The sequence below is a fragment of the Streptomyces sp. NPDC016562 genome (assembly GCF_043076955.1).
Taxonomy (GTDB): Bacteria; Actinomycetota; Actinomycetes; order Streptomycetales; family Streptomycetaceae; genus Streptomyces.
This window is the reverse complement of record NZ_JBIBRZ010000005.1, coordinates 1-57,033: the sequence shown is the minus strand read 5'-3', so window position 1 is coordinate 57,033 and position 57,033 is coordinate 1. Positions and strand designations below refer to the sequence as shown.

At 73.2% G+C, this 57,033-nt stretch carries 50 protein-coding genes, 1 rRNA gene and 1 pseudogene (1 of these 52 only partly in view); 14 read left to right on the top strand and 38 right to left on the bottom strand.

The window, feature by feature from the left end:
- On the top strand, positions 1-330 hold the 3' end of the coding sequence (locus tag ACF059_RS21960) for a DUF4231 domain-containing protein (RefSeq protein ID WP_392059672.1). It extends 567 nt beyond the left edge of the window; the window shows 330 of its 897 coding nt (coding positions 568-897); the start codon falls outside the window, past its left edge; its stop codon occupies positions 328-330.
- 43 nt (positions 331-373) lie between these two features.
- On the opposite strand, the gene ACF059_RS21955 is transcribed toward ACF059_RS21960, so the two are convergent.
- From ACF059_RS21955 to ACF059_RS21945, 3 genes are all read right to left on the bottom strand, one after another.
- On the bottom strand, positions 374-853 hold the full coding sequence (locus ACF059_RS21955) for a hypothetical protein (protein WP_392059669.1): 480 nt from the start codon (positions 851-853) through the stop codon (positions 374-376).
- Positions 854-942: 89 nt separating this feature from the next.
- Positions 943-1,824, bottom strand: a complete 882-nt coding sequence (locus tag ACF059_RS21950) for a S1 family peptidase (RefSeq protein ID WP_392059666.1) — start codon at positions 1,822-1,824, stop codon at positions 943-945.
- 703 nt (positions 1,825-2,527) lie between these two features.
- Positions 2,528-3,865, bottom strand: coding sequence for a DUF5685 family protein (locus ACF059_RS21945; protein WP_392059663.1), 1,338 nt, complete (start codon positions 3,863-3,865; stop codon positions 2,528-2,530).
- A 285-nt stretch (positions 3,866-4,150) separates the two neighbouring features.
- Here ACF059_RS21945 and ACF059_RS21940 point away from each other — a divergent pair, with 285 nt between their 5' ends.
- Positions 4,151-4,600 carry a cell division protein SepF gene (locus tag ACF059_RS21940; RefSeq protein WP_361954438.1) on the top strand — a complete coding sequence of 150 codons (450 nt, stop codon included), beginning with the start codon at positions 4,151-4,153 and terminating at the stop codon, positions 4,598-4,600.
- A 9-nt stretch (positions 4,601-4,609) separates the two neighbouring features.
- Here ACF059_RS21940 and ACF059_RS21935 read toward each other — a convergent pair whose 3' ends face one another.
- Together ACF059_RS21935 and ACF059_RS21930 are read right to left on the bottom strand one after the other, a co-directional pair.
- Complete coding sequence (locus ACF059_RS21935; protein WP_361954440.1) at positions 4,610-5,779, bottom strand: acyl-CoA dehydrogenase family protein; 1,170 nt, start codon at positions 5,777-5,779, stop codon at positions 4,610-4,612.
- Between the two features lie 219 nt (positions 5,780-5,998).
- Positions 5,999-7,657 (bottom strand): MFS transporter, encoded by a 1,659-nt coding sequence (locus tag ACF059_RS21930; RefSeq protein WP_392059661.1) that lies wholly within the window; start codon positions 7,655-7,657, stop codon positions 5,999-6,001.
- Between the two features lie 320 nt (positions 7,658-7,977).
- Here ACF059_RS21930 and ACF059_RS21925 point away from each other — a divergent pair, with 320 nt between their 5' ends.
- Together ACF059_RS21925 and ACF059_RS21920 are read left to right on the top strand one after the other, a co-directional pair.
- On the top strand, positions 7,978-9,087 hold the full coding sequence (locus tag ACF059_RS21925) for a hypothetical protein (protein WP_392059659.1): 1,110 nt from the start codon (positions 7,978-7,980) through the stop codon (positions 9,085-9,087).
- 238 nt (positions 9,088-9,325) lie between these two features.
- Entirely contained in the window at positions 9,326-10,387 is a 1,062-nt protein-coding gene (locus ACF059_RS21920; RefSeq protein WP_392059657.1) for a phosphatase PAP2 family protein, read from the top strand.
- Positions 10,388-10,670: 283 nt separating this feature from the next.
- Here ACF059_RS21920 and ACF059_RS21915 read toward each other — a convergent pair whose 3' ends face one another.
- Positions 10,671-11,651, bottom strand: a complete 981-nt coding sequence (locus ACF059_RS21915) for a helix-turn-helix transcriptional regulator (RefSeq protein ID WP_392059654.1) — start codon at positions 11,649-11,651, stop codon at positions 10,671-10,673.
- A gap of 30 nt (positions 11,652-11,681) precedes the next feature.
- Positions 11,682-12,431: a transglycosylase family protein gene (locus tag ACF059_RS21910; protein ID WP_392059651.1), complete on the bottom strand. Its 750-nt coding sequence runs from the start codon at positions 12,429-12,431 to the stop codon at positions 11,682-11,684.
- Positions 12,432-12,727: 296 nt separating this feature from the next.
- Between ACF059_RS21910 and ACF059_RS21905 the strand changes: the two genes are divergently transcribed.
- Both ACF059_RS21905 and ACF059_RS21900 read left to right on the top strand, forming a co-directional pair.
- A complete protein-coding gene (locus ACF059_RS21905) occupies positions 12,728-13,540 on the top strand; it encodes a hypothetical protein (RefSeq protein ID WP_366867291.1) in 813 nt (270 codons plus the stop codon).
- 231 nt (positions 13,541-13,771) lie between these two features.
- Positions 13,772-14,176 (top strand): hypothetical protein, encoded by a 405-nt coding sequence (locus tag ACF059_RS21900; RefSeq protein WP_392059648.1) that lies wholly within the window; start codon positions 13,772-13,774, stop codon positions 14,174-14,176.
- 24 nt (positions 14,177-14,200) lie between these two features.
- Here ACF059_RS21900 and der read toward each other — a convergent pair whose 3' ends face one another.
- The 4 genes from der to ACF059_RS21880 all read right to left on the bottom strand — a co-directional run bounded on the left by der (position 14,201) and on the right by ACF059_RS21880 (position 18,329).
- A complete protein-coding gene (gene der, locus ACF059_RS21895; RefSeq protein ID WP_366867293.1) occupies positions 14,201-15,664 on the bottom strand; it encodes a ribosome biogenesis GTPase Der in 1,464 nt (487 codons plus the stop codon).
- A gap of 75 nt (positions 15,665-15,739) precedes the next feature.
- Complete coding sequence (locus tag ACF059_RS21890; protein ID WP_361948268.1) at positions 15,740-16,327, bottom strand: lysophospholipid acyltransferase family protein; 588 nt, start codon at positions 16,325-16,327, stop codon at positions 15,740-15,742.
- Between the two features lie 56 nt (positions 16,328-16,383).
- Positions 16,384-17,091, bottom strand: coding sequence for a (d)CMP kinase (cmk, locus tag ACF059_RS21885; RefSeq protein WP_392059645.1), 708 nt, complete (start codon positions 17,089-17,091; stop codon positions 16,384-16,386).
- A gap of 149 nt (positions 17,092-17,240) precedes the next feature.
- Complete coding sequence (locus ACF059_RS21880; RefSeq protein WP_392059643.1) at positions 17,241-18,329, bottom strand: prephenate dehydrogenase; 1,089 nt, start codon at positions 18,327-18,329, stop codon at positions 17,241-17,243.
- 124 nt (positions 18,330-18,453) lie between these two features.
- Between ACF059_RS21880 and ACF059_RS21875 the strand changes: the two genes are divergently transcribed.
- From ACF059_RS21875 to ACF059_RS21865, 3 genes are all read left to right on the top strand, one after another.
- Positions 18,454-18,798 carry a DUF952 domain-containing protein gene (locus ACF059_RS21875; protein ID WP_392059640.1) on the top strand — a complete coding sequence of 115 codons (345 nt, stop codon included), beginning with the start codon at positions 18,454-18,456 and terminating at the stop codon, positions 18,796-18,798.
- Positions 18,799-18,879: 81 nt separating this feature from the next.
- On the top strand, positions 18,880-19,383 hold the full coding sequence (locus tag ACF059_RS21870; protein ID WP_392059638.1) for a Rieske (2Fe-2S) protein: 504 nt from the start codon (positions 18,880-18,882) through the stop codon (positions 19,381-19,383).
- A 28-nt stretch (positions 19,384-19,411) separates the two neighbouring features.
- The gene (locus tag ACF059_RS21865; protein WP_392059635.1) at positions 19,412-20,092 is read left to right on the top strand and encodes a DNA polymerase beta superfamily protein; all 681 of its coding nucleotides are present in this window, start codon (positions 19,412-19,414) and stop codon (positions 20,090-20,092) included.
- On the opposite strand, the gene ACF059_RS21860 is transcribed toward ACF059_RS21865, so the two are convergent.
- The 13 genes from ACF059_RS21860 to ACF059_RS21800 form a co-directional block, all read right to left on the bottom strand.
- Positions 20,081-21,118: an ADP-ribosylglycohydrolase family protein gene (locus ACF059_RS21860; RefSeq protein ID WP_392059632.1), complete on the bottom strand. Its 1,038-nt coding sequence runs from the start codon at positions 21,116-21,118 to the stop codon at positions 20,081-20,083. The genes ACF059_RS21865 and ACF059_RS21860 overlap by 12 nt on opposite strands.
- Positions 21,115-21,855 carry an NUDIX domain-containing protein gene (locus tag ACF059_RS21855; RefSeq protein WP_392059629.1) on the bottom strand — a complete coding sequence of 247 codons (741 nt, stop codon included), beginning with the start codon at positions 21,853-21,855 and terminating at the stop codon, positions 21,115-21,117. Before ACF059_RS21855 ends, ACF059_RS21860 begins: the two co-directional genes overlap by 4 nt.
- Positions 21,852-22,931 (bottom strand): AAA family ATPase, encoded by a 1,080-nt coding sequence (locus tag ACF059_RS21850; RefSeq protein WP_392059627.1) that lies wholly within the window; start codon positions 22,929-22,931, stop codon positions 21,852-21,854. Before ACF059_RS21850 ends, ACF059_RS21855 begins: the two co-directional genes overlap by 4 nt.
- Positions 22,928-23,524, bottom strand: coding sequence for a nicotinamide riboside transporter PnuC (pnuC, locus tag ACF059_RS21845; RefSeq protein WP_392059625.1), 597 nt, complete (start codon positions 23,522-23,524; stop codon positions 22,928-22,930). The genes ACF059_RS21850 and pnuC overlap by 4 nt, the downstream gene beginning before the upstream one ends.
- Before the next feature lie 114 nt (positions 23,525-23,638).
- Positions 23,639-24,955, bottom strand: a complete 1,317-nt coding sequence (locus ACF059_RS21840) for a pseudouridine synthase (protein WP_361948222.1) — start codon at positions 24,953-24,955, stop codon at positions 23,639-23,641.
- A complete protein-coding gene (gene scpB, locus ACF059_RS21835) occupies positions 24,955-25,590 on the bottom strand; it encodes an SMC-Scp complex subunit ScpB (RefSeq protein ID WP_361948225.1) in 636 nt (211 codons plus the stop codon). The genes ACF059_RS21840 and scpB overlap by 1 nt, the downstream gene beginning before the upstream one ends.
- Entirely contained in the window at positions 25,587-26,534 is a 948-nt protein-coding gene (locus tag ACF059_RS21830) for a segregation and condensation protein A (protein WP_392059621.1), read from the bottom strand. Before ACF059_RS21830 ends, scpB begins: the two co-directional genes overlap by 4 nt.
- A 373-nt stretch (positions 26,535-26,907) precedes the next feature.
- Positions 26,908-27,453, bottom strand: coding sequence for a hypothetical protein (locus ACF059_RS21825; RefSeq protein WP_392059618.1), 546 nt, complete (start codon positions 27,451-27,453; stop codon positions 26,908-26,910).
- Entirely contained in the window at positions 27,438-28,475 is a 1,038-nt protein-coding gene (locus ACF059_RS21820; RefSeq protein ID WP_229340921.1) for a ParA family protein, read from the bottom strand. The genes ACF059_RS21825 and ACF059_RS21820 overlap by 16 nt, the downstream gene beginning before the upstream one ends.
- A 482-nt stretch (positions 28,476-28,957) precedes the next feature.
- Positions 28,958-30,073, bottom strand: a complete 1,116-nt coding sequence (gene ald, locus ACF059_RS21815; protein ID WP_385394579.1) for an alanine dehydrogenase — start codon at positions 30,071-30,073, stop codon at positions 28,958-28,960.
- Between the two features lie 152 nt (positions 30,074-30,225).
- Positions 30,226-32,190, bottom strand: coding sequence for a tetratricopeptide repeat protein (locus ACF059_RS21810; protein ID WP_392059614.1), 1,965 nt, complete (start codon positions 32,188-32,190; stop codon positions 30,226-30,228).
- A gap of 140 nt (positions 32,191-32,330) precedes the next feature.
- Entirely contained in the window at positions 32,331-32,963 is a 633-nt protein-coding gene (locus ACF059_RS21805) for an NUDIX domain-containing protein (protein ID WP_392060321.1), read from the bottom strand.
- A gap of 82 nt (positions 32,964-33,045) precedes the next feature.
- Positions 33,046-34,683, bottom strand: a complete 1,638-nt coding sequence (locus tag ACF059_RS21800; RefSeq protein WP_392059611.1) for a CTP synthase — start codon at positions 34,681-34,683, stop codon at positions 33,046-33,048.
- 499 nt (positions 34,684-35,182) lie between these two features.
- Between ACF059_RS21800 and ACF059_RS21795 the strand changes: the two genes are divergently transcribed.
- Together ACF059_RS21795 and ACF059_RS21790 are read left to right on the top strand one after the other, a co-directional pair.
- Positions 35,183-36,994: a glycoside hydrolase family 15 protein gene (locus ACF059_RS21795; RefSeq protein WP_361948274.1), complete on the top strand. Its 1,812-nt coding sequence runs from the start codon at positions 35,183-35,185 to the stop codon at positions 36,992-36,994.
- A 105-nt stretch (positions 36,995-37,099) separates the two neighbouring features.
- Entirely contained in the window at positions 37,100-38,482 is a 1,383-nt protein-coding gene (locus ACF059_RS21790) for an FAD-binding protein (protein WP_392059608.1), read from the top strand.
- Between the two features lie 20 nt (positions 38,483-38,502).
- Here ACF059_RS21790 and ACF059_RS21785 read toward each other — a convergent pair whose 3' ends face one another.
- Positions 38,503-40,146 carry a flavin monoamine oxidase family protein gene (locus ACF059_RS21785; protein ID WP_392059605.1) on the bottom strand — a complete coding sequence of 548 codons (1,644 nt, stop codon included), beginning with the start codon at positions 40,144-40,146 and terminating at the stop codon, positions 38,503-38,505.
- Positions 40,147-40,157: 11 nt separating this feature from the next.
- Complete coding sequence (locus tag ACF059_RS21780) at positions 40,158-41,720, bottom strand: APC family permease (protein WP_392059603.1); 1,563 nt, start codon at positions 41,718-41,720, stop codon at positions 40,158-40,160.
- Between the two features lie 183 nt (positions 41,721-41,903).
- On the opposite strand from ACF059_RS21780, the gene ACF059_RS21775 reads away from it, so the two are divergent.
- Complete coding sequence (locus ACF059_RS21775; protein ID WP_392059600.1) at positions 41,904-43,523, top strand: PucR family transcriptional regulator; 1,620 nt, start codon at positions 41,904-41,906, stop codon at positions 43,521-43,523.
- Positions 43,524-43,565: 42 nt separating this feature from the next.
- Here the strand turns inward: ACF059_RS21775 and ACF059_RS21770 are convergent, their stop codons facing one another.
- The 5 genes from ACF059_RS21770 to ACF059_RS21750 form a co-directional block, all read right to left on the bottom strand.
- Complete coding sequence (locus ACF059_RS21770; RefSeq protein ID WP_392059598.1) at positions 43,566-44,684, bottom strand: glycosyltransferase family 4 protein; 1,119 nt, start codon at positions 44,682-44,684, stop codon at positions 43,566-43,568.
- A 198-nt stretch (positions 44,685-44,882) separates the two neighbouring features.
- A complete protein-coding gene (gene recN / locus ACF059_RS21765; protein WP_392060318.1) occupies positions 44,883-46,607 on the bottom strand; it encodes a DNA repair protein RecN in 1,725 nt (574 codons plus the stop codon).
- Positions 46,608-46,714: 107 nt separating this feature from the next.
- Complete coding sequence (locus tag ACF059_RS21760) at positions 46,715-47,668, bottom strand: NAD kinase (protein WP_392059595.1); 954 nt, start codon at positions 47,666-47,668, stop codon at positions 46,715-46,717.
- Positions 47,665-48,480 carry a TlyA family RNA methyltransferase gene (locus tag ACF059_RS21755; protein WP_361948260.1) on the bottom strand — a complete coding sequence of 272 codons (816 nt, stop codon included), beginning with the start codon at positions 48,478-48,480 and terminating at the stop codon, positions 47,665-47,667. Before ACF059_RS21755 ends, ACF059_RS21760 begins: the two co-directional genes overlap by 4 nt.
- Before the next feature lie 7 nt (positions 48,481-48,487).
- Complete coding sequence (locus ACF059_RS21750) at positions 48,488-48,727, bottom strand: hypothetical protein (RefSeq protein ID WP_366867314.1); 240 nt, start codon at positions 48,725-48,727, stop codon at positions 48,488-48,490.
- 64 nt (positions 48,728-48,791) lie between these two features.
- Here ACF059_RS21750 and ACF059_RS21745 point away from each other — a divergent pair, with 64 nt between their 5' ends.
- Positions 48,792-49,139: an alkyl sulfatase C-terminal domain-containing protein gene (locus ACF059_RS21745; protein ID WP_392059590.1), complete on the top strand. Its 348-nt coding sequence runs from the start codon at positions 48,792-48,794 to the stop codon at positions 49,137-49,139.
- An 80-nt stretch (positions 49,140-49,219) separates the two neighbouring features.
- Here ACF059_RS21745 and ACF059_RS21740 read toward each other — a convergent pair whose 3' ends face one another.
- From ACF059_RS21740 to ACF059_RS21725, 4 genes are all read right to left on the bottom strand, one after another.
- Entirely contained in the window at positions 49,220-50,062 is an 843-nt protein-coding gene (locus ACF059_RS21740) for an ABC transporter ATP-binding protein (RefSeq protein WP_392059588.1), read from the bottom strand.
- A complete protein-coding gene (locus ACF059_RS21735; RefSeq protein WP_392059585.1) occupies positions 50,059-51,105 on the bottom strand; it encodes a FecCD family ABC transporter permease in 1,047 nt (348 codons plus the stop codon). The genes ACF059_RS21740 and ACF059_RS21735 overlap by 4 nt, the downstream gene beginning before the upstream one ends.
- On the bottom strand, positions 51,102-52,145 hold the full coding sequence (locus ACF059_RS21730) for a FecCD family ABC transporter permease (protein ID WP_392059583.1): 1,044 nt from the start codon (positions 52,143-52,145) through the stop codon (positions 51,102-51,104). The genes ACF059_RS21735 and ACF059_RS21730 overlap by 4 nt, the downstream gene beginning before the upstream one ends.
- A gap of 95 nt (positions 52,146-52,240) precedes the next feature.
- Positions 52,241-53,278 (bottom strand): HAD-IIA family hydrolase, encoded by a 1,038-nt coding sequence (locus ACF059_RS21725; protein ID WP_392059580.1) that lies wholly within the window; start codon positions 53,276-53,278, stop codon positions 52,241-52,243.
- Positions 53,279-53,396: 118 nt separating this feature from the next.
- Here ACF059_RS21725 and ACF059_RS21720 point away from each other — a divergent pair, with 118 nt between their 5' ends.
- Positions 53,397-54,668, top strand: coding sequence for a DUF1015 domain-containing protein (locus ACF059_RS21720; protein WP_392059577.1), 1,272 nt, complete (start codon positions 53,397-53,399; stop codon positions 54,666-54,668).
- 67 nt (positions 54,669-54,735) lie between these two features.
- Here ACF059_RS21720 and ACF059_RS21715 read toward each other — a convergent pair whose 3' ends face one another.
- From ACF059_RS21715 to rrf, 3 genes and pseudogenes are all read right to left on the bottom strand, one after another.
- Positions 54,736-55,602 (bottom strand): hypothetical protein, encoded by an 867-nt coding sequence (locus tag ACF059_RS21715; RefSeq protein WP_392060315.1) that lies wholly within the window; start codon positions 55,600-55,602, stop codon positions 54,736-54,738.
- Between the two features lie 363 nt (positions 55,603-55,965).
- Positions 55,966-56,925, bottom strand: a pseudogene (locus ACF059_RS21710) (hypothetical protein); the annotation flags it as partial.
- A gap of 17 nt (positions 56,926-56,942) precedes the next feature.
- A 5S ribosomal RNA gene (rrf, locus tag ACF059_RS21705) occupies positions 56,943-57,033 on the bottom strand; the annotation flags it as partial.

Below are 57,033 nucleotides of genomic sequence, written 5' to 3'. Positions count from 1 at the left end.
CGGCGCGCGACCAACGTGTGGGCGTGGACGATCGTGCTGCTGACCTGTCTGGGCCTGGCCGTGGCGCTGCTGGGGTCCTTCGGGTCGGGCCCCGGGCCGAGGCTGACCGGGCTGGTGAGCGCGGCCGCGGCGGCCGGCATCGCCTGGAACGAGGTGCGGCGCCACCATCCGCTGATCGAGGCGCACACCCTGATCGAGCAGGACCTGGCGGCCATGATGGTCGTGATGCAGACGACCATCACCGAGTCCCAGTGGCCCACGTCGGTGTACGAGACCGAGCGGTACGTCTCGCCGCAGCACACGGACTGGCTGGCCCGGCACAGCAGTTGAGGCACGGGCACGGCGGTGGGGGAAGGGACGGGCGGGGTGTGACTCAGTCCCGGGTCACGCCCTCGCACCAGATGACGGTGACCGGTTTGCCGAGGGCGCGCGCGTAGGCGACGATCTCGGCGGTGCCGCCGTGGCCGCGGGCGGGCTGCCCGTCCCAGACGGCGACGAGCCGGTCGCAGGAGTCGGCGATGTAGGTGCCGGCGGCGTAGTAGGCCTCGTCCGTGGAGCGGGCGAAGTCCATGCGGACCTCCTGGGTGGCCCGGAGCCTGAGCTGCTCGTAGCGGGCCAGGGCGGCGGCGTCCTCGAAGGACCGCTCGTAGTCCCCGCTGGGGATCACCACGGTGAGGTCGGCGCCGCATTCGAGGGCGATGGCGGCGAACATCTGGTCCGCGCCCTCCGCGAGGCTGGAGAACGCCTCCAACGGCCCCTCGTGGCCGTCCAGTACGGCGCGCAGGCCGCTCTCCACATGGCCGAGCACCGCGTCCGGGATGGACCGGTGCCCGGTCACGCCGATGCGTTTCATGCAAAAGCCTCCCCCGGTCAACACCCCTGGACATCCTCCCAGAAGCGGGGAGTACGTCCAGGGGTGCGACGGGGGCGCGTGGGTCACCGTCAGTAGACGCTGACCCCGTAGGCGTTGAGGGCCTCGACCACGGGCTGGAAGAAGGTGGTCCCGCCCGAGGAGCAGTTGCCGCTGCCTCCGGAGGTGAGGCCGACGGCGCGGGTGCCCGAGTAGAGCGGGCCGCCGCTGTCGCCCGGTTCGGCGCACACGTTGGTGCGGATCATGCCGTAGACGATGTCGCCGCCGCCGTAGTTGACGGTGGCGTTGAGGCCGGTCACCGAGCCGCTGTGGATGCCGGTCGTGGAGCCGCGCCGCGTGACGGACATGCCGACGGTGGCGTTGACGGCGCTGGTGATGTCCTGGCTGCCGACGGTGCCGGGCGGCACCGGCGAGTTGCTCGCGTACTTGATGAGGCCGTAGTCGTTGTTCGGGAAGCTGGAGCCGACGGTGGAGCCGACCACGGTGGTGCGCGCCGAGTTGCTCCACCAGGTGCCCGCGCCGTCGGTGCAGTGTCCGGCGGTCAGGGCGTAGTACGTGGTGCCGCTGCGCACGTTGAAGCCGAGCGAGCAGCGCCAGCCGGAGGCGTAGATGGCGTCGCCGCCGGAGACCAGTTTGGTGAGCTTGCCGGGGGTGCGCTCGATGCGCAGGGCCGCGGCGTCGGCTCCGGCCTCGCGCTTGATCCTGGCGATGTCGGCGGCGGAGACGGTGGAGTCGGCGGTGACCACGAGGGTCCCGGTGGCGGAGTCGGTGTGCCAGGCGGTGCCCGCTACGTCGGCGCGCAGGACGGATGCGCCGGCCGCGGCGAGCCGGTCGGCGCTGAAGCCGTCCTGGGGGTCCGCGCTCGCCGCGGTGGGGACGGCGAACGCTGCCGCGGCGGCCAGGCCGGTGGCCATCGCGAGCAGCCTGTTACGGGTCTTGCGCTTGATCCTCACTTCTCGTCCTCCTGGAGAGGGTCGGGGGCCCGGCGGTCGTGGGGGTGCCTGGGCCCGTGAGGCGCAGCCGGGGGCACGGGGGTCGCATGTATTTTGACCGTGTCCCTGACAAGCGCTCTCGGGAGTGTGCTGTCGTCGGATATCGGTCGCAAGAGCGGCTTTCAGCCGCCGCTCGCCGGCCGGGACGCGCGAGGCCCCGTCCGGACCGGCGCGTCCCCGGGCGTGGGAACGGAGAGACGAGAGGGTCCGCCACGGAGCACGGGGGCAGCGGGGACCGAGGGGGATCCACAGCGGGTCGCGCCGCGCGCGCCGGGTATCGCGGGCGCCGGGAAACCCGGGTCGGGGTCGTACGGTGTGGTCGCCCCGCCGGCGCCGGCCCGGCGGACCGCGCGGCCGCGGCCCAGGACGCGCGCCGCTCCCGGCCCCGCGCGGCGGACACGGACGGGGCGCGCCTCCCGCACGGCGGGCCGGTAGCACGAGGGCGGGGCCGCGGCGGCGCCGGCCGCGCGCCGGCGCGCGGGAACGGCCGGAATTCGCCCCTCCGGGTCATCGGCGTGCCCGGGGCTCCCCCGCGGCGGAGCGTGCGGATCGTCTGCGTCGTCACTCATCCCGCTCACCCCTTCCACCCTGGTCCGTACGGGAATCCCCGCGTACCCCGTCCGGACCTGTGAAAGCTGAGGGGGTGTCCGGTGGGTCTAGGCCGTCAGCAGTCGCACCCGCAGTCGCACCCGTCGCAGCAGCCGCCTTCGCCGCAGCAGTTGCAGCCGCTGCAGTCACAGTTGCCGCAGTCGCAGTTGTCACACCACGGCTGCTTCTTCTTCCGGGACCACGGGCCGTCGTGCTCGGTGCAGCACAGCTGGCAGGTGCAGAACAGCCCGATGGCCACCGCGCAGCCCGCGAGCAGCCCGCGCCGCGGCTTGTGCGGGGGCAGGCCACCGCCGCCACCGGAACCGCCGCCCCAGCCGTGGCCGCCCGGACCACCCGGACCGCCCGGGCCCATGGGCGGGGCCGTTCCGGGGCCGCCCGGGGCGTAGGGGTTCCCGTTGCCGTAGGGGTTCCCGTTGCCGTAGGGGTGGCCGCCCGCGTACGGGGAGCCCGCGCCGGGGGCGCCCGCGCCCGGGCCGTAGCCCTGCGGCGGCGGGCCGAAGCCCTGCCCGGCGGCGTTCATCGCCGTGTGTCCGCAGCTGCCGGTGCCGAAGGCCCGGTCCACGGAGGTGCGCAGCTCGTGCACGAGCAGCCGGTGGGCCAGCCCCGCGTCCGCGAACTCGACCTCGCGCAGCGCGAGCTTGATGCCGTGCAGGGCGTCGTCGCACAGCCTGCGGGCCTCGGCGAGCGAGGTCCCGGTCGCGGTGAGCGGGTTCCAGGCCCCGGCGGCCGCGTCCGCGCCCTGGTCCTCCACCGCGTCCAGCAGGTGCGCGAGGCGCCCGAAGTACCGGCCCGCCTCGGCCAGCGCGGGGGCGTTGCCTGGCCGTCCGGCCAGCTGCGCGGTATGCGCGAAGGCGGCGGCCGTCGCGGTCTCCGTCGGCTCGGTCACCACGAGGACGGACGTGCCGGGCCCGGCCAGCGTCTCGATCCCCTCCTGCCGGTCCACGGCGTCGACGAGCACCGCCGTGTCGAAGCCGAGCGAGGCGCCGGTGCGGGCGCCGGCCCGGTCCCAGCCGCGGGCCACCCGGCGCGCGGCCATGGCTATGGGAGCCCGCGCCAACAGCCCGTCGCGGTCCGCCACGTGGTCGCGCACCTTCGCGGAGGCGAGCACGAGCGAGACGGCCGCGGCCAGCCGCGCGCCCTCGCCGTTGGCGACGGAGGCGGTGCGCATCCCGCGCAGGGGACAGGGGCCCGCGGTGCGCCGCGAGCCGGAGGCGGGACCGGACTGAGCGTCCGTCAGGACGGAGACCAGCAGCCCGTCATAGTTCGTGACGATCCGGGCGAACTGTCCGTGGTCACCCCGAAGTGCCAGACACAGCCCGCACAGATGGGCCATCCACTCCGCTTTGAACCGCTCCCCCAGCCGGTGCGTGCAAGGCCTGACGATGCCGAACAAGGTGCTTCCCCCGTGTGTCGTACGCGTGCTTGGCGGGCATCGTATCGACCCGCCTTCTTCACCCGTACGTCCGCACCGCTCACCCGCACGGCGGCAGCAGTCGTATTTTCACTCAGTCAGCAGTGGTAGGCACCAGGATCCTTGACCGTACAACGGATGTTCTGCACCAGTACCGTCACGAAACCCCTGCGCGGCGACTATCCACTTGGCGCGTTGTCAGCATCATGGACGAGCATAGGGGCAGCGGAGAGAAGACAGACTGACCGCGGTGAAAGGAGGCAGTCCATGGGTTCGGTGCGTAAGGCGAGTGCCTGGCTGGGTCTCGTGGAGGACAGCGACGACGAGCGCTACTACGACGACGACTACGCGGAGGCGGCCCAGGGTTCGGTGGCCGGCCCCGGCGAGCAGTGGGTCACCGACCCGCGGGTCAAGGTGGCCTCCGAGTCGGCCGTGGAGCACGGCCGTCGGATCGCGACGGTCACCCCGGACGGTTTCCGTGACGCCCGGGGGATCGGCGAGCTGTTCCGCGACGGAGTCCCGGTGATCGTCAACCTGTCGTCGATGGAGCCGGGCGACGCGAAGCGCGTCGTCGACTTCGCGGCCGGACTGACCTTCGGGCTGCGCGGTTCCATCGAGCGGGTGGCGACCAGGGTCTTCCTGCTGACCCCGGCCGACACCCAGATCGTGAGCGGCGAGGCCGGCGGCCGCGCCCGCGACTTCTTCAACCAGAGCTAGGCAGGGCTCTCACCGGAAGGCGTCCAGCCCGGTGAGCGCCTTGCCCAGCACCAGCTGGTGCATTTCGACGGTGCCCTCGTAGGTGAGCACCGATTCGAGGTTGGTGGCGTGCCGCATGACGGGGTATTCGAGGGAGATCCCGTTGGCGCCCAGGATGGTCCGCGCGGTGCGGCAGATCTCGATGGCCTCGCGGACGTTGTTGAGCTTGCCGAAGCTGATCTGCTCCGGCCGCAGGGTGCCCGCGTCCATCCGCCGGCCCAGGTGGTGGGCGAGCAGGATGCCCTTGTGGAGTTCGAGGGCCATGTCCGCCAGTTTGGCCTGGGTGAGCTGGAAGCCGCCGATCGGCCTGCCGAACTGCTCGCGCGTCCGCGCGTAGTCGAGCGCCGACTCGAAGCTGGCGCGCGCCGCGCCCATGGACCCCCAGATGATCCCGTACCGCGCATGGCTGAGGCAGCCGAGCGGTCCCTTGAGTCCGGTCACCCCCGGCAGCACCGCGTCCGCGGGCAGCCGTACGTCGTCCATGACCAGCTCGCTGGTGACGCTGGCCCGCAAGGACCACTTGTGCTTGATCTCGGGCGCGGAGAACCCGGCGGACTCGGTGGGCACCGCGAAACCGCGGATCCCCTCGTCGGTCTGCGCCCACACCACGGCGACGGAGGCCACCGACCCGTTGGTGATCCACATCTTGCGGCCGTTCAGCACCCAGTCGCCGCCGTCGCGCTTGGCGTAGGTGCGCATGGCGGCGGGGTCCGACCCGACGTCGGGCTCGGTGAGCCCGAAGCAGCCGATCAGCTCACCGGCCGCCATGCCGGGCAGCCAGCGCTGCTTCTGCTCCTCGGAGCCGTACTTCCAGATCGCGTACATGGCCAGCGAGCCCTGTACGGAGACCAGCGAGCGGATCCCGGAGTCGGCGGCCTCCAGCTCCAGGCAGGCGAGCCCGTACTGCACGGCGCTGGCGCCGGCGCACCCGTATCCCTGGAGGGACATCCCGAGCGCCCCGATGGCCCCGAGCTCCCGGGCCAGCTCCCGGATCCCGGGCAGCTCACCGCTCTCGTACCACTCGGCGATGTGCGGCAGCACCCGGTCGGCGGCCCAGCTGCGGACGGTGTCCCGGACGGCGAGGTCCTCGGGCCCGAGGAGCTCGTCGAGCCCGAGCGGATCGGTGGGAACGAAGGACACGGGGCCTCCCGGCGACCTGACAGAACCTAGCGGCGCAAGTTTTACGCCGCACCCCAGACGCTAGCGACCCACCCCGGTCAAAATCCACCCCCGCCTACCAGCCCGCCGGCGCTTGAGGCGCGGGGCCAGGGGCGGCGCCCGCCTATTCAGCCCCGCCGCACATTCAGCCCCGCCGGCGTTTGAGGCGCGGGGTCCGGGGCGGAGCCCCGGCAACGGCGCTCAGCCCGCACGCTCCACGGAAGCCGAAGCCGGCCCAGCCACCGCCACCCGCTCCCCACCCGCCTGCGCGGGCAACCGCACCGGCTCAGCGGCCCCCAACCCCCCGCACTCCATCACCCTCGGCAGCCGCAACGCCATCACCGCCCCCGCCAGCAACAACCCCGCACTCACCACGAGAGTGACGTGCAGCCCGTGCACGAACGACTCCCGCGCCGCGGCGTACAGCGCGGCCCCCGCCGCCCCGCCGAGATCCGCGGCGATCTGATACGCCTCGCCCAGAGAATGGGCCGCGCCCTCCGAGTCCGCGGCGGAGACCCCCGGCACGCCCACCAGCCCCGGCCGGTAGGCCGCGTTCATCACGCTGCCCAGCAGGGCGATGCCCATCCCCGCGCCCAGCTGGTACGAGGTCTCGCCGATCGAGGCCGCACCGCCCGCGCTCGCCGCCGGCGCCTCGCTCAGCATCGACTCGTACGCCGCGAACAGCGTGGTCTGGAGCCCGAAGCCGAGCAGGACGAAGCCGACGGTCAGCAGCACCGGCCGGTCCTGCTGGCCCATCAGCGTCAGCAGCAGCACGGCGGAGGCGGTCACCAGGAAGCCCAGCGACACCATCGTGCGCGGCCCGATCCGGCCCAGCGTGTAGGACCCGGTGGCGCCCGCGGCCATGGCGGCGAAGGTCAGCGGCAGCAGCCGCAGCCCGGTCTCCAGCGGGCTCAGGTGCAGCACCAGCTGGAGGTACTGGACGGCGATCAGCTCCAGGCCCACCAGGGCCAGCATGGCGAGCACGATGCAGGCCACGGAGGTGGAGAAGGCGGCGCGGGAGAACATCCGCATGTCGATCAGCGGGTGCTCGCGCCGCCTCTGGCGCCGCACGAACAGCACGAGCAGCACCGCCCCGAGCAGCAGCGGCACCACCGCCTGGGCGTCGAGGAGCTGACGTTCGGCGCCGAGGCGCTTGACCCCGAGCACCGACCCGAGGACGCCGGCGGCGGCCATCAGCGCGCCGAGCACGTCCCACGGCCCGTCCGAGGCGCCGCGCGACTCCGGCAGCAGCCAGCGTCCGAGCGGCAGGATCAGCGCCATCAGCGGGATGTTGATGAGGAAGACGGAGCCCCACCAGAAGTGCTGGACGAGGAACCCGCCGAGCACCGGCCCGCTCGCGGCGCCGACGGCGGCGACGGCGGTCCAGATGCCGATGGCCAGGGCCCTCTCGCGGCGGTCGGGGAACACCTGGCGCAGGATCGACAGCGTCGCCGGCATGATCATCGCGCCGCCTACACCGAGCAGCGCGCGGGCGGCGATGAGGACCTGGGCGTTGTCGGCCAGGGCCGCCATCGCGGAGGCCGCGCCGAAGAGCCCGTAGCCGAGGAGGAGTACGCGGCGGCGGCCGATCCGGTCGCCGAGGGTGCCGAAGAGGATCAGCAGGGCCGCGCAGACCAGCGGGTAGGCGTCGACGATCCAGAGGAGCTCGATGGAGCCGGGGCGCAGGTCCTCGGTGACGGAGGGGACGGCGACGTGCAGGATCGTCGCGTCGAGGGCGACGAGGACCAGGCTGACGCACAGGACGCCCAGGACGACCCAGCGGTTGGTCCCGCCGGAGGCGGCGCTCAGCCGCTGCCAGGGGGAAGGGGCCTTGACCCCGGCCGCGTTCGTCCCCGACATGCATGTACCTCCCAGGTGATCCCTCGCGCTCGGCGGACCAGCGTCTTCGGAGCCGCGGGGGGTGGTGCGCTCTGCGGCGTCCAACGGGGCCCGGCATCGACACGCGGGTGAACGGTCAATGTACGCGAGTTCGCTTCTCGGACACGTGGCCAAGCTCTCATCCCGGCGGCGCCCGCGGTGTGGCGTACGCCACTCCCGGCGCCCCCTCCTCAGCCCGCCGTGCACACGCCCTCACGCGGCGTGGTCGCCGTCGGCCCCGCCCGTGTCACCCCCTGGACCGTCACCCGGGTCACCGCGCCCCGCCACCGATAATCATCCCCGTGAAGGATCTTGGATTTCGCCGGGCCGCGCCCGCGCTGGCCCTCTTCGCGGCGGTCCGGCTGCTCGGGCTGACCGTGCTCGCGGTGTGGGGAGCGGCGGCCGGCAGCAGCCCGCACACGTTGCTGTCGGCGCGCTGGGACTCGCTCTGGTACGCCCGCATCGCCGCGCAGGGCTACGGGTACGAGGTGGTCCTCCCGAACGGGGACGTCCACTCGAACCTGGCCTTCTTCCCCCTGCTGCCGTGGCTGGAGCGGCTGGTGTCGGCGGCGAGCGGGCTCTCCCACGGCTCGGCGGGCCTGGTGGTGTCGGCGCTCGCGGGGCTCGCCGCGGCCTGGGGGATCTTCGCGGTCGCCGATCTGCACCACGGCCGCCGCACCGGGGTGTTCGCCGTCGGGGTGTGGGCGGCGCTGCCGGTCGGGATCGTTCAGTCGATGGCGTACAGCGAGTCGCTGTTCACGGCGCTGGCCGCCTGGGCTCTGTACGGGGCCCTGCGCGGCCGGTGGCTGACGGCGGGCCTGCTCGCGGCCGCGGCGGGGCTGACCCGCCCGGTGGGCGCGGCGGTGGTCGCGGCGGTGTGGGTGGCCGCGGTACTGGCCTGGCGGCGCGGGGAGCGGTCGTGGCGGACGGCGGTCGGTGCGCTGATCGCCCCGATGGGCGCGGCGGCGTACGTGCTGTGGGTCGGCGCGCGCACCGGGGGCGGGCTGCTCGGGTACCTGGACGTGCAGGCGGGCTGGGGCAACGGCTTCGACGGCGGCTGGGCCTTCGCCCGGTTCGTCGGGGCGAAGCTGGCCTCGTCGGCCTTCCTCGCCGGGGCGGGTCTGCTGGCGGGGGTCGCGCTGGTGCTGTGGCTGTACCGCGCGTGCGTGCGCCAGCGGCAGCCGGCGCCGCTGCTCGTGTACGGCGGGATCGTCGTGGCGCTGGCGCTGTGCGCGTCCGGGTACTTCGGCTCCAAGCCCCGGCTGTTGCTGCCCGCCTTCCCGCTGGTGCTGCCGCCGGCGGTGGCGCTGGCCCGGTGGCGGACGGGGCGGGCGGCCCCGGTGCTGGGCGCGGCGGCCCTCGCCTCGGCGGTCTACGGGGCCTTCTGGCTGAACGGCTCGGGACCTCCATAGGTCACCCACGTCACGGAACGGATCATTCCGAACCATCTTTCAGCAAAGGAAATGACCTTCGGCAATATGGCCCGGCTAAGCGCGTGAAACAATTGCCGGGACGGTGATCAAAACCGGCCCAACCGGTGCGGAAATACCGGGAATTAAGTCCCGCATGAGACCAACTCCACATCACATGGTCATCACAAAGCCCGCGATTCGCCCGGGCTGAGCAGCGGCGCGCGGTAACGTCGATTGAGTGCGTACCGACCAAATCCTGACCCGTCTGGAGCGGGTGTTCGCCCGGCTGGACCGGGAACCAGAGCGACCGGCTCATCTGCAAACCCCGCAGATGAGCCGGCACCGCGTCGTACTCCTGGGATCGACCCTCGTCTTCTATCTCGCCATCGTGGTGGCCGTACTGACCACTTCCTGGCTGGTCCGCCTCGACTGGCAGGTCATGTTCTTCCGGCCCTACGAGCAGTGGCCGCAGCTGCACGCCTTCCTCGACTACCTCGTCGTGCTCGGGCAGCGCGGACCCACCGCGGTCATGGTCGCCGCATGGCTCGGCTGGCGCTCCTGGCGCCAGCACACGCTGCGCCCGCTGATCACCCTCGGCGTGGCACTGCTGCTGCTCAACATCACCGTCGGGTCCGTCAAGCTCGGCCTCGGACGGCTCGGCCCGCACTACGCCACCGAGATCGGTTCCGCCGAACTCTTCGCCGGCGGCGATATATTCCCTTCCGGCCACACCGCCAACGCCGTCGTGACCTGGGGAATCCTGGCCTATCTGGCCTCCACCGTGGTCACCCGGCGGGTGCTGTCCGTGGTGTCCGCGGTCGTCTCGCTGAGCGTGGGCGCCACCACCGTCTACCTCGGCACCCACTGGGTCAGCGACGTCCTGCTCGGCTGGTCCGCGGGGCTGCTGATCCTGCTGGCCCTCCCCTGGTTCGAGCCGCTCATCGCCCGCGCCGAGGCCTACGTCTTCGAGCTGCGCGAGCTGCTGCGCCGCCGCGCCGAGACCGGACGGATGCCCGCCCCGGTCGTCACCGCGCTCACCCCGCTGCTCTCCGCGGGCGGCAAGTGGCAGCTGCGGCGCGTCGCCGACGCCACCGGGGAGCCCGCCACGGCCCCCGCCACGGCCGGCGCCGCCACCGCGCACTCCCCGGCGCCGCGGCCCGCCGCCGTGCACCCCGCCGCGCGGGTGCACCTGATCCGCTCCGAGCGCACCCCGGTGACGCCGGTCGGCAGCCGCCGCCCGGCGCACGCCGAGCGGACCGCCGCCCGCAGCGCCGCGGCCCGTCCGGTGGCCGGCGGCTGAGGGCCGGACCGCGGGGGCGGTACGCACCACCTCACCCCGCGACGTGAAGGCGGGCCGGGTCACTTGACCCGGCCCGCCTTCGTCGTCCGTCAGCGCCACGCCCGGACGTTCGTCCGTCCCGGGTCACGCTTGTGTCACAGAATATCTACAACCGCAAAGGCATTCCCGGACCGCGACACGCCCGCCGCTCAGGCGTTTTGGAATTCCCGCCGAGCGCCACGGAATTCGGGCCCGAGATTGCCGCCCGCCATGGACCGGACCAGCTGAATCCCCCTCAAGCCCGCTACATTTCCTTCACTTCTCCCGGATCCACGGCCCGCCCCAGGAGATCCCGCGCCGCTCTGATCCGGTCGGTCAGCTCCGGAGGCTCGACCACTTCGAACTCACAGCCGAGCAGCATGACGTGAATCACCAGAACGTCCAGGCTCACCGCCCCGGTCCGCAGCAGGCAGCTCTGCCCGTCGACCGGTTCGAGGACCCCGTCGCTGGGCCCGATGATCCGCGCCGCCTCCTGCGCCGACACCTTGAGCCGCACCACCGCGTGAGCCGCGTACGCCCGCTGGGACACGCCCCGGGAGACGTACGCGGCGAGGTCCTCGGAGGGCGGCGGGCGCGGGGTGAAGCGCGGTCCGTGCGGCGGCCTGGGCTCGATCCGGTCGGCGCGGAAGGTCCGCCACGCCTCCCGGTCCAGGTCCCAGGCGACCAGGTACCAGCGCCGCTCGGTGCACACCAGCCGGTGCGGCTCGACCGTGCGGCGGGTGGCGTTGCCCTCGTGGTCCCGGTACGCGAAGCGCAGGCGTTCGCCGTCCCGGCAGACGGAGGCCAGGTCGGTCAGGACCGAGGGGTCCACGGTGGAGCGCTGGGCGCCGCGCAGCATCGGCACGGTGAACTCGTTGAGCGCGGACACCCTGCGCCGCAGCCGCGACGGCAGCACCTGCTCCAGCTTGGCGAGGGCCCGCACGGACGCCTCCCCGATCCCCTCCACGCCGTTCCCGGCGGCGGTGCGCAGCCCGACCGCGACGGCCACGGCCTCGTCGTCGTCCAGCAGCAGCGGCGGGAGCTCGGCCCCCGCCCCCAGCTGGTAGCCGCCACCGGTCCCGGGACTGGCGTTGACCGGATAGCCCAGCTCCCGCAGGCGGTCCACGTCGCGCCGGACCGTCCGCGGGGTGACGCCGAGACGGTCCGCGAGATCGGCCCCGGTCCATTCGCGGTGGGCCTGTAACAGGGAGAGCAGGCGCAGCAGTCGTGCGGAGGTGTCGAGCATCCCCCGAGTCTGCCAGCGGGCCCGCGGGGTTCAGCGGGGAGGCGACGGAACCGGCCCGGGGGCACCGGGCGACGCGACCACCGGGACCGGCGCGGCCGACGGAGCCACCGGCACAGGCGTGGGCGAAGGCGAAGGCGAAGGCGTAAGCGACGGCGAAGGCGAGGGCACCGGCTGCGGCGTCGGCGTCGGGATCACCAGCATCACGCCCACCGCGAGCACCGCGGGCAGCGGCCCGATCAGCTCCCGGTTCGCCTCGTACAGCGCCTTCCACCCGCCCCGCACCCGCCGCTTCCGGGCGATCGACACCAGCGTGTCCCCGGCCCGCACCACGTGCATCCGGCCCGCCAGCCCGTACCGCTTGGAGCAGACCGGCCAGGCGTTCCACCCCTGCGCGCCGAGGACGTCCTCGGCGATCCGGATCTGCTGCGCGCGGCCGGCCAGGTCGGCCCGCGGGGCGAAGGCCAGCCCGCCGTGCTCCTCCCACGTCGGCTGCCAGATCTGCAGGCCGCCGTAGAAGCCGTTGCCCGTGTTGGTCGCCCACCGCCCGCCGCTCTCGCAGTCGGCCACGCAGTCCCAGGGCCACTCCCCGCCCGGCCCGCAGTCCCCCGGCCCGGTCCCGATGACGCCCGGGGAGCCGGGGTGCGCCGCCCCCGCCGGGCCGGCCGCGGGAGGCGGCGGAGCCGAGGTCGCCGCGCCGCCTGGGGGTGCGAGCGCCAGTACGGCGAGAGCCGCGGACGCGGCCGTGAGGGCGGCGGCCCGGCGGATCCGGAGGTGGGGCACCGGGTCACGCTACGCAGCCGTCCGTCACCCCTCCCGGCCCGCCACGCCGTGGTCACCACACCCCACCCGGTCGGCCGATCCGTCACCCGTACCGCAAACGGCCACACCCGGCCAGCAACTGCGCACAACCAGAAAAGAGTTGGTACGAAACAGAACCTCCGGTCGGACGGTTCACTCCTCCGGGGGCCCGGTTCGAATCCGTTCCCTCCAATGGCGTGACCCCTGCCACCGCTCCCCCGTTGAGCCCGGCGAGCCGGGAGCCGCCCGGCCCCGCCCCTATGCCGAGGAGCCACCCCGTGCCGCGCATGCTCGACGTCAGTGATGAGGTACGTGCCGAGATCGGTGACGAAGAAGCCGACAGGCTGCTCGTCGGCGACGACGCGCCGCGCAGTTACGACTGCACCTCCTGCCGCACCCCCGGCGACCCGGAGAACGACCGCACCAGCACGGTGCTGTTCGTCGGCGAGGAGACCGCCGTCCTCGCCTTCGCCCACGCGGCCTGCATCCCCTCGCAGGTCGTCTCCGTCTCCGAGGAGCAGCTCCAGGGAGCCGTCCGCAGCATCACCGGCGACAGCCCGGCCCCCGACGCGTCCGCCGGCGGCAGCGCCCCGCAGAACGTGCCCGGCGGCCAGGCCGTCCTCGGCATCACCAGCGGCCTGATCCTGATCGGCGGCGAGCTGCACCCCGCGCTGGTCGTCGAGCCGACCGCCCCGATCGCCCGCCCCGGCAGCGACGGCCCCGGCGACGACTTCCTGCCGCTCCTCATCGAGCAGGGGTTCCGTCCGGTCATCGACACGACCGAGCTCCCCACCCTCCTCGGCGGCTGGTCGGTCCTGCTCGCCGCGGGTCAGCTGCACGCCGTACTGCAGCCGGGCACCGAGGGCGCCGGCCAGGTCGCCTGGTGGCAGGCGCACCAGGCGCTGTCGGTCACCGACAGCTGGCGAGCCGCCGTCAACAAGACCCAGCGCGTGCTCATCTACGCCGCCCCGGTCGGCTCCATCGGCCAGCAGCCCCGCGAGGACCTGCTGCGCGACGCGCTGGACAAGGCAGCCGCCGCGGGCAAGCTCGTGGCCGCCGCGATGCCCCTGGCGGGTACGCCCGGCGCCTGAGCCGGCCGCCCGGACTGACGGCCGTCAGCCTCCCGCCGAGGGGGCCGGGCGGCGTGCGCCGGGGGTGTGCGGTCCGTCCCGCACACCCCCGGCGATCTGTGTTTCCGACCCGGTCACCCCGGTTATTCCGCCCCCGTCACCCCGCATCCGCAGGGCGCCGGTTTCGTTGGCTGATACGTGCATTCATACGACTCCTCCCGCGCCCCGTCCTATCCGAGCTCCGTCCCCGCGATGCGCCCCGCACGGGACCGCGACAGCTCTCCGGCCGCCGTCTCGCACACCCCGATCTACGACACGCTGTACTCGGAGTACCTGCGCGCCTTCCGGGCGCTGCCGGGCGACCGCAGCGGCGAGGAGGACCTCGGGTTCACGGCCTTCTCGCACGGGCGCGGGTACGGCGGGCGCAGCTCGTACGACAGCGGCTGGAGCGGCTCCGCATGGCAACGGGTCGAGGACTGGCAGCCCTCGTACACCCCGCAGCCCGCGTCGCAGCCCGCCCCGGAGGTACAGCCGCAGCCGCAACCGGCGTACTCGTACGCGGGCAACGGCCGTGGATACGCCGACGGGCGGCAGCACCAGACCGGGATGACACACGTCCCGGCGGCCCTGCCGCCCGCTCCGCGCCGGGGCTACTGACCCCGGCGCCTCCGGCGCCTGCGGCTACTTCTTCTTCTTGTACTGGGCGCCGCGCTTCTCGCGCACCCGCACCGAGATGTGGATCGGGGTGCCCTCGAAGCCGAACTCCTCGCGCAGGCGGCGCTCGATGAAGCGCCGGTAGCCGTGCTCCAGGAAGCCGGAGGCGAAGAGGACGAACCGCGGCGGCTTGCTGCCCGCCTGGGTACCGAACAGGATGCGGGGCTGCTTGCCGCCACGGATCGGGTGCGGGTGGGCTGCGACGACCTCACCGAGGAAGGCGTTCAGCCGGCCGGTCGGGACGCGCGTCTCCCAGCCCGCGAGGGCCGTCTCGATCGCCGGGACCAGCTTCTCCATGTGACGGCCGGTGAGCGCCGAGACGTTCACGCGGGGCGCCCAGGCGACCTGCTGCATCTCGGTCTCGATCTCGCGCTCGAGGTAGTAGCGGCGCTCCTCGTCGAGCTCGTCCCACTTGTTGTAGGCGATCACGATCGCACGGCCCGCTTCGACGGCCATGGTGATGATGCGCTGGTCCTGGACGCTGATCGTCTCGGTGGTGTCGATCAGGATGACCGCCACCTCCGCCTTCTCGACGGCCGCGGCCGTGCGCAGGGAGGCGTAGTAGTCGGCGCCCTGCTGGAGGTGGACCTTCTTGCGGATGCCGGCGGTGTCGACGAACTTCCAGGTGATGCCACCGAGCTCGATCAGCTCGTCGACCGGGTCGCGGGTGGTGCCGGCCAGCTCGTTGACGACGACGCGGTCCTCCTTCGCCACCTTGTTGAGCAGCGAGGACTTGCCGACGTTCGGGCGGCCGATCAGCGCGATGCGGCGCGGGCCGCCGGGGGCGGCGGCGCCGAAGGTCTGCTCGGGAGCCTCCGGCAGGGCCTCCAGGACGGCGTCGAGCATGTCGCCGGTACCGCGGCCGTGCAGCGAGGAAACCGGGTGCGGCATGCCGAGGCCCAGGGACCACAGGGACGCCGCGTCGGACTCGCCGCTCTGGCCGTCGACCTTGTTGGCGCACAGGACGACGGGCTTGCCGGCCCTGCGCAGCAGGCGCACGACGGCCTCGTCGGTGTCGGTGGCGCCGACCTTGGCGTCGACGACGAAGACGACCGCGTCGGCGGCCTCGATGGCGTATTCGGCCTGGGCGGCGACGGAGGCGTCGATGCCGAGGACGTCCTGCTCCCAGCCGCCGGTGTCGACGACCTTGAAGCGGCGGCCGGCCCACTCGGCCTCGTAGGTGACGCGGTCGCGGGTGACGCCGGGCTTGTCCTCGACGACCGCCTCGCGGCGGCCGATGATCCGGTTCACCAGGGTCGACTTGCCGACGTTCGGGCGGCCGACGACGGCGAGGACGGGCAGCGGGCCGTGGCCCGCCTCCTCGATCGCGCCTTCGACTTCCTCGATGTCGAAGCCCTCTTCCGCGGCGAGCTCCATGAACTCCGCGTACTCGGCATCGCCAAGTGCTCCGTGGTCGTGCTGGTCGTTCATGAAGTCCGTTCCTCGTCGTTCGTGGTGATCGGTGGTACCCGCGCAGCGCGGTTCCACTACTAGGTCAAGTCTCGCTCAGCGCCCGGTGAGGCGCTTGGCTTCGGCCAGGTGGGCGGTCAGCCGGTCCTGGATGCGTACGGTGGCCCCGTCCAGGGCGGTGCGGGTGCGGCGGCCGGTGCCGTCGCCCGCGTCGAAGGCCGAGCCGAAGACGACGTCGACCCGGCTCTTGAGGGCGGGCAGGCCCTTGACGATCCGCCCGCGGGTGTCGCCGCTGCCCAGCACGGCCACCGGCACGATGGGCGCGCCGCTGCGGACCGCGAAGTACGCGAGGCCCGCGCGCAGCGAGGCGAAGTCGCCCTCGCCCCTGCGGCCCTCGGGGAAGATGCCCAGGGCGCCTCCGTGGTCGAGCACGGCGAGGGCGCGGCTTATCGCCGTGCGGTCGGGGCCGGCGCGGTCGACCTTGACCTGCCCGATCCCGTCGAGGAAGGGGCCGAGCGGGCCGACGTACGCCTCCTTCTTGATCAGGAAGTGCAGGGGGCGGGGCGCGGTGCCCATGACCATCGGGCCGTCGATGTTGTGCGAGTGGTTCACGGCGAGGATCACGGGACCCGACACGGGCACCTTCCAGGCCCCCAGAACGCGCGGCTTCCACAGCCCGTACATGAGGCCGATGCCGATGCGCCTGGCGACCGCCGCACCCCTGAGGGAGGGCGCTTCGCTCACTTGCGGCCCGCCCGCTTCTCCTCGACGAGCGTGACCACGCACTCGATGACCTGGTCGAGCGTGAGCTCGGTGGTGTCCACCTCGACGGCGTCGTCCGCCTTGGCCAGCGGGGAGGTCTTGCGGCCGGAGTCGGCCGCGTCGCGCTTGATCAGCGCCTCCTTGGTGGCCGCGAGGTCCGCGGCCTCCTTGCCCCGGAGCTCTCCGCTGCGCCGGGCGGCGCGCGCCTCGGGGGAGGCCGTCAGGAAGACCTTGAGGTCGGCGTCGGGCAGGACGGTGGTGCCGATGTCCCGGCCTTCGACGACGATCCCCTCGGACTCCTGGGCCGCCTCGGCGGCGATGGAGCGCTGGAGCTCGGTGATGAGGGCGCGCACCTCGGGGACGGCGCTTACGGCGCTGACCTTGGAGGTGACCGCCTGGGTCCGGATGGGCCCGGAGGCGTCCAGGCCGTCCACGGTGATGGTGGGGGCGGCCGGGTCGGTGCCGGACACGAGGGCGGGCTTGCCCGCGGCGACCGCGATGGCCTGCGGGTCCTCGGTGTCCACGCCGTTGGTGATCATCCACCAGGTGATGGCCCGGTACTGGGCACCGGTGTCCAGGTAGCGCAGCCCGAGCTTGGCGGCCACGGCCTTGGAGGTGCTGGACTTGCCCGTGCCGGAGGGACCGTCGATGGCGACGATCACGGCGGACGGAGCTGCGGTTTCCACGGTGCGGGCACCTTCCTGGTTGCGCGTACGTGTCCGGGCGCGGCAAAGCGCCCCTCCCCAAGGTTACCGGCCCCCGGCGCCCCCGGATCCCGGCCCGCTTCTCACGCCCCGCAGGGTGGAGGCGAGGGGCCGGGCCAGGGGCCGCCCGGCTACTGCTGGCGCAGCGCCCAGCCGCGCTCCCTGAGCTCCGCGGTCAGGCCGGCCACGGCCCTCGGTTCCACCATCAGCTGCACCAGGCCCGCCTGCTGCCCCGTCGCGTGCTCGATCCGCACGTCCTCGATGTTGACCCCCGCCCGTCCCGCGTCGGCGAAGATCCGCGCGAGCTCGCCCGGCTGGTCGGAGATGAGCACGGCCACCGTCTCGTAGACGGTCGGCGCCGCGCCGTGCTTGCCGGGCACCCGCACCCGGCCCGCGTTGCCCCGTCGCAGCACGTCCTCGATGCCGGCCGCCCCGCCCCGCCGCTTCTCCACGTCGCCCGACTCCAGGCCCCGCAGCGCCTGCACGGTCTCCTCCAGGTCGGCGGCGATCCCGGCGAGGACGTCCGCGACCGGGCCCGGGTTGGCCGAGAGGATCTCCACCCACATCCGCGGGTCGGAGGCCGCGATCCGGGTCACGTCCCGGATGCCCTGCCCGCACAGCCGCACCGCCGTCTCGTCGGCCTCCTCCAGCCGGGCCGCGACCATGCTGGAGACGAGCTGCGGGGTGTGCGAGACCAGCGCCACGGCCCGGTCGTGCGCGTCGGCGTCCATCACGACGGGTACGGCGCGGCACAGCGCCACCAGTTCCAGCGCGAGGTTCAGCACCTCGTGGTCGGTCTCCCGGGTCGGGGTCAGCACCCAGGGGCGGCCCTCGAAGAGGTCCGCCGTCGCGGCGAGCGGCCCCGACTGCTCCTTGCCGGCCATCGGGTGCGTCCCGATGTAGGCGCTGACGTCCACGTCGAGCGCCGCCAGCTCCCGCCGCGGCCCGCCCTTGACGCTGGCCACGTCCACGTACGCCCGCGCCACCCCGCGCCCGATCAGGTCGGCCAGCGTGGCCGCCACGTGGGCCGGCGGTACGGCGACGATCGCCAGGTCGACCCTGTCCTGCGGCGCCTCGTCGGTGCCGGCGCCCAGGGCGGCCGCCGTACGGGCCTGGTCCGGGTCGTGGTCCACGAGGTGGACGGTGATGCCGCGGGCGGTCAGGGCGAGGGCCGCCGAGGTGCCGATCAGTCCGGTTCCGATGACGACGGCGGTTCTCACGGGGCGCTCCAGGGTTGCGTACGGCACGACGGCGGGACTTCCCGCCAGGGTAGCCAGCGCGGACGCCACGGGGCCCCGGGTGTCCGTTCGCTGGGACGGCGGGCGCTGGGGTAGAACCTCCCGCATGATCTTCCACATCGTCCCGCTCGCCGACTGGACCGCCGCGCCCGACGTCCCGTACGCCCCGCCCTCGCTCGCGTCCGAGGGTTTCGTGCACTGCTCGGCGGACCGGGCGACGGCGCTCGACATCGCCGACGCGCACTACCGCGCGGTGCCGGGGACCCTGCTCGCGGTGGAGCTCGACGAGGACGCCCTGACCGCGGAGGTCCGCCGTGCGGGTGATTCCGGCGGCCGGTACCCGCACGTCCACGGGCCGTTGAACCGGGACGCCGTGGTCGACGTGTGGGAGGTCGTACGCACACCCGGCCGCCCTGCCGCACTGGCCCCATGGCGGCCGGGTGGCCACTGACCGGCGCGGCGGACTTCTCCCGGAGGGCCGCCGCAGGCCAGGATGCTGCTCGCCCACCGGCCACGAACCGAGGAGACACCCATGAGCGACCCCCTGCAGACGGCCCGGCGCACGGTACTGGCGGCCGGCGCGGCCGCCCTGGCCGGCGGCACCCTCGCCGCGTGCGGCGGCGACGGCGGCGGCGGTGACGGCGGAAAGACCGCCGGATCGCAGTCGAGCACCGCGGCCACCCTCTCCACCTCCGCCCCCGCCTCCGGATCCGCCTCCGCCCCGGCGGAGACCGGCGCGGCCGGCGGGAAGGCGATCGCCAAGTCGGCGGACGTGCCCGTGGGCGGCGGCAAGATCCTCAAGGAGGAGAAGCTCGTGGTGACCCAGCCCACGGCCGGGTCCTTCCGCTGCTTCACGGCGGTCTGCACCCACCAGGGATGCCTCGTGAACAAGGTGGAGAACGGCACCATCGACTGCCCCTGCCACGGCAGCAAGTTCGAGGTCGCGGACGGCGCCGTGGCCAAGGGTCCGGCCACCCGCCCGCTGGCGGAGAAGAAGATCGCGGTGGCGCCGGACGGCACTATCTCGCTCGCGTAGCGGCAGGTCAGGCGCCTACGCTCCCCGGATGGACGATCTGACGCTGGTACGGGACCACACGGTCTACCAGTGCGTGATGGGCTCCCGGGCGTTCGGGCTGGCGACGGAGGCGAGCGACACCGACCGGCGCGGTGTCTACCTCGCCCCGACGCCGCTGTTCTGGCGCCTCGACAAGCCCCCCACGCACGTGGAGGGCCCGCGGGACGAGGAGTTCTCCTGGGAACTGGAGCGCTTCTGCGAACTGGCCCTGCGCGCCAACCCGAACATCCTGGAGTGCCTGCACTCCCCGCTGGTGGAACGCGTCACCCCGGTCGGCGAGGAACTGCTCTCCCTGCGCGGGGCCTTCCTCTCCCGCCGGGCGCACACCAGCTTCAGCCGGTACGCGGCCTCCCAGCGCGGCAAGCTGCTCGCGGACGTACGCGTCCACGGCGCCCCGCGCTGGAAGCACGCCATGCACCTGCTGCGCCTGCTGCTGTCCTGCCGGGACCTCCTGCGCACGGGCCGTCTGACCGTCGAGGCGGCCCCGTACCGCGACCGGCTCCTCGCGGTCCGGCGCGGTGAGCTCACCTGGGAGGAGGCCGACGCCTGGATGGCCCGCCTCCAGGAGGAGACCGAGGCGGCTCTCGCCACCACGTCCCTGCCCCCGGAGCCGGACCGCGCCCGCGTGGAGGACTTCCTCGTCCGCGTGCGCCGGGCGTCAGCCGCGTAGCCCGTCGTCCCACAGGGCGCCGAAGGCCAGCAGCTCGTCCCGGTACTCGATGCGGCCCTCCCACTCCCGGGGCCAGACGTCGGCGCCGAGGTGGGCTCCGGCGAAGGCGCCGGCGAGGCAGGCGATCGAGTCGGAGTCGCCCCTGGTGCAGGCCGCGCGGCGCAGGGCCAGGAGCGGCTCGTCGGGGAAGAGCAGGAAGCACTGCAGGGCGGTGGCGAGGGCCTCCTCCGCGATCCAGCCGTCTCCGGTGGTCAGGCAGGGGTCCGTCTCCGGGGACGGGGAGCGCAGCGCGGCCGCCAGCCGGTCCAGGACCGCCAGGCACTCGTCCCAGCCCCGCGCGATGAAGGATTCCGGTGTGGCGTCGGAGGGGGTCCGCCGCCAGAGGTCGCCGAGCCAGCGCTCGTGGTAGCGGGTGCGGTTCTCCAGGGCGTACGAGCGCAGCCGCCCGACCAGGCCCGTCACCTCGGTGCCGGCGGCCAGCAGGTGCACGGCCCGCGCCGTCAGGTCGCTGGCGGCGAGCGCCGTGGGGTGGCCGTGGGTGAGGGCCGACTGGAGCTGGGCCGCGCCGGCCCGCTCCTCCCCGGTCCAGTGCGGGACCAGGCCGACGGGGACCACGCGCATGTTCGCGCCGCAGCCCTTGGAGCCGAGCTGGCTGGCGTCGCGCCAGTCCCGCTCGGGGTGGTCCAGCAGGGAGCAGGCCCGCAGGCAGGTGTTGCCGGGGGCGCGGTTGTTCTCCGGCGAGTGGTACCAGTCGACGAACTCCTCGCGGACCGGCCGGGTCAGTCCCGGCGGGCCGACCGGGCCGCGGTCGGCGGCCGTCTTCATGCCGCGCGCCAGGGCGAGGGTCATCTGGGTGTCGTCGGTGACGAGGGCGGGGCGCGGCAGCGCCATCTCGCGCCACGGACCGGTCTTGGCCAGGATCGACGGGACGTCGTTGAACTCGGTCGGGAAGCCGAGGGCGTCGCCCAGGGCCAGGCCGATCAGGGCTCCCGTCGCGGCTCGCTTGGTCTGCGCGGGCATCGTCATCCTTGTCCTTCCGAAGGGCGGAGCAGGGGCGGGTGGAGGGTGGTGGCCGGTCCCGCCCGGTAGAGGGCGGCCGGTTTGCCGCGCCCGCCGGTGAGCCGGGCGGCGCCCGGTACGGCCTCGACGAAGCCGGGGGTGGCCAGGACCTTGCGGCGGAAGTTGGGGCGGTCCAGCGGTGTGGCCCACACCGTCTCGTAGACGTGGCGCAGCTCGCCCAGGGTGAACTCGGGCGGGCAGAACGCGGTGGCCAGGCAGGTGTACTCCAGCTTCGAGCCGACCCTCTCGCGCGCGTCGGCGAGGATCACCGCGTGGTCGAAGGCCAGGTCCGCCGCCTCGTCCACCGGCACCCAGCGGGCCTGGGCCGCGTCACCGCCGCCCTCGGCCACCGGTTCCGGCATGTCGGGGACGAGCGCGGTGAAGGCCACCGAGACGACCCGCATCCTGGGGTCGCGGTCCGGCTCGCTGTAGGTGCGCAACTGCTCCAGGTGCAGGGCGCCGACCACGGGCGCCGACAGGCCGGTCTCCTCGGCCAGCTCCCGGCGGGCCGCCGTCTCGGCGGACTCGCGGGGCAGGACGAAGCCGCCGGGCAGCGCCCAGGCCCCCGCGTACGGCTCCTGCCCGCGCCGGATCAGCAGCACCTGCAGCCGCCCGCCTCGTACGGTGAACACCGCGAGGTCGGCGGTCACCGCGAACGGCGTGAAGGCGTGGGGGTCGTAGCCCGCCGGCGGCGCCCCGTTCACCGGGTCTCCGGGAGGGGGTCGGCGAAGTGCCAGCCTTCGGCGAGCAGGGCGTCGACGGCCGTCACCGCGGCCGCCAGCCGCTCCTCGCGGTCGCCCCGGACGGTGAGGAAGCGCCGGCCGGTGGCTTCGAGCTCCTCCCGGAACCGCCCGGTCATCCAGGGCCGCAGGTGCGGGCCGTCGCGCAGGCCGTCGTCCTCGAAGGGCACGTCGGCGTGGTCGGTGAGCAGGTACAGGTCCCGCCGGGTCCGGGCGGCCCGCCGCTCGACCTCCGCGCTGCGCCCGCCCGTGTACCGCTCGTGCCAGATGCCGGTCGCGAAGGAGTCGGTGTCGCAGAACAGCACCGGCGAGCCCGTCCGGGCGGCCCGCTCCTCCTCCGCGTCCTGGCGCCGCGCGATGACCGGGAACTCCGCCGAGGCGAACGAGATGTCCGCCCAGGTGGCCGCGGGGTCCGCCGCGCGGGCGGCCGCCAGCTTCTCCTCGCTGTACAGGCGCCCGTACTCGGCGACCCAGCCCGTCCGGGCCCAGACCCCGCCGCGCCGCCGGTAGTGGGCGGCGAGCGCCCGCGACAGCGTGGTGGTGCCGGTGGACTCGGCCCCGAGGACGACGACGCGTCGGGTCAGCGCGGCCCGTACGGCCGGTCCCAGGTAGTCCCAGCAGGCGACCGGGTCCGCCCGCACCGCCGTGCCGGACACCGGGAACAGGGTCCGCGCCGGGTCCACGCAGACCTCCTCGGCGCCGAACCGCCGGGCGAGCTCGGTTCCGTACGCCTCCGAGGTGAAGACGGCGTCCACCGGCCCGGCGACCGCGGCCCGGAAGATCGCCATGTGCGCCTCCCAGACGTCCGGGTCGTGCAGGTCGACGGGGACGTCGTCGACCGCGCCGACCACCTCGGCGCCGGGGTGCGCCTCGCGCATCCATGCGACCCGGTCGGCCAGCGGGACCGACTCCACCGAGGCGGCGCAGACCAGGACGGTCAGCCGCTCGCACCGGTCCTGGGCGGTGCGCACCAGGTGGTGGTGGCCGGCGTGCGGCGGGTAGAACTTGCCCAGCACCAGGCCGTGCCCGAAGCGCCTCATGCCCGCGCCTCCCGTACCGTGCGGGCGCCCGCGGCCGGGAGCGTGCGGCGCCAGCCGAGCAGTCCGGCCACGCACAGGGCGAGGAAGCCGACGTAGAGCAGCGCGGTGAGGTGGAGCCCCTTGTAGGCGTACAGGGGGATGTAGATCAGGTCGGCTGCGATCCACAGCCACCAGGACTCGACGAGCTTGCGGCACTGGCCGTAGGTGGCGGCGAGCGAGAGGCCGGTCGTCAGGGCGTCCCAGAACGGGACGGTCGAGTCGGTGGCCCTGCTCAGCAGCAGCGTGAGGGCGAGCACCCCCACCGCCCCCGCGGCGGCCAGCGCGGCCCATTCGGTGCGCGTGGTGCGGCGCACCGGCAGGGCCCCGGTGGTTCCTGGTCCACCCCCGTGGGTCCAGGACCACCAGCCGTACGCCGCGAGGGCGATGAAGACGATCTGGAGCCCGGCGTCGGCGTACAGGCCGGCCTGGGTGAACAGCACGATGAAGAAGACGTTGTTGGCGATGCCGATCGGCCAGTTGGCGATGTGCTGCCGGGCGACGAGCCAGACGCACAGGGCACCAGGGACGAATCCGAGTACCTCGGTCCAGCTCATGACGACCCCCTTTAATAGTCAGGTTGACTATAAACAGAGGGAGGGCCGCCGGGCAAGCGAAAAGCCCGCAGCGCCGGGGGCACTGCGGGCTTCTCGGTCCTGGGGTCAGACGGTCTACAGACCGACCTCGCGCATCAGCATGCCGACCTCGGTGTTGGTCAGGCGGCGCAGCCAGCCGGACTTCTGGTCGCCCAGCTCGATCGGCCCGAAGGAGGTCCGCACGAGCTTCTCGACCGGGAAGCCGGCCTCGGCCATCATGCGGCGGACGATGTGCTTGCGGCCCTCGTGGAGGGTGACCTCGACCAGGTAGTTCTTGCCGACCTGGTCGACGACGCGGAAGTGGTCGGCGCGGGCGTACCCGTCCTCCAGCTCGATGCCGTCCTTGAGCCGCTTGCCGATCTCACGCGGCAGCGGGCCGGTGATGGCGGCGACGTAGGTCTTCTTCACGCCGTACTTCGGGTGCGTGAGGCGGTGGGCCAGCTCACCGTGGTTGGTGAGGAGGATGATGCCCTCGGTCTCGGTGTCGAGCCGGCCGACGTGGAACAGACGCGTCTCACGGTTGGTGACGTAGTCGCCCAGGCACTGGCGGCCGTCCGGGTCCTCCATGGTGGAGACGACGCCGGCGGGCTTGTTCAGCGCGAAGAACAGGTACGACTGGGTGGCGACGGTCAGGCCGTCCACCTTGATCTCGTCCTTCGGCTGGACGCGCTTGCCCTGCTCCAGCACGATCTCGCCGTTGACCTCGACGCGGGCCTGCTCGATGAGCTCCTCGCAGGCGCGGCGCGAACCCATGCCGGCGCGGGCGAGCACCTTCTGCAGTCGCTCGCCCTCCTCCTCGGCGCCCGGGAAGGTCTTCGGGGTCTTGATCACGGGCTTGTCGGCGTACCGGTCGCGCACGCGCTCCTCGATCCGCGCGTCCAGCTCGCGCGGCCGGGACTGGCCGCTGCGGCTGCCGGGACCGCGGCGCGGGCCGCCGGCCCCGCCGATGCCGGGGGTCTTGGAGGTCTTGGGGCCGCCCTTGGCGCCACCGCGCGCGGACGCGCCACGGGCGCCGCCGCCGCCGGCCTTGGGGCCCTGGCGTCCGCTGCGCTCGCCCTCGGGGCCCACGTCGTAGCGACGCTCCTCGGGGCGGGGGTTGCGGGGACGCTGGGGCGCCTGGTCGCGGTCACGCGCGTCGGAGCCGCCCTGGTAGCCACCGCCCTGGTAGCCACCGGAGGACGAGCCGCCGCGGTAGCCACCGCCACCGGAGGAGGAGCCACCGCGGTAGCCACCGCCGCCCGAGGAGGAGCCGCCGCGGGAGCCGCCCCCGGAGGAGTTGCCGCCGCGGTAGCCACCGCCGGAGCCGGAGCCGGCGCCGCGGGATCCACCGCGTCCGCCACCACCGCCGCCGCCGCTGTTCCTGTTGCCGCCGCCGTTACCGTTGCTTCGCATCAAATGTCCGTCGTCTTGTCGTCGTCTTCATCAGTGTCCGGTGCGTCCGGATCGAACGACGGCACACCTTCTTGCGTCTCGGCTTCGATCGCGTCCGCCTCGGGGAGGAAGGGCGCGAGCTCCGGGAGCTCGTCCAGGCCGCGCAGGCCCATCCGCTCCAGAAAGTAGTTCGTCGTCCTGTACAGGATCGCACCTGTTTCGGGTTCCGTCCCCGCCTCCTCCACCAGACCCCGCTGCAGGAGGGTCCGCATGACCCCGTCGCAGTTGACTCCGCGGACCGCCGAGACCCTCGATCGACTCACCGGCTGGCGGTACGCGACGACCGCCAGGGTCTCCAGGGCCGCCTGGGTGAGGCGGGCCTGCTGGCCGTCCAGGACGAAGGACTCGACGGCCGGTGCGTACTGCGCCCGCGTGTAGAACCGCCACCCGCCGGCGACCAGCCGCAGCTCGAAGCCCCGGCGGGCCGCCGTGTACTCGTCGGCGAGCTCCCGCAGCGCGGCCGCGACCTCGCGGGGTGTGCGTTCCAGCACCTTCGCGAGGTGCGCCTCGGTCGCGGGCTCGTCCACGACCATGAGGACGGCTTCCAGGGCCGGCTTCAGCTCCAGCGCGGCCACCGCACTCGTGTCGCTGCTCAATCCTTCGCCTCCACGATCTGGTCGAACTCATCCGTCACGGTCGGCATCCCGTCGCCGTCCCCGCCGCTCCAGCGCACGGTCAGGGTGTCCAGGGCCGTCTCCTGGTCGAGTACGACCGCCTTCTCCCGGTAGAGCTCCAGGAGGGCCAGGAAGCGCGCGACGACGGTCAGGGTGTCCCCGGCGTCCTCGGTGAGCTCCTGGAACGTGGCCTCCCCGCGCGCCTTCAGCATCCGCACCACGAGCCCGGCCTGCTCGCGCACGCTGACGAGCGGCGCGTGGATGTGGTCCACGTACACCTGGGGCTTGGCCTTGGGCTGCATGGCCTTGACGGCGAGCCGGGCGAAGCCCTCGGCCCCGATGCTGATGACGACCTCGGGCAGCAGATCGGCGTGGTGCGGCTCCAGCCCCACCGTGCGCGGATAACGCCGGCCCTCGGCCTCCGCCCGCCGCTCGAAGATCTCGGCGATCTGCTTGTACGCCCGGTACTGGAGCAGGCGCGCGAAGAGCAGGTCCCGTGCCTCAAGGAGCGCGAGGTCCCCCTCGTCCTCGACCTCGGCGACCGGCAGGAGCCGGGCGGCCTTCAGGTCGAGCAGGGTGGCGGCGACGACGAGGAACTCGGTCGTCTGATCGAGGTCCCAGTCCGGCCCCATGGCCCGGATGTGGGCCATGAACTCGTCGGTGACCTTGGACAACGAGACCTCGGTCACGTCGAGCTTGTGCCGCGAGATCAACTGCAGCAGCAGATCGAACGGCCCCTCGAAGTTCTCAAGCCGCAGCGTAAACCGCCCGTCCCCCACCCCAGAAGCCCCCACAGGCGCCTCAGAAGCCCTTGGCGCCTCCACACCGGCCCCCACACCCCCAGGGCCCTCAGCAAGCACCTCAGGACCGACACCACACCCCAGGGGGCGACGGGAGGAACGGCCGGATCCGGCGGAGAGGGACATCACAAATCCAGGGTGGGAAGAAAAGGACCACGAGCAGCGTAGGCCCCCGAGACCACCACCCGCCGGTTGCGACGGGGTCGGGTGTGTGGCGGGGTGTCCCCGCAGGGCGCCGAACACACCGCCGCCGCACGGCCCGACCCCTCGCCACGTTCGGCGCCCGAGGAGACACCCCGGCGCGCGCCCGGCCCCTTCGCAACCGGCCCCGCAGCTAGGCCCCGGCCCAGAGGCAGCCGGCCCCGCAACCCGCCCAGCCCCGAGGCCGGACCGCGCACACCGCCCGCCGGAAGCCGAAACGGCCCGACCCGAAACAGGGCCGAGCCGAAACAGGCAGCGCCAAGCCAAGGCCGACACCACCGAGCGGGCCGCAGGCCACTCAGCGGCCGCGCAACCGCCGCACCAAAATACTGGCGTCCCCCCGCGATTCGAGATCGGCGAGCACCACGGCCACCGCCTCCCGCACGATCCGCCCCCGGTCGACCGCCAGCCCGTGCTCCCCCCGCAGCACCAGCCGCGCGTGCTCCAGGTCCATCAGTTCCTCGGCGGAGACGTAGACCGTGATCTTCTCGTCGTGCCGCTCGCGGCCGCTCGGCCGCCGGTTCGCGCCCCGGCCCTGCCCCTTGCCCCGGCGGGTCGCGCCCGTCGGGCCCGGGCCGGGGCCCGCCCCGCCGGCCGCACCGGCGGGGCCGACAGAACCTTCCTGCGGTCGCCGCGGCTGTCCCACCACGGGCCCGCCGGTCTCCGTACCGGCCGCAGCCTCCCGGCTCCGGCCTTCCTGCCCCGCGCCCTCGGCCGTGGCGGCCGCGTGTTCCACGGCGGGCGACTCCTCGGCCCCGCGCCGCGGCGAGGACGACTGGAGTGCCATCCCCCCGGTCGTACGGAACAGTTCGTCGGCTCCGGGCAGACTCACTCGGCGTGACACCGGGCGAGCACCTCCCTGGCGAGCTGGCGGTACGCGGCGGCGCCGACGGAGTTGGAGGCGTACGTCGTGATCGGCTCACCGGCGACCGTGGTCTCCGGGAAGCGCACCGTGCGGCCGATGACCGTGTGGTAGACGTGGTCGTCGAAGGCCTCGACGACGCGCGCCAGCACCTCGCGGCTGTGCACCGTACGGGAGTCGTACATCGTGGCGAGGATGCCGTCGAGTTCCAGCTCGGGGTTGAGCCGCTCCTGCACCTTCTCGATGGTCTCGGTCAGCAGGGCCACCCCGCGCAGTGCGAAGAACTCGCACTCCAGCGGGACGATGACCTTGTGAGCCGCCGTCAGGGCGTTCACGGTCAGCAGACCGAGCGAGGGCTGACAGTCGATCACGATGTAGTCGTAGTCGGCCATCAGGGGCTTGAGGGCCCGCTGCAGCGTGGACTCGCGCGCGACCTCGCTGACCAACTGCACTTCGGCAGCGGACAGGTCGATGTTGCTCGGCAGCAGGTCCATGTTGGGGACCGCCGTCTTGAGCAGCACCTCGTCGGCCGACATGCCCCGCTCCATGAGCAGGTTGTAGACCGTCAGGTCGAGTTCCATCGGGTTCACGCCGAGACCCACGGACAGCGCGCCCTGCGGGTCGAAGTCGACGAGCAGCACGCGGCGCCCGTACTCGGCGAGCGCGGCACCCAGGTTGATGGTCGACGTGGTCTTGCCCACGCCGCCCTTCTGGTTGCACATTGCGATGATCTTCGCCGGACCGTGGTCGGTCAGCGGACCCGGGATCGGGAAGTACGGCAGCGGGCGTCCGGTCGGGCCGATCCGCTCACGGCGCTGGCGGGCAGCGTCGGGGGCGAGGGTGGCCGCGTACTCGGGGTCCGGTTCGTACTCCGCGTCGGGGTCGTAGAAGTGCCCCTCGGGCACGTTTTCGTAGTCGGCGAAACCCACGGGCTTTTCGCCGCTCAGGTCGCCGGCCCTGGAGTTCACGTCTAGGCCGTCCATGCTCTTTTGAGGCGTCGTCATGTGCTGGTGGTTTGCGAAGGTGCGTACTGCGACGGAGCCGACCGCTTCGAGCCCGGTCGGGCCCTGGGCCCGCTCGGGGGGTACCTCCGCGCCTGCAGGGCGCTGGGGGTGCGTCCCTGCTCGACCACCCCCAGGAGCAAATGTCGACTCATTCACAAGTCGTCTTACCTCCTCGGACGTGACCAGGACACTTATCGATAGGTCAGCGTGGCACCATGCCGACGGTTGGCGACTCTATGGCGTGTCACCGCTCAGCGGCAACACAATCCGCCGGACCCGGCACGATGTGTCGGCAACCGAACACCACTCTGTCAAGGGCGTACGAGCTGTCGCCGCGAAGTTTCGCGGGTGTGCGAAAGGGTTAAAGGGTTACGTTCGAGGCGAGTTGAGCGGGCTCCGCGGGCACCGCGCAAACGCGCCCGGCCGGACCTTGCGGGCAAGGTCCGGCCGGATACGTGAGATTGACGTCAGTCGTTGACGGTTCAGCCGAGCAGCGTGCTCAGCTCAAGGGTCTCCAGGCCGTGGGCCTCGGCGACGGGACCGTAAACGACCTGCCCGTCATGGGTGTTGAGGCCCAGGGCGAGCGCGGGGTCACGGCGCAGCGCCTCGACCCAGCCGAGGTTCGCGAGCTGCACGATGTAGGGCAGCGTGGCGTTCGTCAGCGCGTAGGTGGAGGTGTTCGGCACCGCGCCCGGCATGTTGGCGACGCAGTAGAAGACCGAGTTGTGGACCTGGAAGGTCGGCTCGGCGTGGGTGGTCGGACGGGAGTCCTCGAAGCAGCCGCCCTGGTCGATCGCAATGTCGACAAGGACACTTCCGGGCTTCATCTTGGCGACGAGCTCGTTGGTGACCAGCTTCGGGGCCTTCGCACCCGGGATGAGCACCGCGCCGATGACGAGGTCGGCCTCGATGACGGCCTTCTCCAGCTCGTAGGCGTTGGAGACGATCGTCTTGATCTTCGTGCCGAAGATCTTGTCGGCCTCGCGGAGCTTGTTGATGTCGCGGTCCAGCAGGGTCACGTGGAAGCCCATGCCGACGGCGATCTGCACGGCGTTCCAGCCGGAGACGCCGCCGCCGATGACGACGCACTCGCCGGCGTGGGTGCCGGGGACGCCGCCGGGGAGCACGCCGCGGCCGCCGACCGAGCGCATCAGGTGGTAGGCGCCGACCTGCGGGGCCAGGCGGCCCGCGACCTCGGACATCGGGGCGAGCAGCGGAAGCGCGCGGTTGGCGAGCTCGACCGTCTCGTAGGCGATGGCGGTGGTGCCGGACTCCAGCAGGGCGTCCGTGCACTCGCGGGAGGCCGCCAGGTGCAGGTAGGTGAAGAGGGTCTGGTCCTTGCGGAGGCGGTGGTACTCCTCCGCGATCGGCTCCTTGACCTTCAGCAGCAGGTCAGCGGTGGCCCACACCTCGTCGGCGGTGCCGAGGATCTCGGCGCCGGCCGAGACGTACTCGGCGTCCGTGATCGAGGAACCCACACCGGCGTTCTGCTCGATGAAGACCTGGTGGCCGTTACGGACGAGCTCGTGGACACCGGCGGGGGTGATGGCCACGCGGAACTCGTTGTTCTTGACCTCGCGGGGGATGCCGACCTTCATCGTCGATCACGGTCCTTGGCTCAGGGGAAATTATGGGGCACTTCCATACATACCCGCCCACAAGAACGCGCAACGGGATGCACCACGGGATGACGTGGTGAACCCAGTTTAATGAAGGATGAACTCGTGTCTAGCCTTGCAAACAAATAATCTTAGTCGGATCCACTGCGGATTTCGCAGGCTGCGGGGTCGTCTCCCAGCAATCTGTCGGCCGCGGACCGGTGCAGCCTGGCTGCCGCGGGGTCCCCCAGCCGGTCCAGCGTGTCGGCCAGCCGGACCTGCAGCGCGGCCTGAAGGCGCAGGTCCCCGGCCCGGCGCGCCAGCTCCACCGCCTCGCGGCAGGTGTGCAGCGACTCCTCGGGCCGGCCGGCGTACTCCTGGACCCGCGCCATCTCGCTCAACGCCTTTGCCTGGCCCGGGACATCGGCCAGCTTCCGGTAGCCGGCGGCGGCCGCCCGCCAGCTGCGCAGCGCGTCCCCGTACCGGCCCGCGTACGTGTACACGTTCCCCAGTCGCCCGTACAGCCGCGCCTCGTCCGCGCGCTCCCCCCGCGCGAGGGCCTGGGACAGGGCCCGGCCGAACCAGTCGGAGGCCCGGTGCCAGTCCCCCAGCTCCTGGTGGGCGCCCCCTACGGATTCCATCGCGCGGCCCGTCGCGTACGGGTCGTTCGCGGCCCGTCCGGCGTCCAGCGCGGCCCGGTAGCGCTCCAGCGCCTCCCGGGTCCGGCCGGTCTCGGCGTCCAGGTCGGCCAGGTTCAGCAGTGCGGCGGCCTGCTCCCGGTGCAGCTCGCGGCGCTCGGCCACGCCCAGCACCAGGCGGTGCAGCCCGTACAGCTCGGGGGCGGCCGCGGCCGTGCCGCGGTGCTCGGCGAGCGCCCGTACGAGCGCTGCGACCAGCCGGCGGGCCAGGGTGTCCAGCTCCCCGTCGGCCACGGCCAGCGAAGCGGCCGCGCTGAGCGCGGGCAGCCGGGTGTCCAGCCAGATGGCGGCGGCCCGCCGGTCGGGGAACCGCAGGGCGCGCGGCAGCCCGTCCAGCAGCTCCCGCGCCCCCTCCTCCTCCGGTGCGGCCGTGGCCCGGCAGGAGTGCAGCAGCCGTACGGTGCGCTCCAGCATCCGGGCCCGGGCGAGCTGGACCTCGGCGGGGCGTTCCTTCGCCTGGAGCAGTGCCTGGAGCAGCGGGGCGAGGCAGCCGGGCAGCAGGAACAGCCCGTCGGCCGCGTGGTGGACGAGGCCCAGAGCGGCGAAGTCGTCCAGCGTGGACTGGGCCGCGGCCACCGAGCAGCCGGCGAGGGCGGAGGCGGTGTGCGAGTCGATGATCCCGGCGGGGGCCAGGGGCAGCAGGCGCAGGGTCCGCTGGGCGGGCTGCGGCAGGGACTCGTAGACGAGCCGGAATCCCCGGGCGAGCGGGCCGCCGGTGCTGGCCGGCATGTCGTGCAGCTGCTTGGCGAGGTCGGAGACGGAGGCCTTGGGGTGGGCGGCGAGCCATCCGCCGACGAGGCCGAGCGCGGCGGGCTGGCCCCCCAGCTCCTCGGCGAGGGTCTCGGCGGCGCGGGGGTCGGCGGTGACGCGGGTGTCGCCGATGCGCTGGGCGAGCAGCTCCACGGCCGACGGTGTGTCGAGCCCGCCGAGGGTGCAGGGCCGCACGTCCGGGATCCCGGTGAGCGGCCCCTCCGCGGTGACCACGACGAGGCATTCGGGGGTGTCCGGCAGCAGGGCGTCGACCTGGTGCGGGTCGGCGGCGTCGTCGACCAGGATGATCACCCGGCGCCCGTCGAGCGCGGTGCGCAGGGCGGAGCTCAGCTCGTCCTCGCCGGCGCCGGGCGGGGTGGGCTGCCCGAGCTCCTCCAGCAGGCCGCGCACCGCCCGCTCGGTCGCCACGCCCTCCCCGCCGGGAGTGGTCAGCCGGGTCCGGAGCACGCCGTCGGGGTACTCCCCGGCGACCTCGCGCACGAACGCCTCGGCCAGGGCGGTCCGCCCGGATCCGGGCCGCCCGGCGACGAGCAGGACCCGGGCCCGGGGCGCTTTGGCCTTGCGGCCGGAGAGGGTGTCGAGCCCGGTCCGCGCGATGTCCTCGCGGAGCTCCTTGAGCTCACGCCGCCGCCCGACGAAAACCGTCACGGATCCGCTCCTCTCCCTGCCTTCGGATGGCGAGCGTAGTTCACGCAGAGCGACGACCAGGGTGGAGCGCGGCGGACATATCGCCTGATCGGATCAGTAGATGGTCCCATTTTTGGGCGCGGCGGCGCCGCGCCGGGCGGCTACGCCTCGTACGGCCGGGCCGGCCAGGGGGCCTGAGCGGGCCGCAGGGCCTCCAGGCCCTCGCCCGCCATCGCCGCGGAAAGGGCGAGGACCCCCGTCACCAGACCCGGGTTGCCCAGCCTGCCCGCCAGGACACCGGCCACCAGGTCCCCGAGGGGGACACGGGCGATCTCCATGTCCGCCTCCTCCTCGGAGACCACGTACCGCTCCCCCTCGGCCTCCGAGAGGTCCCGCGCCAGGAAGATCCGTACCGCCTCGTCCGACCCGCCGGGCGAGGAGAAGAAGTCGGCCAGCACCCGCCAGTCCCCCGCCTTGACGTGCGCCTCCTCGTACAGCTCCCGCTGCGCGGCGTGCAGCGGGTTCTCCCCCTGCACGTCCAGCAGCCCGGCCGGCAGCTCCCACAGGCGGTGGCGCACCGGGTGGCGGAACTGCCGCAGGACCAGCACCCGCTGCTCCTCGTCGAGGGCCAGGACGCAGACCGATCCCGGATGCGCCTGGTAGTCGCGCCGCACGACGGACCGGTCCGGCATCCGGACCTGGTCGGAGCGCACCGCCGTCTTCGCCCCCTGGAAGGGGGTGCGCGAAGCGACGACCTCCCACTCCTCCGGTGTGTCCGCGATGTCGTTGCCCATGGCCATGGCCGTACCTTCCCGAGAAACGCGACAGCCGGGGCACGATCCGTGCCCCGGCTGTCTACGTTATGCGGTCAGGCGCTCACTTCGCGGACTGCTGCCGCTCCACGGCCGCCTTGACCAGACCCGCGAACAGCGGGTGCGGGCGCGTCGGGCGCGAGCGCAGCTCCGGGTGGGCCTGGGTGGCCACCAGGTAGGGGTGCACCTCGCGGGGGTACTCGACGTACTCGACGAGCTTGTTGTCGGGGGAGGTCCCGGAGAAGACGAGGCCCGCCTTCTTCTCCAGCTCGCCGCGGTAGGCGTTGTTGACCTCGTAGCGGTGGCGGTGGCGCTCGTCCACGTACGCCTGGTCGCCGTAGACCTCGCGCACGATGGATCCCTCGGCGAGCTTCGCCGGGTACATGCCCAGGCGCATGGTGCCGCCCAGGTCGCCCGCGCCCTCGACGAAGGCCAGCTGCTCCTCCATGGTCGAGATGACCGGGTGCGGGGTGGAGGCGTCGAACTCGGTGGAGTTCGCGTCCTCGATGCCCGCCAGGTTGCGCGCGGCCTCGATGACCACGCACTGCAGGCCCAGGCACAGGCCGAGCAGCGGGACCTTGTTCTCGCGGGCGTAGGTGATCGCGCCGACCTTGCCGTTGACACCGCGGTCGCCGAAGCCGCCGGGCACGCAGATCGCGTCCACGTCGCCGAGCACCGCGGCGGCGCCCGCCGGGGTCTTGCAGTCGTCGGAGGTGACCCACTTGATCTGGACGCGGGCCTTGTTGGCGAAGCCGCCGGCGCGCAGCGCCTCGGTCACCGACAGGTAGGCGTCGGGCAGGTCGATGTACTTGCCGACGAGCGCGACCTTGACCTCGTGGTCGGGGTTGTGGACCCGGTCGAGCAGGTCCTCCCACACCGTCCAGTCCACGTCGCGGAAGGGCAGGTCGAGCTTGCGCACGACGTACGCGTCCAGGCCCTCGGTGTGCAGCACCTTCGGGATGTCGTAGATCGACTTGGCGTCGATCGCGGCGACCACGGCGGCCTCGTCCACGTCGCACATCAGCGAGATCTTGCGCTTGATGGAGGTGGGGACGTCGCGGTCGGCGCGCAGCACGATGGCGTCGGGCTGGATGCCGATGTTGCGCAGGGCCGCGACCGAGTGCTGGGTCGGCTTGGTCTTCAGCTCGCCGGAGGGGCCGATGTAGGGCAGCAGCGAGATGTGCACGACGAAGACGTTGTCGCGGCCGACCTCGTGGCGGACCTGGCGGACGGTCTCCAGGAACGGCAGCGACTCGATGTCGCCGACGGTGCCGCCGACCTCGGTGATGACGACGTCGACGTCCTCGGTCGCCATGCGGCGGATGCGGTGCTTGATCTCGTTGGTGATGTGCGGGATGACCTGCACGGTGTCACCGAGGTACTCGCCGCGCCGCTCCTTGGCGATGACCGTCGAGTAGACCTGGCCGGTGGTGACGTTGGCCGAGCCGTCGAGGTCGACGTCGAGGAAGCGCTCGTAGTGGCCGATGTCCAGGTCGGTCTCGGCGCCGTCGTTGGTGACGAACACCTCGCCGTGCTGGAACGGGTTCATCGTGCCGGGGTCGACGTTCAGGTACGGGTCGAGCTTCTGCATCGTGACCCGCAGGCCGCGCGCCTTCAGCAGCGCACCCAGGCTGGAGGCCGTCAGACCCTTGCCGAGGGACGAAGCGACACCCCCGGTGACGAAGATGTGCTTGGTCGTCATGGCTGTGCTGTTTCGAAAAGCAGCGGGCGGCGTCGCCAAGAGGGGGCTCCCGTGGTCGCGAGGTGAGGTGCGTCCGGCGCCGGCCACCCTCGATCCGGAAGGGTCTCAGGGGGCGCCGAAGCTGCGGTTTCGGGGCTCCTGATTCGCACAGGCAGACCACCGGTCCACGGGGTACCAGCCTATCAGCGCCCGGGCCGGTCCGCCTCCGGCCACGCGGCGCGGCCCCCTCGGCCGGGCCCCGCCGGGGCCCGCTGAGCCGACGCGTCGCGGGCTCACCCGTTCGGCCCAGCCGCATTCTTGCCCGGCCCGCGGAGATCACTAGGGTGGGCCGTCATATCCTGCTCGGATATTGCACACATCAGCGCCGGGCAGTCCGTCAGACGGCCTAGCCGAGCCGATATACGGAATCATGGCTCACGCGGGGATCCCTGCACACAGGAGACCGCGCAACCGCGCAATGCAAGCGCCCTTCGGGGCGGACGTGGCCGTTCGACTGGAGATGCACGTGTCCGGGCGCATCGAGGATTACGCACTGATCGGGGACATGCAGACCGCCGCACTGGTCTGCCGGGACGGGGCGGTGGACTGGCTGTGCCTGCCCCGCTTCGACTCCCACGCCGTGTTCGCGAGCATTCTGGGCACCGAGGACCACGGGTTCTGGCGGATCGGACCCGCCTACCCGGCGGGCGCCGAGGCCCCGCTCGCCACCCGCCGCCGCTACCGCGGCGACTCGCTGGTGCTGGAGTCGGAGTGGGACACCCCGCGCGGCAAGGTCCGCGTGATCGACTTCATGCCGCCCCGCGAGCACCACGCGCCGCAGCTGATCCGCATCGTGGAGGGCGTCAGCGGGCGCGTCCCGATGCGCTCGGCGCTGCGGATGCGCTTCAGCTACGGGCGGGTGGTGCCCTGGGTGCACAAGATCGACGGCCGTACCGTCGCCGTCGCGGGCCCCGACTCGGTCTGGCTGGACACCGAGGCGCAGACGTACGGCAAGGACCTGACGACGTACTCCGACTTCACCGTCGGGCCCGGCGACCGCATGGCCTTCAGCATCAGCTGGCAGCCCTCGCACCGCGGCGCCCCGGAGGCCCCGGACGCGGAGGCGGCCCTGGAGTCGACCACCGAGTTCTGGCGCGAGTGGGTCGACCAGTGCACCTACCACGGGCCCTACCGGGAGGCCGTGGTCCGCTCCCTGATCACCCTCAAGGCCCTGACGTACGGGCCCACGGGCGGGATCGTGGCCGCGCCGACCACCTCGCTGCCCGAGGAGATCGGCGGGGTCCGCAACTGGGACTACCGCTACACCTGGCTCCGCGACGCGGCGATCACGCTGTCCTCGCTGCTGCGCACCGGCTACCGCGAGGAGGCCCGCGCCTGGCGCGAGTGGCTGCTGCGCGCGGTGGCCGGTGACCCGGAGAACCTCCAGATCATGTACGGGATCGCGGGCGAGCGGGAGCTCGGCGAGACCGAGCTGGACTGGCTGCCCGGCTACGAGAACTCCCGCCCGGTCCGCGTCGGCAACGGCGCCGCGGGCCAGCTCCAGCTCGACGTGTACGGCGAGGTCACCGAGGCCCTGCACCTGGGCCACATGACCGGCCTGGCGCGCAGCGACTACGCCTCGCTGCTCCAGCTGAAGCTGATCCGCTACCTGGAGACCCACTGGGACCAGCCGGACGAGGGCATCTGGGAGGTGCGCGGCCCGCGCCGCCACTTCGTGCACTCGAAGGTGATGGCCTGGGTGGCCGTGGACCGCACGATCAAGCTGATCGAGAGCGGCGACGCGGACGGCCCGCTGGAGCGGTGGCGCGAGCTGCGCGACGAGATCCACCAGGACGTGTGCGAGAAGGGCTACGACAAGGAGCGCAACACCTTCACCCAGTCCTACGGGTCGAGGGAGCTGGACGCCTCCCTGCTGCTGATCCCGCAGATGGGCTTCCTGCCGCCGGACGACAAGCGGGTCATCGGCACGATCGAGGCGATCCAGCGCGAGCTGTCCACGCCCGACGGTTTCATCCTGCGCTACCCGACGGCCGGCGACGAGGCCGGTGTGGACGGCCTGCAGGGGGACGAGGGGGCCTTCCTCGCCTGCTCGTTCTGGATGGCCGACGACCTGGCGATGATCGGGCGGGTCGACGAGGCGCGGCGGCTCTTCGAGAGGCTGCTGGCGCTCCGCAACGACCTGGGGCTGCTGGCGGAGGAATGGGACCCGCGGCTCCAGCGGCAGGTCGGGAACTTCCCGCAGGCCTTCAGCCACGTCCCCCTGATCGACACGGCGCTGCGGCTGACCGCGAGCGGGGCGTACGGCGGTTAGTGCCGGACGCGGGCACCCTGCGCACGGCCGGGTGCCCGACGCGCCGCAATGATCTCCCCCGCCTACGCTGGAAGGGTCCTACGCCCTTCTCGGAAGGGGGAGGCCATGGCGCCCCTCTCGAAGGCGGGTACGGCGCTGGCCGCACTCCGCGAGGATCTGGCCGGTGACGTCTTCGCCCCGGACGATCCCGGGTACGACGAGGCCCGGACGGTCTTCAACGCGATGATCGACCGCAGGCCCGCCGTCATCGCCCAGTGCGAGAGCTCGGCGGACGTGGTGACCGCCGTGCGGTTCGCGAGGGAGCTGGACCTGAAGATCGCCGTGCGCGGCGGCGGGCACAGCGTCGCCGGCATGTCCCTGTGCGACGGCGGCCTGGTCGTGGACCTGCGCCGGATGCACGAGGTGACGGTCCACCCGGCGGCCCGGGCGGTCCACGTCGAGGGCGGCGCCACGATGAGCCATCTGGACCGGGCCTGCGAGCCGTACGCGCTGGCGACCACCGGCGGCCGCGCCTCCACCACCGGGGTCGGCGGCTTCGTCCTGGGCGGCGGCACGGGCTGGCTGGACCGGAAGTTCGGGCTGGCGGTGGACAACCTGCTGGGCGTGGAGCTGGTCACCGCCGACGGCGAGCTGATCCACGCGACGGCGCAGGACCACCCCGAGCTGTTCTGGGGGCTGCACGGCGGCGGCGGGAACTTCGGCATCGCCACCTCGCTGACCCTGCGGCTGCACGAACTGCCCGCCATGTCGATCGCGTTCCTGCTGTACCTGCCGGAGCGCGGCCCCGAGGTGGTCCGGACGTACCGGGACGTCATCGAGGCGGGCCCCGTCGAGGCCTCCGGCGGCGCGATCTACCTGACCGGCCCGCCCGAGGAGTTCGTGCCCCCGCACCTGGTCGGGAAGCTGCTGGCGGGCGCGCTCCTGACCTACGCGGGCCCCGAGGAGGAGATGCGCAAGCTGGCCGGGCCGCTGCTGGCGATCCCCCACGAGGTGGAGATGGTCACGGCCATCCCCTACGCCGATCTGCAGTGCATGATCGACGACCCGCCGGGCATGCGGAACTACTGGTCGGCGGAGTACCTCACCGGGGCGCCCGACGCGTTCGTCGACGTGTTCTGCGCCCGCGCCGACTCGATGCCGGTGCCGACCGGCACCCAGCACGTGGTCTGGCCGCAGGGCGGCGCGATCGCCTCGGGGCCCGCCGACTACCCGGTCGCCTTCCGCGACGCACCCTGGGCGGTGCACCCGTTCGGCGTCTGGGAGGCACCCGAGGACGACGAGCGGGTCCGCCAGTGGGTCAAGGACGTCCGCACCGACGTCCAGCCGTGGAGCACCGGCGCGGTCTACCTCAACTTCACCGGGGACGAGGGCGGCGAGCGGGTGGTCGCGGGCCTGGGCGCCGAGAACATGCGGCGCCTGGGCGAGCTGAAGCGGCGCTACGACCCGGACAACGTCTTCCGCTTCAACCACAACGTCCGGCCCCTGTGACCCCCCGCCGCCGTCCGGCGTCAGACGAGGGCGGCGATCACCTCCCGGGCCGCCCGCTCGCCCTCGGTGGCGCCGCCCTCCATGAACCCCTGGAAGTCGTAGCTGCAGTGCTCCCCTCCGATGTGGACGTTGCCCTGCGCGGTGCCCTCGTACTTGGCGTAGCGGTGCAGGTAGCCGGTCGGCCAGTACGAGTAGGCGCCCAGCGAGTACGGGTTGCGGTGCCACGCGGAGAGCTGGGCCCGGCCGGTCCAGACGGCCTTGGTGCCAGGGTAGAAGGCGTCGATCCCGGTCAGCATCCGGGCCGCGAGGTCGCGGACGTACGGGTCGGCCTCGGTGGCGAAGGGGCTCCCCGGGGTGAGGGATCCGGCGAGGCTGCCGCCGCCGTACTGGAGCAGGATGCCGCCGGTGCCGGGCTGCACCTTGGTGGTGTCCCAGGTCTGCTGCACCGCGGAGTCGGTGAAGCAGTCGCCCGCGGAGACACCGGGCCAGGGGCCGGTGCCGCGCCAGGGGCGGGCGGTGAACTGCATGTTGAGCTTGGTGCAGAAGCCCATCCGGGCGTCGCGCAGCAGGTTGCGCATCAGCGGGTCGAAGCCAGCCTGCGAGGTGTCGATGCGCTGGAGGATCGGCAGCGGCAGGCACAGGACGGTGTGATCGGCGACGGCGGTGCGCACCGAGCCCGCGTCGTTGAAGGTGAGGGTCTGGGTGCCGTCGGCGTTGGCGCGTACGGCGACGAGCTCGCGGCCCATCACGAGCGAACCGGCGGGCAGGGCGGCGGCGATGGCCTTAGGCAGCCGGTCGTTGCCGCCGGTGATGTGGTAGCGCTCGTTGGACAGGCCCCAGACGTTGAAGTTGCCCGGGTTCGGCTGGTAGCCCATCAGCAGGACCAGGGCGAGCGCCGACTGCCGGTCGGTGTCGGCGCCGTACTCGACGTTGTAGGCCACGTCGATGAAGCGGCCGAGCTGCGAGCCGTGGCCGCCGGGGACACGGGTCTCGATCCACTCGTACAGGGTCATGTTGTCCAGGGCGGTGCCGGCGGCGGTGGTGTTGTTCCAGGAGACCTCCCCGGCTTCCGACAGGTCCCGGTGCAGGGCCTGGTAGACGGCCTTGAAGTCCTCGTCGGCCTGGGTGCGGGAGTAGTACTCGCCGTTGAACCAGAGGACTTCCTCGGCGCCGTTGGGGCCGCCGCCGAGGAAGTCCTCGGTGGGCAGGTTGAAGCGGCGGCACAGTTCGAGGATCTTCTTGTGGCTGGTGTCGATCAGCTCCCCGCCGATTTCGGAGGTCTGTCCGTACGCCCAGTGGCCGGACTGGGTCCACATCCGGCCGCCGACGCGACTGGGGTTGGCCTCGTAGAGGGTGAAGGGGATCCCCGCGTCCTTGAGGGTGAGGGCCGCGGTGAGCCCCGAGATGCCGGCGCCGATCACGGCGACGCGGGCGGGCCCGACGGGCTTCTTGTCGGGGCCGGCGGTGGGGGCGGTCGCGGCGGCATGGGCGGTGGCGGCGCCCGCGGAGGCGAAGGCGGTGCCGAGGCCGAGCGCGGCGGCGCGCGCGAGGAGTTCGCGGCGGGTGGAGCCGCGGACCTCGGCGGCGGGCAGCGCGAGCCTCCGGGCGGCCGCGTGCTCGGCGGCGAGCCGGCGCAGGGCGTGCATGACGGGCGTACGGGCCATGGCGGGGCTCCTCAGAGGTGTGCGGCGGCGGTGGGGTCGGACGGGGCGGCCTGCGGCGGGACGGCGGGCCCGGCGGGGCGTTCGGCGGCGTCCTCCAGGACGATCCGGCCGATGATCTCGTAGCGCGCGGGGGCCTTGGCCTTGAGCCAGAGGCCGAGGCCGAGCCCGCCGAGGAAGACGGCGCCCACGATCCACGGGATGAGCTTGAAGAAGACGGAGCCGGCCGCGCTGCCCGCGGCGGTCTCCATGTTGAGGACCAGCAGGACCACCACGGCGATCATGCCGATGCCGCCGAGGAGCGGGGCGGTGAAGGTCTTGAACCAGTGCCGGTCCTCGGGGTGGTTCTTGCGGAAGTAGCCGATGACGGCGAAGGAGCACAGCGTCTGGACGATCAGGATCGCCATGGTGCCGAGGATCGCGAGCAGCGTGTAGAGGTGCAGGTACGGGTCCTGCCCGGTGAGCCAGAAACCGGCCACCAGCGCGGTGGCGATGGCGGTCTGCACGACGGAGGCCACGTACGGGGAGCCGTGCCGGGGGTGGGTGCGGCCGAGCTTCGGCGACAGGAAGCCCTCGCGGCCGATGGCGTAGAGGTAGCGGGCGGCGCACTGGTGGAAGGCCATGCCGCAGGCGAAGGAGCCGGTGAGCAGCAGCCACTGGAAGGTGTCGACGGCCCAGGCGCCGATGAAGGACTCGGTGGGGGCGAAGAACAGGTCGAGGGGGTTGGCGGAGGCGGACAGTTCGACGGACTTGGCCATGCCGTTGCCCGCGATGGTCATCCAGGAGACGTAGATGTAGAAGAGGCCGACGCCGACCACGGAGATGAGGGTGGCCTTGGGGATGACCCGCTTGGGGTCGCGGGACTCCTCTCCGTACATGGCGGTGGACTCGAAGCCGACCCAGGACCAGAAGGCGAAGAAGAGGCCGAGGCCGGCGGAGGTGCCGGTGAAGGCGTTCTTCGGGTTGACGGGCTCCAGCGGAATCCCCTCGGGGCCGCCGCCGGCGATCAGTACGGCGGTGGCGACGGCGAACAGCACGGCGATCTCGGCGACGAGCATCACGCCGAGCGCCTTGGCGGTGAGGTTGATGTCGAAGTGTGCGAGGGCGGCGGTGACGGCCAGCATCGCGGCGGCGTAGAGGATCCAGGGCAGGTCCACGCCGAGCTGGTCCTGGACGGTGGTCTTGGCGAAGTAGGAGAACACGCCGACGATCGACGCCTCGAAGACGATGTACGCGAGGACGGCGAGCATCCCGGACGCCATGCCGGCGATCCGGCCGAGGCCGTGCGAGATGTATCCGTAGAAGGCGCCGGCGGCGGTGATCCGCTTGGCCATGGCGACGTAGCCGACCGCGAAGACGGTCAGGACGAGGGTCGCGAAGAGGTATCCGGCGGGGGCGCCGGTGCCGTTGCCGAAGCCGACGGCGATGGGCAGGTTGCCCGTCATCGCGGTGATCGGGGCGGCGGTCGCGACAGCCATGAACACGACGCCGACCAGCCCGACGGAGTTCGCCTTGAGCCGCTGGACCTGCGGGACTGCGGGTGCCTGGGGCGACTCACCGGTGATGTCTTTGCTCATTGCGGTCCTCTTCCGTGTGGAGGGCGCCCACTCTCGCCGGGCGTGACGCACGCCACAATCGGCACGTGGTCCGATAATCTCCTTGCGGAGGCGACGAGTTGTCGGGCCGTTCGGGCGGCAGCGCGTCACTTGTAACCGAGGAGTGATGTGTTCGGAACAGGCCTGCCGGTACCGTCCCGCGATATGGACAACCAGGGCGGGATCACGGTTCAGCGGGCTTTGGAGCTGCCGGGGCTGCGCAGCGGTCTCCCCGAGGTGGTGGCCTGCGCCGACCGCCTGGGCCGCACCGTCCGCTGGGTGCACGCGGGCGAGGTGCCGAACATCGCCTCCCTCCTCAAGGGCGGCGAGCTGCTGCTGACCACGGGACTCGGCCTCGGCACCCGTCCCGCCGAGCAGCGCGCCTTCGTACGCCGCCTCGCGGACCGCCAGATCGCCGCGCTGGTGGTCGAGTTGGGCCCGCGCTTCACCCGCCTGCCGGCGACGATCGTGGAGACCGCGCGCACGTCGGGGCTGCCGCTGGTCCAGCTCCACCGGGAGGTCCCCTTCGTCACCGTGACGGAGGAGGTCCACACCGAGATCGTCAACCACCACTACGCGCTGCTCCAGCGGGCCGAGGAGGTCCACCGGCGGTGCACCGAGGCCCTGTTGGGCGGTGGCGGCATCCCGCAGGTGCTGCGGATCCTGGCCGACTTCACGGGGAACCCGGTCTTCCTGGAGACCCCCGACGGGCAGTTGCTGTACGCGGCGGGGAGCTCGGCCGGGGACGCGGGCGCGGACCCGCTCCAGGTCTGGGAGGGCCTGCGGGGCCAGCGCGAGAGCGAGCCCTCGGCGAACACGGTGGTGATCGACGTACCGGGTGGGGGCCACGGCACGGGCTCGGTACGGGCCCGGGTCGTCCTGGTCGGGGTCTCGGGCCCCCTGCTCCCGGTCCACCGGATGGCGGCGGAGCGCACGGCGGGGGTCCTGGCCGTGGTCCTCATGCAGGCGCGCCAGGAGGAGGAGCTCGCGGCGCGCGGTCGCGGCGACTTCCTGACGGACCTGGCGGAGGGCCGCATCTCGGCGCAGGACGCTCCCGCCCAGGCCCGCGTCCTGGGCTTCAAGCCGGGGGCGGGTCCGCTGCTGCCGATCGTGATGCGGCTGTCCTCGGAGACGAGCCCGTCGGGGAACTGGGCCGTCCTGGCCCGCGCGGTCCTGGAGGAGCTGTCCTCCGTCGGCGTGCCGGTCCTGCTGGGCGTCCGGCCGGTGGAGGGGCGCGTCCCGCTCCTGGTGTCGCTGCGCGCCGAGTCGGAGCGTACGGCGGTGGCCGACCGCGTCTCGGCGGCGCTGCGGGCGGGGGTGGAACGGGCCGGCCTGGACCGGGCCGCGGCCCCGCCGGCGGTGGTCGTCGGCGTCGCGGGCGGCTGGGCGGCCGCCTCGGCGGGCCTGCGCCACGCCGCGGAGACGGCCACGGCGGCCCACGGCCTGCCGGCCCGCCCCTGGTACGACGCGCGGAAGCTGGACATCGACCTGCTGCTGTGGCGGCTGCGCGAACACCCGGACCTCGCGGCCTTCGTGGACCGGGCGATCGGCCCGCTGCGCACCCACGACACGACCTCGCGCCCGCCGCTGCTGCCCACCCTGGAGACGTACCTGGCCCACGCGGGCCGCAAGGCGGAGACCGCCCGCGAGCTGCACCTGAACCGCCAGACCCTCTACAACCGCCTGGCCCGCATCTCCGAACTCCTGGGCACGGACCTGGACGACCCCGAAACGGTGCTCTCCCTCAGCCTGGCCCTGCGCGCCCGCCGCCACACCTCTTCCTGAGGCGGGGTGCGGGGGCCGGGTCCAGGTCCGGGGCCGGGTCGGTCACCGCCGGACCCGCTCCCGCTCCATCAGCTCGTCGTAGACGGACAGGACCTGCGCGACGGTGTCGTCCTCCGACGGCCAGGTCGCGGCCTGCGCCCGCCCGGCCCCGGCCAGCGCGGCCCGCCGCCCGGGGTCCGCCAGCAGGCCGGTCACGGCCGAGGCGAGGGCGGCCCCGTCCCCCGGCGGGACCAGCACCGCGGCCTCCCCCACCAGCTCGGGCACGCCCCCCACCGCCGTCGCCACCAACGGGACCCCTGCCCGCAGCGCCTCCTGCGCCGGCAGCGCCCGGGCCGCCCACCGGCTCGGCAGCACCGCCACGTCCGCCGCCGCCAGCAGCCGCGCCGCGTCCCGGCGCCGCCCGAGCAGCCGCACCGGCAGGTCCTCCGCTTCGATCCGCCGGGACAGTTCGGCCCGCAGCGGCCCCTCCCCCGCGATGACCAGCAGCGGGGCGGGGTCCAGCGTCCGCCACTCCCGCGCCGCGTCGAGCAGTTCGGCGTACCCGCGGTGCTCCACCAGGCTGCCGACGGCGATCAGCAGGGGCCGCTCCACCACGCCGAGTTCCGCCCGCACCTTGCCCGGGTCGGCCACCGGCGAGCCCGTCGGCACGGCGACCGGCGCCAGCCGCGCGTCGCGCGCGCCCCGCAGCCGCGCGAGGTCCACCTGGTCCGAGGAGGCCCCGAGCACCACCGCCGCGGCCCGCGCCACGTGGCGTTCCAGCATCCGGCTCAGCCGCCCGAGCGCGCCCCCGGCCGCGGGGCCGTCGCCGTGCCAGCTCACCACCAGCGGCACCCGTCGCCCCCGCACGGCGAGCGCGGCCCGCATCCCGGCCCGTACCCCGTGCGCGTGCACGACGTCGGCCGTGGCGCAGGCGGCCCGCAGGACGTTCACCGCGTCGGGTGCGAACCTCGCCCCGGCGCCGGTGAAGTCGTACTCCCCCTCCGCCCGGACGGGTGCGCACACCGTGACCCGTACCCCGCGCGCGGCGAGCCCCATCGCGAGGGACCGTACGTGCGCGCTGCTGCCCGCGCCCGCACGGTCGTCGAGCACCTGGACGGTGCGCAGCGGGGGCCACCCGTAGGGCTGGGCGGGGGCGGGCGGGGTGACCGGGGAGCTGCTCACGGGCCGAAGCTCCAGGGTGAGGGAGTCAGAGACGTCGCCAAGAATGCCAGTCCGCACGCGCGTTCCGGGACCATACGGGTGCGGATCCGGTGGAGGATCTCACCGGACACCCCTCAGCCTCACCCACACGGGCTAGGGATGTCCGGCCGGATGACGCCGGGCCGGGTGGCGGCGGCGGTGTCTCCGCGTCGCCGGTGCCTACGCGTCGGCGCGCGCCGCGGCCAGCAGTTCCTCGGCGTGCGCGCGCGCCGAGACCGAGTCCTCGTGTCCCGCCAGCATGCGCGACAGCTCGCGGATGCGGGCCTCGCCCTCCAGGACGGTGACACCGCTCCTGGTCACCGACCCGTCGTTGGTCTTCTCGACCAGCAACTGCCGGTCGGCGAAGGCGGCCACCTGCGGCAGGTGCGTGACGACCACGACCTGCGCCGACTTGGCGAGCTTCGCGAGGCGCCGGCCCACTTCGACCGCCGCCTTGCCGCCGACTCCCGCGTCCACCTCGTCGAAGAGGTACGTGGGGACGGGGTCGGAGCCCGCGAAGACGACCTCCACGGCCAGCATGACCCGGGACAGCTCACCGCCCGAGGCGCCCTTGGCGATCGGCCGCGGCTGGGCCCCGGGGTGCGGGGCCAGCAGCAGCTCGACCTCGTCGGCGCCCGAGGGGCCGTAGGCGACCGTGCGGCCGTCGACCTCCACGCCCTCGGGGTCCTCGGTCTGCCGGATGTCGATCGTCACGCGGGCGTGCGGCATCGCCAGCGACGCCAGCTCCTCGGTGACCGCGGCGGCGAACCGGGTCGCCGCCTCCATCCGGGCGTCGGTCAACGCCTGGGCCAGCTGCGAGAGTTCGGCCCGCAGCCCGTCGCGCTCGGCGGTCAGCTCCGTGATCCGCTCGTCGTCGCCGTCCAGCTCCAGCAGCCGCGCCGAGCCCTGTTCGGCCCACTCCAGCACGGCGTCCACGGTGCCCTCGGAGCCGTACTTGCGCGTCAGCTGCGTCAGGGCCGCCCGCCGCTCCTCCACCGCGGCCAGCCGCAGCGGATCGGCGTCCAGGTCGTCGGCGTAGCCCGCCAGCTCCCCGGCCACGTCGGTGAGCAGGATGCCCAGTTCCCCGATCCGCTCGGCGAGCGCGCCGAGCGCCGGGTCGTGCGACCGTACGGATTCCAGGGCCCGGTGGGCGCCCGCGACGAGCATGTTCGCGTCGATGGCCTCCGGGTCCTCGGGGTTGCCCGCGAGCGCGGCGTGGGCGAGCTGCGCCGCCGAGGCGAGCGCTTCGGCGTGGCCGAGCCGCTCCGCCTCCGCCGCCAGCTCGACGTCCTCGCCGGCCACCGGCTCCACGGCCGCGATCTCGTCCAGTCCGAAGCGCAGCAGGTCCGCCTCCTGGGCCCGCTCCCGGGCCCGGGTGGTGATCTCCTCCAGCTCGACGGCGACCGCGCGGAGCCTGCGGTAGGCCGAGCCGTACTTCTCCAGCGGAACCGCGACGGCGTCCCCGGCGTACCGGTCGAGGGCCTGGCGCTGCCGGGCGGGCCGCAGCAGGCCCTGCTGGTCGGTCTGCCCGTGGACGGCGACCAGGTCGTCCGCGAGCTCGGCGAGCAGGCCGACGGGCACGGAGCGGCCGCCGACATGGGCGCGCGAGCGACCCTCGGCGGACACGGTCCGGCTGATCAGCAGGGCGCCGTCGTCGAGCTCGGCCCCGGCCTCCTCGGCGCGTACGGCGGCGGGGGCGTCGGGGCGCATGACGATGCGGCCCTCGACCACGGCCGCCTTGGCCCCGATCCGTACCAGGGCGGGGTCGGCGCGGCCGCCGAGCAGCAGCCCGAGGCTGGTGACGACCATCGTCTTGCCCGCGCCGGTCTCGCCGGTCACCGCGGTGAAACCGGGCGACAGCTCGACCACCGCGTCGTCGATGACCCCGAGCGACCGTATCCGCATCTCCTCAAGCACGGGACGACGATACCGAGGTTTCACGGGTGCCATGTGACGTCACCCGCCGGGAGCTCTCCGAACGGACGTGCTATTTACGCACAAGGGGACATCTCTCAGTGCGGTGCGCCACGCCACCCGGACACCGGCAGCGCGAACTTGGCGACGAGCCGGTCCGTGAAGGACGCGTGGTGCAGCCGGGCGAGCCGCACCGGCACCGCCCCGCGGCGGACCTCCACGCGGGCCCCGGCCGGCAGCTCCAGCATCCGTCGGCCGTCGCACCACAGGACCCCGTGCGGGGTACCGGTCTGCACCTCGACCGCCAGCACCGACGTGGGCGAGGTCACCAGCGGCTTCGCGAACAGGGCGTGCGCACTGATCGGCACCATCAGCAGCGCCTCCACCTCCGGCCAGACCACCGGGCCGCCCGCCGAGAAGGCGTACGCCGTCGATCCCGTCGGAGTCGCGCAGACGATCCCGTCGCAGCCGAAGCCGGACACCGGGCGCCCGTCGATCTCCAGGACCACCTCCAGCATCCGCTCCGGGGACACCTTCTGGACCGCGGCCTCGTTCAGCGCCCAGTCCCGGTGGACCACGTCCCCGTTGGTCCGCACGATCACGTCGAGGGTCATCCGCTCCTCGACCTCGTACGCGCGCGTCACCACCCGGTCCACGACCCGGTCCAGGTCGTCCCGCTCGGCCTCGGCGAGGAACCCCACCCGGCCCAGGTTGACGCCCAGCATCGGCACCCCCGAGGCGCGCGCGAACTCCGCGCCCCGCAGCAGGGTCCCGTCCCCGCCCAGCACGATCAGCAGCTCACAGCCGTCGAGCACGCCCGGGGTGGACTCGGTGACGAGCTCCACCTCGGACGGCAGCGGCAGGTCCACCGCCTCGTGCGCGAAGACGCGTACGCCCAGCCCGCACCGCAGCAGGCCCTTCACGACCAGCTCGGCGCTGCGGATGGCCGCGGGCCGCCCGGTGTGCGCGAGCAGGAAGACCGTGCGCCCCTCCCCCGAAACCGCCGAAACCGCCGAACCCTCTGATTCCGATGAAACCGATGAATCTGTCACTGCGGCCCCTCCGCCACTGCACGGTCAACATCCGCCGGGTCGAGTTCCGGTGCCCCCGCCCGCAGCCACAGAAAGTACTCGACGTTGCCCGACGGCCCCGGCAGCGGACTCGCGGTCACCCCGAGGACGCCCAGCCCCAGCTTCGCGGCCTGCGCCGCGACCTCGCGCACGACCTGCGCCCGCAGCTCCGGGCTGCGCACCACGCCGCCGCTGCCCAGCCGGTCCTTGCCGACCTCGAACTGCGGCTTGACCATCAGCACCAGGTCCGCGTCGGGCGCGCAGCACCGTACGAGCGCGGGCAGCACCAGCCCGATGGAGATGAAGGAGAGGTCACCGACGACGAGGTCGACCGGGACCCCGTCGATCAGCTCCACCGTCAGCTCGCGCACGTTCGTGCGGTCCTTGACCGTGACCCGGTCGTCGCTCTGCAGCGACCAGGCGAGCTGCCCGTAGCCGACGTCGACGGCGACGACGTGGGCCACGCCCGCGCGCAGCAGCACATCGGTGAAGCCGCCGGTCGAGGCGCCGGCGTCCAGCGCCCGGCGGCCCTCGACGCGCAGCCCCTGCGGCTGGAAGGCGGCCAGCGCACCGGCGAGCTTGTGGCCGCCGCGCGAGACGTAGTCCGGGTCGCTGTCGTCCTTCAGCACCACCAGGGCCGCACTGGTCTCCACCTGGGTGGCCGCCTTGGTCGCGGTGGTTCCGCCCACGGTCACCCGGCCCGCGGCGATCAGCTGCGCGGCGTGCTCGCGCGAGCGGGCCATGCTGCGGCGTACCAGTTCGGCGTCCAGGCGGCGGCGTGCCACTCCTGCCACGTTCGGTTCAGCTCCTGTTTTCGTACGGACCAGGGACGGGCGGTGCGTCCAGCGCGGTCAGCGCTTCGCGCAGCCCCCTGTGGACATCCTCGTACACCTCGACGTGTCCGTCCGCCGCGAGGTGGTCCGCGTCCGCCAGCCGCGCCAGGTGCGCGTCCACTCCGGCGTGGCCGGTGGGCGTGCGTACGAGGCCCAGCGCCAGGGGCCCGGCGGGCCCGGGCGGGGTCTCGGCAGCTTCGTCGGTCATGCCCTGACGCTACCCCGTAGCGCCCGACGACCACGCACGGCTCTGCGGTACGGTCGTGATCACGATGGCTACGATCCAGGAGTGCCGCGACGCACTCGACACCCTCTCCGGCAACCTCGCGCGGGCCGAGGGCGGCGTACGCGGCGCGGCCGCGCTCGACCGCTCCCTGAGCTGCCACATCACGGACCTCGACCAGACCTTCACGGGCCGCCTCGCGGAAGGCCGCATCCGGGTGGACGCCCTCGCCCCGGGCCCACCGGCCACGAAGGCCGAGATCCGTCTCGCGATGACCGGCGACGACCTGCTGGCCCTGGTGGCGGGCGACCTCAAGTTCGCCAAGGCCTGGGCCTCGGGCCGAGTAAAACTGGAAGCCGGCCTCCGCGACCTCCTCCGCCTGAAAAGCCTCCTGTAGCCCAATCCGGCCCCGCCGGCGTTTGAGGCGCGGGGGTCCGGGGGCAGCGCCCCCGGCACCCGACGGCCCGGCCCCGCCCGCTACCGAGCCCGAGCCACGGCTCGGGCCCCCCGCGCCCCCGGCACGACCAACGGCGTCCCGGTCTCCGGATCGGAGATCACCCGGCACCGCAGCCCGAACACCCGCTCCACCAGCTCCGCCGTCACCACCTCCCCCGGCGGCCCCTCCGCCACGACCTTCCCGTCCCGCATCGCGATCAGGTGCGTCGCGTAGCGCGCCGCGTGGTTCAGGTCGTGCAGCACCGCCACCAGCGTCCGCCCCTGCTCCTCGTGCAGCTCGGCGCACAGGTCCAGCACATCGATCTGGTGCTGGATGTCCAGGTACGTCGTCGGCTCGTCGAGCAGCAGCAGCGGCGTCTGCTGCGCCAGCGCCATCGCGATCCACACGCGCTGGCGCTGCCCGCCCGACAGCTCGTCCACGGCCCGGTCGGCGAGCTCCGCGACCCCGGTCGCGGCCATCGACTCCTGCACGACGAGCTCGTCCTGCGCCGACCACTGCCGCAGCAGCCCCTGGTGCGGGTACCGGCCGCGCGAGACGAGGTCCGCCACCGTGATGCCGTCCGGCGCGATCGAGGACTGCGGGAGCAGGCCCAGCGTCCGGGCGACCGTCTTCGCCGGCATCGAACCGATCGCCGCCCCGTCCAGCAGCACCCGCCCCACCGTCGGCTTCAGCATCCGCGACAGGGCCCGCAGCAGGGTGGACTTGCCGCAGGCGTTGGGGCCGACGATCACCGTGAAGGAGTGGTCGGGGATCTCCACCGACAGGTTTTCGGCGATGACCCGCTGGTCGTAGCCGAGGGTCACGTTCTCCGCGGTCAGCCGCTGCACTCGCGTGCTCCTCACGTTCCTGTGTGTCGCAGTCATATACGTCCCGCCTTGCGCTCGGTGACGAGCAGCCAGAGCAGGTAGACGCCGCCGACGAGCCCGGTCACCACGCCCACCGGCAGCTGGTCGGCGCCGAAGGCGCGCTGTGAGGCCCAGTCGGAGGCCAGCAGCAGCACCGCGCCCATGAGGGCCGCGGTCAGCAGGTTCCCGCCGGGCGAGCGGGTCAGCCGCCGCGCCAGCTGCGGCGCGGCCAGCGCGACGAAGCTGATGGGCCCGGCCGCGGCGCTCGCCGCGGTGGTGAGCAGGGTCGCCGCCAGCATCAGCAGCAGCCGCGTCCGCTCCACCCGCACTCCGAGGGCGTACGCGGCGTCGTCGCCCATCTCCATCATCCGAAGCGCCCGCCCCTGCCCGAGGATCAGCGGGAAGAGCACGGCGCAGAGCGCGAGCAGCGGCCACACCTGCGCCCAGTCCCGGCCGGCCAGCGAACCGGTCAGCCAGACCATCGCGCGGGTGGCGTCCACCACCTGGGCCTTGGTGAGCAGGTACTGGATGGCCGCGATGAGCATGGCGGAGGCGCCGATGCCGACGAGCACCAGCCGGTAGCCCTGGATGCCCTTCTTGTACGCGAGCAGGTAGACGGCGGCTCCGGTCAGCAGGCCGCCGAGCAGCGCGCCCCCGGCCACCGCGGTCGCGCCCCCGTGGAAGACGATGATCACGACGAGCGCGCCGACCGCCGAGCCGTAGCCGAAGCCCAGCAGGTCCGGGGAGCCGAGCGGATTGCGGGAGACGGACTGGAAGACCGATCCGGCCATGCCGAGGGCGGCGCCGACGAGCAGGGCGACCAGCACCCGCGGCAGCCGCAGGTCGTTGACGATGAAGTCGTGGGCCGGGGTGCCGTTGCCCAGCAGGGTCTGCACGACGTCCCACGGCGCGATCGGGAAGTCCCCCGTGCCGATGAGCAGGACGGCCAGCGCGAGCGCCACCACGGCGAGGAGCGCCCCGACGAGCAGCGCGCGCCGCTCGACGCGCAGCGAGATCCCGCCGGGGAGGGCCAGCCGGCGGGTGCGGGCGGTCGCGGTCACAGCTGGGCCATCCTCTTGCGCCGAACCAGGTAGATGAACACGGGCCCGCCGATGAGCGCGGTGACGATGCCGACCTGGAGTTCGGCGGGCCGGGTGACGACCCGGCCGACGACGTCGGCGCCGAGCAGCAGCACGGGCGAGAGCACGGCCGAGTACGCGAGCACCCAGCGCATGTCGGGCCCGGTGAAGGCCCGTACCAGGTGCGGGATCATCAGCCCGATGAAGACGATCGGCCCGCACGCGGCGGTCGCCGCGCCGCACAGCAGGGTGATGGCGAGCATCGCGGCGATCCGGGTCCGCGTCAGGTGCGCGCCGAGCGCCCGGGCCGTGTCGTCGCCCAGGGACATCGCGTTCAGCGACCGGCCCAGCGACAGCGCGAGCACCGCGCCGACCAGCAGGAAGGGGGCGACCTGCCGGACGGTGTCCATGTTCGCCGAGGCCAGCGAACCCACCGTCCAGAAGCGGAGCTTGTCGAGGGCCTTGCTGTCCAGGAGCTGGACGGCGTTGATGTAGCCGACCAGGGCCGCGCTGGCCGCCGTACCGGCGAGCGCGAGGCGTACGGGCGTCGCGCTGCGGCTGCCGCCGAGCACGTACACGGCGACCGAGACGACGGCGGCGCCGAGGAAGGCCCACCACACGAACGCGCTCAGCGAACGCGCGCCGAAGAAGCTGATGGCGGAGACCACGGCGGCCGCGGCGCCCGCGTTGACGCCGAGGATCCCCGGCTCCGCGAGCGGGTTGCGGGTCAGCGCCTGCATCACCGCGCCGGACAGTCCGAGGCCCAGGCCGACCATCAGGCCGAGGAGGGTGCGTGGGACCCGCAGGTCGCGCACCACCACGTCGGAGGGGGTTCCCGTGTAGTGGAACAGGCCGTGCCAGACCTCGCCCAGGGGCATCTGCCGGGCGCCCACGGCGATGCTCACGACCGCGATCGACGCCAGGACGGCGAGGGCCGCGAGCAGCCCGGCGACGCGCGGGGCTCGCCGGCGCGGGCGGGCGCTCGGCCCGGCTTCGGATTCAGGGGGACTCTCGACCAACACGCGAGTTAGGTTAGCCTACCCTGAACCCGGTGCAGCCTCCGCGGTCCTGCCCAGTGCCGCCTGCGCGGTTCTAGCCGGCCCGGCCTTCGCGGCCCCTACAGCCCCAGCCTGGCCAGCGCCTTCGCCGCGTCCGCCGTGCACACCCCGTCCCCGGCGGCCGTCCACGCCGCCGCACACAGGGCCCGCAGCCCGTCCATCGGATCCCCGTCCTCCCCGCGCAACTGCAGCGCGCCCCCGTCCGGCGCCACCGCCGTCCACCCGCCGCACCGGAAACCGTCCCCGTCCGCCTCCACCGCCGGCTGACCCGTCAGCAGCCCCCGCAGGTCCCGGTCCACATAGGTCGGACGGTGCCGGGGCTCGGCCCGCACCAGCTGCTCCGCGTCCGTCACCCCCGTCAGCACCAGCAGCGAGTCCACGTCCCCGTTGAAGGCGCCCTCGATGTCCGTGTCCAGGCGGTCCCCGACCACCAGCGGCCGCCGCGCCCCCGTCCGCAGCACCGTCTCCCGGTGCATCGGGGGCAGCGGCTTGCCCGCCACCTGGGGCTCCGCGCCCGTGGCGATCCGTACGACCTCCACCGCGGCCCCGTTGCCCGGCGCGATCCCCCGCGCCCCCGGAATCGTCAGGTCCGTGTTCGACGCGAACCACGGCACCCCACGGTTGATCGCGTACGAGGCCTCCGCGAACCGCCCCCAGGCCAGCTCGGGCCCGCCGTACCCCTGGACGACCGCCGCCAGATCCTCCTCGTCGGCGGACTCCACCGGCACCAGCCCGCGTTCGCGCAGCGCGACCCGCAGCCCCTCCCCGCCGATCACCAGCACCTTCGAGCCCGGCTCCACCTGATCCGAGATCAGCCGGGCCACCGCCTGCGCCGAGGTGATCACCTCGCCCGCCTCGGTCGGGACGCCCAGCTCGCTCAGGTGCTCCGCGACGGCGTCCGGGGTCCGCAGCGCGTTGTTGGTGACGTACGCGAGGTGCATCCCGTCGGCCCGGGCCGCGGCCAGGGAGTCGACTGCGTGCGCGATGGCCTCACCGCCCGCGTACACCACCCCGTCCAGGTCCAGCAGGGCCGTGTCGTACGCCTGGTGCAGACTCCGCTCGCTCGCCGCGGGAGTGGTCCTGCTCTGCCGGGTCATCCTGTCCGCTCCTCCGGGGGGGGTGCCTCCCCGCCGTGGCCGGGGGGAGATCGATCTTGTCCTAATTCCATACTGCCCCGATCATCCCGCATGGCGAGACGCGATTTACCATGCACCAATGACCACACCTGGCACCGCGGACCACGGCCTGCGCCTGATCCCCTTCCACGGCCTGCGCTATGTCCCGGAGCGTGTCGGCAGCCTCGCCGCCGTCACCTCGCCGCCGTACGACGTGGTCGTGCGCCCCGACGGAGTCGACCACCTCGAATCCGCCGACCCGCACAACATCGTCCGCCTGATCCTCCCGCAGGCCGGCACCCCGGCCGCGCGCAACGAACAGGCCGCGCGCACCCTGCAGGACTGGCTCTCCCAGGGCATCCTCAGCGCCGACCCCGAGCCCGCGCTCTACGTGTACGAACAGCGCAGGGCCGGTCTGCTCCAGCGCGGGGTCATCGGCGCCCTCGCCCTGTCCGCCGCCGAGGAGGGCATCGTCCTGCCCCACGAGGACGTCATGCCGGACGTGGTGACCGACCGGGCCGGCCTGATGCGCGCCACCTCCGCCAATCTCGAACCCCTCCTCCTCACCTACCGCGGCGACGAGTCCGCCACGGGCGCGGCGCAGATCGTGGAGAGGACGGCGCAGCGCGCGCCCCTCCTGTCGACCACCACCGAGGACGGCTTCCAGCACCGCCTGTGGGCCATCACGGATCCGGCCGAGCTCGCCGCGCTGACGGCGGATCTCAGCCACCGCCAGGCCCTCATCGCCGACGGCCACCACCGCTGGGCGACGTACCTGCGCCTCCAGGAGGAGCACGGCTCCCCCACCGCCTGGGACTTCGGCCTGGTCCTGCTCGTGGACACCGCCCGCTACCCGCTCCAGGTCCGAGCCATCCACCGGATGCTGCGCCGCCTCCCGGTCGCGGACGCGCTCGCCGCCCTCGAAGGCCACTGGCGGATCCGCCCGGTCGACGGGCCGCTCCCGCTGGCCCTGGAGGCCCTGGCCGACGCCTCGGAACGGGGCAACGCCTTCCTCCTCACCGGCGACGGCACCTTCCACCTGGTCACCGACCCCGACCTGGCCCTCCTCGACCGCACGGTCCGCCACGACCGCCCCGAGGCCTGGCGCCGGCTCGACGCCACCGTCCTGCACGCGACCCTGCTCGACGCCCTCTGGAACATCCCGGACACCCCGGACCAGATCACGTACATCCACGACGCCGCATCCACCGTGGCCATGGCCGAACGGCACGGCGGCACCGCGGTCCTGCTGCACCCCGTACGGGAGGAAGTCGTCCGGGACCTGGCCCGCCAGGGCGTCACCATGCCCCGCAAGTCCACCTCCTTCGGCCCCAAACCGGCCACCGGCCTGGTCCTGCGCGGCCTCACCTGAGCGCCTGCGGACATGAAGAAGGGCGGTACCCCGGCCGGGGTACCGCCCTTCTTCATGTCACGCTGCCTCAGGCCTTGTCGCGGCCCGAGTCCCGCTCGTCGTCCTCGACGTCGGCGCCGGCGCCGGCCGCGGACTGCTCCAGCGGCTCGTACTCCTCGTCGTCCTCGTCGTAGTACTCGGCGACGTCGGAGGCACGCTCGGCCGCGGCGACCTCCGCGTCGTCCTCGTCCTCGTCGTCGTCCTCGTCGTCCAGGTCGGCGTCGTCGACCAGGTCGACGTCGTCCGCCAGGTCGACACCGGCGTCAGCGGCGTCGACGAACTCGACACCGTCGAGCTCGGCGAGGCGGTCGGAGGCGTCGGTCGCCCCGTCCTTGTCCGCTTCGAGGGTCTTGCCGAACCACTCGCGCGCCTCGTCCTCACGGCCGGCCGCCAGCAGGGCGTCGGCGTAGGCGTACCGCAGACGCGCGGTCCACGGCTGGACGCTGTTGGAGGCCAGCTCCGGGCTCTGCAGGGTCACGATGGCCGCTTCGAGCTGCCCCTGGTCGCGCCGGGCACCGGCCGCGACGAGACGCATCTCGACCTGGCCGGCCTTGTCCAGCTTCTGCACCTCGGGCTCACCGGCCATGGCCAGGGCCCGCTCCGGACGGCCGAGGCCGCGCTCGCAGTCGGCCATGACGGGCCACAGCTCGACGGAGCCGGTCATGCGCTTGGCGGCGCGGAACTCCGCGAGCGCCTCGCTGTACTTCTGGTTGGCGTACGCGGCGAAACCGGCGGCCTCACGGACGGCGGCGACGCGGGAGGCCAGGCGCAGGGCGATGCGGGAGTACGCGTACGCCTGCTCCGGGTCCTCGTCGATCAGCCGCGCGACCATGACCAGGTTCTTGGAGACCTCTTCGGCCAGGCCCTTGGGCAGGCTCAGCAGCTCCTGACGCACGTCGGCGTCGATCTCGAGGCCGGTGACGTCGTCGTCGATCGGAAGCCGCTTGACCGGGTCGCGGTCGCGGTCCGCGCGGAAGTCGCGGTCGCCGCCACGGTCATCGCGGCCACGGTAGCCACCACGGTCACCACCGCGGTCGTCACGGCCACCACGGAACCCGCCACGGTCACCACCGCGGTCGTCGCGACGCGGGTAGGACGGGCGGTCGCCGCCACGGTCGTCACGACCGCCACGGAACCCACCACGGTCGTCATCACGACGGGGGTACGACGGACGGTCGCCGCCACGGTCGTCACGACGCGGGAAGCTGGGACGGTCGTTGTCCCGGCGGAAGCCGCCACCGGAGGGACGGTCCCCCCCGCGGTCATCGCGACGCGGGTACGACGGACGGTCACCGCCACGGTCGTCACGACCGCCACGGAACCCACCACGGTCGTCATCACGACGCGGGTACGACGGACGGTCGCCCCCACGGTCGTCACGACGCGGGAAGCTCGGACGGTCGCCACCGCGGTCATCGCGGCGGAAGCCACCACCGGAGGGACGGTCCCCACCGCGGTCATCGCGACGCGGGTAGGACGGACGGTCGCCGCCACGGTCGTCACGGCGCGGGAAGCTGGGACGGTCGTTGTCCCGGCGGAAGCCGCCACCGGAGGGACGGTCGCCACCGCGGTCATCGCGACGCGGGTACGAGGGGCGGTCGCCACCGCGGTCGTCACGACCGCCACGGAACCCACCACGCTCGTCATCACGACGGGGGTACGACGGACGGTCCCCACCCCGGTCATCACGACGCGGGAAGCTCGGGCGGTCCCCACCCCGGTCGTCACGACGCGGGAAGCTGGGACGGTCGCCACCGCGGTCGTCGCGACGGAAGCCGCCACCGCCGCCACCGCCACCGGTGGGGCGACCACCGCGGTCGTCGTCACGGCGGGGGTACGAGGGGCGGTCGCCACCGCGGTCGTCACGGCGGAAGCCGCCGCCACCGCCGGCGCCGGCGGGACGCCCGCCGCGGTCGTCGCGACGGAAACCGCCGCCTCCGCCACCGGTCGGGCGACCACCACGGTCGTCACGACGGAACGGGGGACGGTCGCCACCACGGTCGCTACCACGGTCGTCACGACGGAAGCCGCCCCTGTCACCGCCGTCGTTGCGCCGAGGCTCGCGCTCCGGACGATCGTCGGGAGAGTTGGACATGGGTGTGACTCCTGTCTTCGGGGTACCGCTAGTCATTCTCGCGCAACCAACCCATGGCCGCGCTTCGGCGTAAAGAGGGGAAACAAAAAAGGACCCTTGGTCCAGCGTTGAACGCTGGACCAAGGGTCCTTTGAAAGATTGTTCGGCGGCGTCCTACTCTCCCACAGGGTCCCCCCTGCAGTACCATCGGCGCTGAAAGGCTTAGCTTCCGGGTTCGGAATGTAACCGGGC

Coding starts and splice junctions, on each gene's coding strand:
- ACF059_RS21800 (WP_392059611.1), bottom strand. CDS start 34,683: ATGACGACCAAGCACATCTTCGTCACCGGGGGTGTCGCTTCGTCCCTC.
- ACF059_RS21820 (WP_229340921.1), bottom strand. CDS start 28,475: ATGACGACGCCTCAAAAGAGCATGGACGGCCTAGACGTGAACTCCAGG.
- ACF059_RS21865 (WP_392059635.1), top strand. CDS start 19,412: ATGGACGATCTGACGCTGGTACGGGACCACACGGTCTACCAGTGCGTG.
- ald (WP_385394579.1), bottom strand. CDS start 30,073: ATGAAGGTCGGCATCCCCCGCGAGGTCAAGAACAACGAGTTCCGCGTG.
- ACF059_RS21805 (WP_392060321.1), bottom strand. CDS start 32,963: ATGGGCAACGACATCGCGGACACACCGGAGGAGTGGGAGGTCGTCGCT.
- ACF059_RS21780 (WP_392059603.1), bottom strand. CDS start 41,720: ATGAGCAAAGACATCACCGGTGAGTCGCCCCAGGCACCCGCAGTCCCG.
- der (WP_366867293.1), bottom strand. CDS start 15,664: ATGAACGACCAGCACGACCACGGAGCACTTGGCGATGCCGAGTACGCG.
- ACF059_RS21860 (WP_392059632.1), bottom strand. CDS start 21,118: ATGACGATGCCCGCGCAGACCAAGCGAGCCGCGACGGGAGCCCTGATC.
- ACF059_RS21890 (WP_361948268.1), bottom strand. CDS start 16,327: ATGTACGGGCTGTGGAAGCCGCGCGTTCTGGGGGCCTGGAAGGTGCCC.
- ACF059_RS21775 (WP_392059600.1), top strand. CDS start 41,904: ATGGACAACCAGGGCGGGATCACGGTTCAGCGGGCTTTGGAGCTGCCG.
- ACF059_RS21955 (WP_392059669.1), bottom strand. CDS start 853: ATGAAACGCATCGGCGTGACCGGGCACCGGTCCATCCCGGACGCGGTG.
- pnuC (WP_392059625.1), bottom strand. CDS start 23,524: ATGAGCTGGACCGAGGTACTCGGATTCGTCCCTGGTGCCCTGTGCGTC.
- ACF059_RS21795 (WP_361948274.1), top strand. CDS start 35,183: ATGCACGTGTCCGGGCGCATCGAGGATTACGCACTGATCGGGGACATG.
- ACF059_RS21850 (WP_392059627.1), bottom strand. CDS start 22,931: ATGAGGCGCTTCGGGCACGGCCTGGTGCTGGGCAAGTTCTACCCGCCG.
- ACF059_RS21750 (WP_366867314.1), bottom strand. CDS start 48,727: ATGACCGACGAAGCTGCCGAGACCCCGCCCGGGCCCGCCGGGCCCCTG.
- ACF059_RS21930 (WP_392059661.1), bottom strand. CDS start 7,657: ATGTCGGGGACGAACGCGGCCGGGGTCAAGGCCCCTTCCCCCTGGCAG.
- ACF059_RS21940 (WP_361954438.1), top strand. CDS start 4,151: ATGGGTTCGGTGCGTAAGGCGAGTGCCTGGCTGGGTCTCGTGGAGGAC.
- ACF059_RS21875 (WP_392059640.1), top strand. CDS start 18,454: ATGATCTTCCACATCGTCCCGCTCGCCGACTGGACCGCCGCGCCCGAC.
- ACF059_RS21740 (WP_392059588.1), bottom strand. CDS start 50,062: ATGACTGCGACACACAGGAACGTGAGGAGCACGCGAGTGCAGCGGCTG.
- ACF059_RS21840 (WP_361948222.1), bottom strand. CDS start 24,955: ATGCGAAGCAACGGTAACGGCGGCGGCAACAGGAACAGCGGCGGCGGC.
- ACF059_RS21790 (WP_392059608.1), top strand. CDS start 37,100: ATGGCGCCCCTCTCGAAGGCGGGTACGGCGCTGGCCGCACTCCGCGAG.
- ACF059_RS21870 (WP_392059638.1), top strand. CDS start 18,880: ATGAGCGACCCCCTGCAGACGGCCCGGCGCACGGTACTGGCGGCCGGC.
- ACF059_RS21720 (WP_392059577.1), top strand. CDS start 53,397: ATGACCACACCTGGCACCGCGGACCACGGCCTGCGCCTGATCCCCTTC.
- ACF059_RS21915 (WP_392059654.1), bottom strand. CDS start 11,651: ATGCTCGACACCTCCGCACGACTGCTGCGCCTGCTCTCCCTGTTACAG.
- ACF059_RS21830 (WP_392059621.1), bottom strand. CDS start 26,534: ATGTCCCTCTCCGCCGGATCCGGCCGTTCCTCCCGTCGCCCCCTGGGG.
- ACF059_RS21785 (WP_392059605.1), bottom strand. CDS start 40,146: ATGGCCCGTACGCCCGTCATGCACGCCCTGCGCCGGCTCGCCGCCGAG.
- recN (WP_392060318.1), bottom strand. CDS start 46,607: ATGCGGATACGGTCGCTCGGGGTCATCGACGACGCGGTGGTCGAGCTG.
- ACF059_RS21725 (WP_392059580.1), bottom strand. CDS start 53,278: ATGACCCGGCAGAGCAGGACCACTCCCGCGGCGAGCGAGCGGAGTCTG.
- ACF059_RS21745 (WP_392059590.1), top strand. CDS start 48,792: ATGGCTACGATCCAGGAGTGCCGCGACGCACTCGACACCCTCTCCGGC.
- ACF059_RS21900 (WP_392059648.1), top strand. CDS start 13,772: ATGCGCCCCGCACGGGACCGCGACAGCTCTCCGGCCGCCGTCTCGCAC.